General features: G+C 70.7%; 50 protein-coding genes (1 of these 50 running past the window's edge). 26 read left to right on the plus strand and 24 right to left on the minus strand.

Going from position 1 to position 55,796, the window contains the following annotated elements:
• Positions 1 to 288 precede the first annotated feature (288 nt).
• The 4 genes from JYK18_RS37085 to JYK18_RS37100 are packed head-to-tail and all read left to right on the plus strand — an operon-like array spanning position 289 to position 5,290.
• Entirely contained in the window at positions 289 to 759 is a 471-nt protein-coding gene (locus JYK18_RS37085; RefSeq protein WP_206808349.1) for a formate dehydrogenase subunit gamma, read from the plus strand.
• On the plus strand, positions 756 to 2,303 hold the full coding sequence (locus JYK18_RS37090; protein ID WP_206808350.1) for an NADH-quinone oxidoreductase subunit NuoF: 1,548 nt from the start codon (positions 756 to 758) through the stop codon (positions 2,301 to 2,303). Before JYK18_RS37085 ends, JYK18_RS37090 begins: the two co-directional genes overlap by 4 nt.
• Positions 2,300 to 5,080 (plus strand): formate dehydrogenase subunit alpha, encoded by a 2,781-nt coding sequence (gene fdhF, locus JYK18_RS37095; protein WP_206808351.1) that lies wholly within the window; start codon positions 2,300 to 2,302, stop codon positions 5,078 to 5,080. Before JYK18_RS37090 ends, fdhF begins: the two co-directional genes overlap by 4 nt.
• A gap of 3 nt (positions 5,081 to 5,083) precedes the next feature.
• Entirely contained in the window at positions 5,084 to 5,290 is a 207-nt protein-coding gene (locus JYK18_RS37100) for a formate dehydrogenase subunit delta (protein ID WP_206808352.1), read from the plus strand.
• A 70-nt stretch (positions 5,291 to 5,360) separates the two neighbouring features.
• On the opposite strand, the gene JYK18_RS37105 is transcribed toward JYK18_RS37100, so the two are convergent.
• A complete protein-coding gene (locus JYK18_RS37105) occupies positions 5,361 to 6,257 on the minus strand; it encodes a DUF4394 domain-containing protein (RefSeq protein ID WP_206808353.1) in 897 nt (298 codons plus the stop codon).
• Between the two features lie 162 nt (positions 6,258 to 6,419).
• On the opposite strand from JYK18_RS37105, the gene JYK18_RS37110 reads away from it, so the two are divergent.
• A complete protein-coding gene (locus tag JYK18_RS37110) occupies positions 6,420 to 7,142 on the plus strand; it encodes a VOC family protein (RefSeq protein ID WP_206808354.1) in 723 nt (240 codons plus the stop codon).
• Here the strand turns inward: JYK18_RS37110 and JYK18_RS37115 are convergent.
• Entirely contained in the window at positions 7,139 to 8,677 is a 1,539-nt protein-coding gene (locus tag JYK18_RS37115) for an aldehyde dehydrogenase family protein (RefSeq protein ID WP_206808355.1), read from the minus strand. The genes JYK18_RS37110 and JYK18_RS37115 overlap by 4 nt on opposite strands.
• A gap of 112 nt (positions 8,678 to 8,789) precedes the next feature.
• On the opposite strand from JYK18_RS37115, the gene JYK18_RS37120 reads away from it, so the two are divergent.
• From JYK18_RS37120 to JYK18_RS37130, 3 genes are all read left to right on the plus strand, one after another.
• Positions 8,790 to 10,178 (plus strand): MFS transporter, encoded by a 1,389-nt coding sequence (locus tag JYK18_RS37120; RefSeq protein ID WP_206808356.1) that lies wholly within the window; start codon positions 8,790 to 8,792, stop codon positions 10,176 to 10,178.
• Between the two features lie 211 nt (positions 10,179 to 10,389).
• Complete coding sequence (locus JYK18_RS37125) at positions 10,390 to 11,166, plus strand: GntR family transcriptional regulator (protein ID WP_242583913.1); 777 nt, start codon at positions 10,390 to 10,392, stop codon at positions 11,164 to 11,166.
• A gap of 121 nt (positions 11,167 to 11,287) precedes the next feature.
• Positions 11,288 to 11,485 (plus strand): hypothetical protein, encoded by a 198-nt coding sequence (locus JYK18_RS37130; protein WP_153031611.1) that lies wholly within the window; start codon positions 11,288 to 11,290, stop codon positions 11,483 to 11,485.
• Between the two features lie 6 nt (positions 11,486 to 11,491).
• Here JYK18_RS37130 and JYK18_RS37135 read toward each other — a convergent pair whose 3' ends face one another.
• The 7 genes from JYK18_RS37135 to JYK18_RS37165 all read right to left on the minus strand — a co-directional run bounded on the left by JYK18_RS37135 (position 11,492) and on the right by JYK18_RS37165 (position 20,136).
• Entirely contained in the window at positions 11,492 to 12,433 is a 942-nt protein-coding gene (locus tag JYK18_RS37135) for a TerC family protein (protein WP_206809909.1), read from the minus strand.
• A gap of 48 nt (positions 12,434 to 12,481) precedes the next feature.
• Positions 12,482 to 13,039, minus strand: a complete 558-nt coding sequence (locus JYK18_RS37140; RefSeq protein ID WP_206808357.1) for a hypothetical protein — start codon at positions 13,037 to 13,039, stop codon at positions 12,482 to 12,484.
• On the minus strand, positions 13,039 to 14,529 hold the full coding sequence (locus tag JYK18_RS37145; RefSeq protein ID WP_307796235.1) for an Nramp family divalent metal transporter: 1,491 nt from the start codon (positions 14,527 to 14,529) through the stop codon (positions 13,039 to 13,041). The genes JYK18_RS37140 and JYK18_RS37145 overlap by 1 nt, the downstream gene beginning before the upstream one ends.
• 100 nt (positions 14,530 to 14,629) lie before the next feature.
• Entirely contained in the window at positions 14,630 to 16,777 is a 2,148-nt protein-coding gene (locus JYK18_RS37150; RefSeq protein WP_206808359.1) for an acetate--CoA ligase family protein, read from the minus strand.
• Position 16,778: 1 nt separating this feature from the next.
• Positions 16,779 to 18,008: a formyl-CoA transferase gene (gene frc, locus JYK18_RS37155; protein ID WP_206808360.1), complete on the minus strand. Its 1,230-nt coding sequence runs from the start codon at positions 18,006 to 18,008 to the stop codon at positions 16,779 to 16,781.
• A gap of 11 nt (positions 18,009 to 18,019) precedes the next feature.
• On the minus strand, positions 18,020 to 19,756 hold the full coding sequence (locus JYK18_RS37160; RefSeq protein ID WP_206808361.1) for a thiamine pyrophosphate-binding protein: 1,737 nt from the start codon (positions 19,754 to 19,756) through the stop codon (positions 18,020 to 18,022).
• Positions 19,757 to 19,890: 134 nt separating this feature from the next.
• Positions 19,891 to 20,136, minus strand: coding sequence for a DUF6457 domain-containing protein (locus tag JYK18_RS37165; protein ID WP_206808362.1), 246 nt, complete (start codon positions 20,134 to 20,136; stop codon positions 19,891 to 19,893).
• 94 nt (positions 20,137 to 20,230) lie between these two features.
• Here JYK18_RS37165 and JYK18_RS37170 point away from each other — a divergent pair, with 94 nt between their 5' ends.
• Together JYK18_RS37170 and fdhD are read left to right on the plus strand one after the other, a co-directional pair.
• Positions 20,231 to 21,205, plus strand: a complete 975-nt coding sequence (locus tag JYK18_RS37170) for a ketopantoate reductase family protein (RefSeq protein WP_206808363.1) — start codon at positions 20,231 to 20,233, stop codon at positions 21,203 to 21,205.
• Positions 21,205 to 22,044: a formate dehydrogenase accessory sulfurtransferase FdhD gene (gene fdhD, locus JYK18_RS37175; protein WP_206808364.1), complete on the plus strand. Its 840-nt coding sequence runs from the start codon at positions 21,205 to 21,207 to the stop codon at positions 22,042 to 22,044. The genes JYK18_RS37170 and fdhD overlap by 1 nt, the downstream gene beginning before the upstream one ends.
• A gap of 61 nt (positions 22,045 to 22,105) precedes the next feature.
• Here the strand turns inward: fdhD and JYK18_RS37180 are convergent, their stop codons facing one another.
• Genes JYK18_RS37180 through sucC form a run of 3 tightly spaced genes read right to left on the minus strand, consistent with a single transcriptional unit; the run spans position 22,106 to position 24,997 of the window.
• Positions 22,106 to 22,987, minus strand: coding sequence for a 2-hydroxy-3-oxopropionate reductase (locus JYK18_RS37180; protein ID WP_206808365.1), 882 nt, complete (start codon positions 22,985 to 22,987; stop codon positions 22,106 to 22,108).
• Complete coding sequence (gene sucD, locus JYK18_RS37185) at positions 22,984 to 23,871, minus strand: succinate--CoA ligase subunit alpha (RefSeq protein ID WP_206808366.1); 888 nt, start codon at positions 23,869 to 23,871, stop codon at positions 22,984 to 22,986. Before sucD ends, JYK18_RS37180 begins: the two co-directional genes overlap by 4 nt.
• Before the next feature lie 4 nt (positions 23,872 to 23,875).
• Positions 23,876 to 24,997, minus strand: a complete 1,122-nt coding sequence (gene sucC, locus JYK18_RS37190; protein WP_206808367.1) for an ADP-forming succinate--CoA ligase subunit beta — start codon at positions 24,995 to 24,997, stop codon at positions 23,876 to 23,878.
• Positions 24,998 to 25,114: 117 nt separating this feature from the next.
• On the opposite strand from sucC, the gene JYK18_RS47775 reads away from it, so the two are divergent.
• Positions 25,115 to 28,378 (plus strand): glucodextranase DOMON-like domain-containing protein, encoded by a 3,264-nt coding sequence (locus JYK18_RS47775; protein ID WP_206808368.1) that lies wholly within the window; start codon positions 25,115 to 25,117, stop codon positions 28,376 to 28,378.
• A 27-nt stretch (positions 28,379 to 28,405) separates the two neighbouring features.
• On the opposite strand, the gene JYK18_RS37200 is transcribed toward JYK18_RS47775, so the two are convergent.
• Positions 28,406 to 29,149 (minus strand): chitinase, encoded by a 744-nt coding sequence (locus JYK18_RS37200; RefSeq protein WP_206808369.1) that lies wholly within the window; start codon positions 29,147 to 29,149, stop codon positions 28,406 to 28,408.
• Positions 29,150 to 29,436: 287 nt separating this feature from the next.
• Between JYK18_RS37200 and JYK18_RS37205 the strand changes: the two genes are divergently transcribed.
• The 6 genes from JYK18_RS37205 to JYK18_RS37230 all read left to right on the plus strand — a co-directional run bounded on the left by JYK18_RS37205 (position 29,437) and on the right by JYK18_RS37230 (position 38,638).
• A complete protein-coding gene (locus tag JYK18_RS37205; RefSeq protein WP_206808370.1) occupies positions 29,437 to 29,937 on the plus strand; it encodes a hypothetical protein in 501 nt (166 codons plus the stop codon).
• 116 nt (positions 29,938 to 30,053) lie between these two features.
• Positions 30,054 to 30,338: a hypothetical protein gene (locus JYK18_RS37210; protein WP_206808371.1), complete on the plus strand. Its 285-nt coding sequence runs from the start codon at positions 30,054 to 30,056 to the stop codon at positions 30,336 to 30,338.
• 89 nt (positions 30,339 to 30,427) lie between these two features.
• Positions 30,428 to 31,315, plus strand: coding sequence for a DUF3800 domain-containing protein (locus JYK18_RS37215; protein ID WP_206808372.1), 888 nt, complete (start codon positions 30,428 to 30,430; stop codon positions 31,313 to 31,315).
• Positions 31,316 to 31,320: 5 nt separating this feature from the next.
• A complete protein-coding gene (locus JYK18_RS37220; RefSeq protein WP_206808373.1) occupies positions 31,321 to 31,689 on the plus strand; it encodes an STAS domain-containing protein in 369 nt (122 codons plus the stop codon).
• A gap of 102 nt (positions 31,690 to 31,791) precedes the next feature.
• Positions 31,792 to 36,312 (plus strand): HAMP domain-containing protein, encoded by a 4,521-nt coding sequence (locus JYK18_RS37225; protein ID WP_206808374.1) that lies wholly within the window; start codon positions 31,792 to 31,794, stop codon positions 36,310 to 36,312.
• 4 nt (positions 36,313 to 36,316) lie between these two features.
• Positions 36,317 to 38,638, plus strand: a complete 2,322-nt coding sequence (locus tag JYK18_RS37230; RefSeq protein WP_206808375.1) for a SpoIIE family protein phosphatase — start codon at positions 36,317 to 36,319, stop codon at positions 38,636 to 38,638.
• 71 nt (positions 38,639 to 38,709) lie between these two features.
• On the opposite strand, the gene JYK18_RS37235 is transcribed toward JYK18_RS37230, so the two are convergent.
• The 4 genes from JYK18_RS37235 to JYK18_RS37250 form a co-directional block, all read right to left on the minus strand.
• Positions 38,710 to 39,900 carry a glycoside hydrolase family 64 protein gene (locus JYK18_RS37235; RefSeq protein ID WP_206808376.1) on the minus strand — a complete coding sequence of 397 codons (1,191 nt, stop codon included), beginning with the start codon at positions 39,898 to 39,900 and terminating at the stop codon, positions 38,710 to 38,712.
• Positions 39,901 to 40,004: 104 nt separating this feature from the next.
• Positions 40,005 to 40,808 carry a carbon-nitrogen hydrolase family protein gene (locus tag JYK18_RS37240; RefSeq protein WP_242583914.1) on the minus strand — a complete coding sequence of 268 codons (804 nt, stop codon included), beginning with the start codon at positions 40,806 to 40,808 and terminating at the stop codon, positions 40,005 to 40,007.
• Positions 40,805 to 42,121, minus strand: a complete 1,317-nt coding sequence (locus tag JYK18_RS37245; protein WP_206808377.1) for an MFS transporter — start codon at positions 42,119 to 42,121, stop codon at positions 40,805 to 40,807. Before JYK18_RS37245 ends, JYK18_RS37240 begins: the two co-directional genes overlap by 4 nt.
• Positions 42,118 to 42,876 carry an HpcH/HpaI aldolase/citrate lyase family protein gene (locus JYK18_RS37250; RefSeq protein ID WP_206808378.1) on the minus strand — a complete coding sequence of 253 codons (759 nt, stop codon included), beginning with the start codon at positions 42,874 to 42,876 and terminating at the stop codon, positions 42,118 to 42,120. Before JYK18_RS37250 ends, JYK18_RS37245 begins: the two co-directional genes overlap by 4 nt.
• 101 nt (positions 42,877 to 42,977) lie before the next feature.
• Between JYK18_RS37250 and JYK18_RS37255 the strand changes: the two genes are divergently transcribed.
• The 3 genes from JYK18_RS37255 to JYK18_RS37265 all read left to right on the plus strand — a co-directional run bounded on the left by JYK18_RS37255 (position 42,978) and on the right by JYK18_RS37265 (position 44,563).
• Positions 42,978 to 43,625, plus strand: a complete 648-nt coding sequence (locus JYK18_RS37255) for a GntR family transcriptional regulator (protein WP_206808379.1) — start codon at positions 42,978 to 42,980, stop codon at positions 43,623 to 43,625.
• 56 nt (positions 43,626 to 43,681) lie between these two features.
• A complete protein-coding gene (locus tag JYK18_RS37260; RefSeq protein ID WP_206808380.1) occupies positions 43,682 to 44,020 on the plus strand; it encodes a DUF1330 domain-containing protein in 339 nt (112 codons plus the stop codon).
• Positions 44,021 to 44,101: 81 nt separating this feature from the next.
• Entirely contained in the window at positions 44,102 to 44,563 is a 462-nt protein-coding gene (locus JYK18_RS37265) for a hypothetical protein (protein WP_206808381.1), read from the plus strand.
• A 69-nt stretch (positions 44,564 to 44,632) separates the two neighbouring features.
• Here JYK18_RS37265 and JYK18_RS37270 read toward each other — a convergent pair whose 3' ends face one another.
• Positions 44,633 to 45,727 carry a nitric oxide synthase oxygenase gene (locus JYK18_RS37270; RefSeq protein WP_206809911.1) on the minus strand — a complete coding sequence of 365 codons (1,095 nt, stop codon included), beginning with the start codon at positions 45,725 to 45,727 and terminating at the stop codon, positions 44,633 to 44,635.
• A gap of 355 nt (positions 45,728 to 46,082) precedes the next feature.
• On the opposite strand from JYK18_RS37270, the gene JYK18_RS37275 reads away from it, so the two are divergent.
• Positions 46,083 to 46,835 carry a bifunctional 2-polyprenyl-6-hydroxyphenol methylase/3-demethylubiquinol 3-O-methyltransferase UbiG gene (locus JYK18_RS37275; protein ID WP_206808382.1) on the plus strand — a complete coding sequence of 251 codons (753 nt, stop codon included), beginning with the start codon at positions 46,083 to 46,085 and terminating at the stop codon, positions 46,833 to 46,835.
• Here the strand turns inward: JYK18_RS37275 and JYK18_RS37280 are convergent.
• Entirely contained in the window at positions 46,832 to 47,224 is a 393-nt protein-coding gene (locus JYK18_RS37280; protein ID WP_307796236.1) for an SRPBCC domain-containing protein, read from the minus strand. The genes JYK18_RS37275 and JYK18_RS37280 overlap by 4 nt on opposite strands.
• An 84-nt stretch (positions 47,225 to 47,308) precedes the next feature.
• Here JYK18_RS37280 and JYK18_RS37285 point away from each other — a divergent pair, with 84 nt between their 5' ends.
• Positions 47,309 to 48,487, plus strand: coding sequence for an amidohydrolase family protein (locus JYK18_RS37285; RefSeq protein ID WP_206808385.1), 1,179 nt, complete (start codon positions 47,309 to 47,311; stop codon positions 48,485 to 48,487).
• Here the strand turns inward: JYK18_RS37285 and JYK18_RS37290 are convergent.
• From JYK18_RS37290 to JYK18_RS48145, 3 genes are all read right to left on the minus strand, one after another.
• Positions 48,453 to 48,983 carry a hypothetical protein gene (locus JYK18_RS37290; protein ID WP_206808387.1) on the minus strand — a complete coding sequence of 177 codons (531 nt, stop codon included), beginning with the start codon at positions 48,981 to 48,983 and terminating at the stop codon, positions 48,453 to 48,455. The two genes, JYK18_RS37285 and JYK18_RS37290, sit on opposite strands and share 35 nt — an antisense overlap.
• Before the next feature lie 123 nt (positions 48,984 to 49,106).
• Positions 49,107 to 49,373: a WhiB family transcriptional regulator gene (locus JYK18_RS37295; RefSeq protein WP_206808389.1), complete on the minus strand. Its 267-nt coding sequence runs from the start codon at positions 49,371 to 49,373 to the stop codon at positions 49,107 to 49,109.
• A 135-nt stretch (positions 49,374 to 49,508) separates the two neighbouring features.
• Positions 49,509 to 52,028 carry a LuxR C-terminal-related transcriptional regulator gene (locus tag JYK18_RS48145; RefSeq protein ID WP_206808392.1) on the minus strand — a complete coding sequence of 840 codons (2,520 nt, stop codon included), beginning with the start codon at positions 52,026 to 52,028 and terminating at the stop codon, positions 49,509 to 49,511.
• 114 nt (positions 52,029 to 52,142) lie between these two features.
• On the opposite strand from JYK18_RS48145, the gene JYK18_RS37305 reads away from it, so the two are divergent.
• From JYK18_RS37305 to JYK18_RS37320, 4 genes are all read left to right on the plus strand, one after another.
• On the plus strand, positions 52,143 to 52,790 hold the full coding sequence (locus JYK18_RS37305) for a dioxygenase (protein WP_206808394.1): 648 nt from the start codon (positions 52,143 to 52,145) through the stop codon (positions 52,788 to 52,790).
• Positions 52,791 to 53,029: 239 nt separating this feature from the next.
• The gene (locus JYK18_RS37310; RefSeq protein ID WP_206808396.1) at positions 53,030 to 53,926 is read left to right on the plus strand and encodes an ABC transporter ATP-binding protein; all 897 of its coding nucleotides are present in this window, start codon (positions 53,030 to 53,032) and stop codon (positions 53,924 to 53,926) included.
• Complete coding sequence (locus JYK18_RS37315) at positions 53,913 to 54,740, plus strand: ABC transporter permease (RefSeq protein ID WP_242583916.1); 828 nt, start codon at positions 53,913 to 53,915, stop codon at positions 54,738 to 54,740. Before JYK18_RS37310 ends, JYK18_RS37315 begins: the two co-directional genes overlap by 14 nt.
• Positions 54,741 to 54,768: 28 nt before the next feature.
• A complete protein-coding gene (locus JYK18_RS37320; RefSeq protein ID WP_206808398.1) occupies positions 54,769 to 55,008 on the plus strand; it encodes a PASTA domain-containing protein in 240 nt (79 codons plus the stop codon).
• Positions 55,009 to 55,026: 18 nt separating this feature from the next.
• On the opposite strand, the gene JYK18_RS37325 is transcribed toward JYK18_RS37320, so the two are convergent.
• Both JYK18_RS37325 and JYK18_RS37330 read right to left on the minus strand, forming a co-directional pair.
• Complete coding sequence (locus JYK18_RS37325) at positions 55,027 to 55,389, minus strand: hypothetical protein (RefSeq protein ID WP_206808400.1); 363 nt, start codon at positions 55,387 to 55,389, stop codon at positions 55,027 to 55,029.
• A gap of 31 nt (positions 55,390 to 55,420) precedes the next feature.
• A protein-coding gene (locus JYK18_RS37330) for a TetR/AcrR family transcriptional regulator (protein WP_206808402.1) crosses the window boundary here: on the minus strand, positions 55,421 to 55,796 show its final stretch. It continues 779 nt past the right edge of the window; 376 of the gene's 1,155 nt are visible here — the last part of the coding sequence; its start codon lies beyond the right edge, outside the window — the gene reads right to left on this strand; the stop codon is at positions 55,421 to 55,423.

Here is a 55,796-nt window from a genome sequence, read left to right on the forward strand (position 1 = left end):
GCTGACCCGGCTGACCCGGCTGACCCGGCTGACCCGGCTGACCCGGCTGACCCGGCTGACCCGGGCTGAGCCGGACCGATGCCGGACTGAGCCGGACCGATGCCGGACTGAGCCGGGCTGATGCCGGACTGCCCCGGACTGACGCCGGACCGAGGCCGGACTGAGCCGGGCTGACTCGCCTGACGCGGGCTGACCCGGCTCTGGTAGCGCACTGCCCCTTTTCCCGCGCGCCCGATCTGAGTACCGTAGTGTATACCGTATGCACCGGGACGGGATGGGAGCGGGAAGATGAGCGACATGGCCGACCGCGCACGCGCCGTGGTCGACGCACACCGCGGTGACCGGGGCGCGTTGCTGCCGATACTGCACGGGCTGCAGGCCGAGTTCGGCTACGTCGACCAGGCACTGCTGCCCCTCGTGGCCAAGGAGCTGAACCTCTCCCGCGCCGACGTGCACGGCGTGGTCAGCTTCTACACCGACTTCCGCACCGAACCGGCCGGGCGCACCGTGGTGAAGCTGTGCCGCGCGGAGGCCTGCCAGTCGGTCGGCGCGGAACGCCTGGTCGCGCACGCCGAGCAGGTGCTCGGCAGCAAGGTCGGCCAGACCACCGCCGACGGCTCGGTGACCCTGGAGCAGGTCTTCTGCCTGGGCAACTGCGCGCTCGGGCCAGCCGGCCAGGTCGACGGGCGGCTGCACGGCAACCTCGACGAGGCCGCGCTGGACAGCATCATCGCCGAAGCGGAGGCGGGCAAGGCATGACCATCACGATCTACGTCCCCAGGGATTCCGCGGCCGTTTCGGTCGGCGCCGACGCGGTGGCCGAGGCCATCGCGCGCGACGCCGAGGCGCTCGGCGAGGACATCCGCGTGGTGCGCAACGGTTCCCGCGGCATGCTCTGGCTGGAGCCGCTGGTCGAGGTGGCCACCGAAGCGGGCCGGATCGGCTACGGGCCGGTCACCCCCGGCCGCGCCGGCGAGGTGCTCGCCGCCGTGCTGGACGACGGCGAGCACGAACTGAACCTCGGCCGCGTCGAGGACCTGCCGTGGATGACCGGCCAGACCCGGCTCTGCTTCGCGCGCGTCGGCCTCACCGATCCGCTTTCCGCCGACGACTACCTCGCGCACGGCGGCACCGCCGGACTCCGGAAGGCGCTCGAACAGGACCCGGCGGAGGTCGTCGCCGCGGTGACCGGATCCGGGCTGCGCGGCCGCGGTGGTGCCGGGTTCCCCGCCGGGATCAAGTGGAAGACCGTGCTCGACGCCCCGGCCGAGCAGAAGTTCATTTGCTGCAACGCCGACGAGGGCGACAGCGGCACCTTCGCCGACCGCATGCTGATCGAGGGCGACCCGTTCTGCCTGATCGAGGGCATGACCATCGCCGCGTACGCGACCGGGGCCACCGAGGGCTACGTCTACCTCCGCTCCGAGTACCCGGACGCGGTCGCCACCCTGCGCCAGGCCATCGAGATCGCCTACGCGCGCGGCTGGCTCGGCGAGAACGTCCTCGGCACCGGCACCCACTTCGACCTGTTCGTGCGCGTCGGCGCGGGTGCCTACATCTGCGGCGAGGAGACCTCCATGCTGGAAAGCCTGGAGGGCAAACGCGGCATGGTGCGGGCGAAACCGCCGATCCCGGCGATCACCGGCCTGTTCGGCAAGCCGACCGTGGTGAACAACGTGCTCACGCTCGCGTCCGTGCCGGTGATCCTCGCCGACGGCGCCGAGGCCTACGCCGCGCTCGGCCGCGAACGCTCGCGCGGCACCCAGGTGTTCCAGCTGGCGGGCAACATCGCGCGCGGCGGGGTGTTCGAGACCGCGTTCGGCATGTCGCTGGCCGAGCTGATCAACGACTACGGCGGCGGCACCCGCTCGGGCAGGCCGGTGCGCGCGGTCCAGGTCGGTGGCCCGCTCGGCGCCTACCTCCCGGCCTCGCAGCTGGACGTGCCGCTCGACTACGAGGCGTTCACCGAGGTCAACGCGATGCTCGGGCACGGCGGCATCGTGGTCTTCGACGACACCGTCGACATGGCGTCGATGGCCCGGTTCGCGATGGAGTTCTGCGCGGAGGAGTCCTGCGGCAAGTGCACGCCCTGCCGGGTCGGCTCGGTGCGCGGGGTGGAGACCATCGACCGGATCAGAGCCGGTGAGGACCCCGACGCGAACCTGGCGCTGCTCGGCGACCTCTGTGACCTGATGACCGACGGATCGCTGTGCGCGATGGGCGGGCTCACGCCGAACCCGGTGCTCAGCGCGCTCCGCCACTTCCCGGACGACTTCACCGCGCGGCAGGAGAGCCAGTCATGACGCTGTACAAGGAACACGACCTCGGCACCCCCGCGGTACCCGGCCCGGCCACGGTTTCGGTGGAGGTGGACGGCCACCCGGTGGTGGTGCCCGAGGGCACCTCGGTGATGCGCGCGGCGGCGATGACCGGGATCGACATCCCGAAGCTGTGCGCCACCGACAGCCTCGACGCGTTCGGCTCGTGCCGGCTGTGCCTGGTCGAGATCGACGGCCGCCGCGGCACGCCGGCCTCGTGCACCACGCCGGTCGCCGAGGGCATGAAGGTCCGCACGCAGACGCCGCGGGTGGAGAAGCTGCGCCAGGGCGTGATGGAGCTGTACATCTCCGACCACCCGCTCGACTGCCTGACCTGCTCGGCCAACGGCGACTGCGAACTGCAGGACATGTCCGGTGTGGTCGGCCTGCGCCAGGTCCGCTACGGCTACGAGGGCGAGAACCACCTCGACCTCCTGGCCGACACGAGCAACCCGTACTTCGACTTCACCCCGTCCAAGTGCATCGCCTGCTCGCGGTGCGTGCGGGCGTGCGGCGAGGTCCAGGGCACCTTCGCGCTGACTATCGAGGGCCGCGGCTTCGAGTCGAAGGTGGCCGCGGGCGCCGGCGAGTTGTTCATGGACTCCGAGTGCGTCTCCTGCGGGGCGTGCGTGCAGGCCTGCCCGACCGCCACGCTGCAGGAGAAGTCGGTGGTCGAGCTGGGCATGCCGACCCGCAGCGTGATCACCACCTGCGCCTACTGCGGGGTGGGCTGCTCGTTCAAGGCCGAACTGCGCGGTGACGAACTGGTGCGCATGGTGCCGCACAAGGACGGCGGCGCTAACGAGGGCCACTCCTGCGTCAAGGGCCGGTTCGCCTTCGGTTACGCCACGCATCCCGACCGCAAGCTCAAGCCGATGGTCCGCGAGAGCATCACCGACGAGTGGCGCGAGGTCGAATGGGACACCGCGATCACCTACGTGGCCGACAAGATGCGCGAGGTGCAGGCGCGCCACGGCGTCGGCGCGATCGGCGGCATCACCTCCTCCCGCTGCACCAACGAAGAGGTGTACGTGGTGCAGAAGATGGTGCGCGCCGCGTTCGGCAACAACAACGTCGACACCTGCGCGCGGGTCTGCCACTCCCCCACCGGCTACGGGCTCAAGCAGACCTTCGGCACCTCGGCGGGCACGCAGGACTTCCGCTCGGTGGCGGCCTCCGACGTGATCGTGGTGATCGGCGCGAACCCGACCGACGGGCACCCGGTGTTCGCCTCGCGGATGAAGCGGCGGCTGCGCGAGGGCGCGAAGCTGGTGGTGATCGACCCCCGCCGGATCGACCTGGTCCGCTCCCCGCACATCGAGGCGGCGCACCACCTGCAACTCGCGCCGGGCACGAACGTCGCGGTGGTCAACGCGATGGCGCACGTGGTGGTCACCGAGGGGCTGGTCGACCAGTCCTTTGTGGACGAGCGCTGCGAGGACTTCGAGGACTGGGCGGAGTTCATCGCCCGGCCGGAGAACAGCCCGGAGGCGATCGAAGAGCTCAGCGGGGTCCCGGCGGCCGACCTGCGGGCCGCCGCGCGGCTGTACGCCACCGGCGGCAACGCCGCGATCTACTACGGCCTCGGCGTCACCGAGCACAGCCAGGGCTCGACCATGGTGATGGGCATGGCGAACCTGGCCATGGCGACCGGCAACATCGGCCGCGAGGGCGTCGGGGTCAACCCGTTGCGCGGGCAGAACAACGTGCAGGGTTCGTGCGACATGGGTTCGTTCCCGCACGAGCTGTCCGGGTACCGGCACGTCTCCGACGACGCGGTCCGCGAGGTGTTCGAGACGCTCTGGGACCGGCCGCTGCTGGCCGAACCCGGCCTGCGCATCCCGAACATGTTCGACGCGGCGATCGACGGCACCTTCCGCGCGTTGTTCGTCCAGGGTGAGGACATCGCGCAGTCCGACCCGAACACCAAGCACGTCACCGCCGCGCTCGAAGCCCTCGACCTGCTCGTGGTGCAGGACCTGTTCCTCAACGAGACCGCCAAGTTCGCGCACGTGTTCCTGCCCGGCACCTCGTTCCTGGAGAAGGACGGCACCTTCACCAACGCCGAGCGCCGGATCAACCGGGTGCGCCCGGTGATGGCCCCGAAGACCGGCAAGCACGAGTGGGAGATCGTCTGCGAGATCGCCGAGGCGATGGACTACCCGATGTCCTACGCGGCGACCAGCGAGATCATGGACGAGATCGCCGCGGTGACGCCGACCTTCGCCGGGGTGTCGTTCGAGAAGCTGGACAAGCTCGGCAGCGTGCAGTGGCCGTGCAACGACGCCGCGCCCGAGGGCACGCCGATCATGCACGTGGACGGCTTCGTGCGCGGGAAGGGCCGGTTCGTGCCGACCACCTACGTGCCGACCGAGGAGCGCAGCACCCGCAAGTTCCCGCTGATCCTGACCACCGGGCGGATCCTGAGCCAGTACAACGTGGGCGCGCAGACCCGGCGCACCAAGAACGTGGCCTGGCACCCGGAGGACCTGCTGGAGATCCACCCGCACGACGCCGAGGTCCGCGGCATCGCCAACGGGGACGAGGTGGCGCTGTCGAGCCGGGTGGGCGAGACGAAGTTGCGGGCGATCCTGTCCGACCGGATGCCGGTCGGCGTGGTCTACACCACCTTCCACCACCCGGTGACCGGGGCGAACGTGGTGACCACGGAGAACTCCGACTGGGCGACGAACTGCCCGGAGTACAAGGTGACCGCGGTGCAGGTGGCCCTGCGCACCGCGGTCCCGGCGATGGCGGAGTAGGCGATGAAGACGAACCCGCAGGTGCGCCTGGCCAACGAGATGGCGCTGCAGTTCCGCGGTCAGCCCGCCGAGCGGGCGGGCGCGGCGATCGCCCACCACATCCGGCAGTTCTGGGATCCGCGGATGCGCGCGGACCTGCTGCGCCGGGTGGCGGACAATCCGTCCGATGTGGACCCGCTGGTGCTGGCGGCGGTGCCGCACCTCTCCTGAAGACACGAAAAACGCCGGGAGCCCCGGTGGGCGCCGAGGGGGTCAGCACCGCACCGGGTCCCCCGGGGGATCAGTGGGTGTTCGTGTCCAGTGCCACCGCGATGTCGGTGATCAGCAGCGGGAACACGCCGACCGCGGTGGCCAGTCCGGTCAGCGGGTCGAAGGTGTAGAGGGTCGCGTCACCGTACGGCGGCACGAGCAGGGTGGCGAAGGCCGTGTTCGTCACGGTCTTGCCGCCGACCAGGTCGCTGTAGATGTCGGCGCCGGCGTTCGTCGCCGCGGTGGTGCCGAGCGCGCCGGTGTTGGCCAGGAACCCGTTGTTGGCCGGTGACTGCACGGCCACGTTCGCGCTGATCGTGTTGATGTCGAACAGCGTGGTGGCGGTGGTGGCGTTGAGGTCGTTGTTGGTGTAGGCGGCCGCGGTCACCCCGGCGACCGTGGCGGTGTTGGGTCCGGTGCTCAGCATGCCGTCGGCGACGGTGGTGCCGGTGTTCAGGTCGTGCCGCAGGTTCTGCCCGGTGTCGCTGACCACCCGCAGCCGGTCGGCGGCCGGGTTGAAGTCGACGCCGAAGGTGGTGCCGTGCAACTGGATGGTCAGCTGGGAAACCTTCGTCACCACCACGTCGGAGTTCCCGGTCGGCAGCGTGATGGTGTAGATGCCGCCCCAGTTGCCCACCGCGTAGAACTTGCCGTCCTGCGGGCGGAAGTCGATGCCGATGGCGGAGGTGTCCCCGACCAGGCCGCTGATCCGGCGGACCCAGTTGAGTTCCTCGGGCTTGTCCGTGAGGAACGTGGCCATCGTCCTGCCGTCACTGGTGATGCCGAACGCACGCAGGGAAACCGCTTCCGTGCCGTCGGTGCTGCCCGCGGCCGAACCGCTCGCCAGCCCGGCGGTGAGCGCCGCCGCGGCCACCAGCGTGGTCACCGCGGCGATGCCGCGCTTCATCCGTGACTTCGGTGACTCCATGGGTTTTTTCCTTCCCTCACCGCGGCATGCTGCCTGCCGCCAGGCGCCTCAGCCTTCCGGAGCCGGACGCGCGGTGTCATCGTGAGAGGCGGTGAAAACCGCGCCGGGCGTGGAAAGATCGAATTGTCACTTCGGGCAATCCGGGACCGGGGGTTCCACGCAATGAGTTGTCACCTCGTCGCGCTCTGCGTCGACGCACACGAACCGCGTGCTCTCGCACGCTTCTGGGCCGGGCTACTGGACTGGGAACCGGCCGGGGACGGCACCACGCTGCTGCCGCGCGACGACACCGGGTTCCGGCTGCGGTTCCTGCCGTCGCGGGAGCCGAAGACCACGCAGAACCAGATGCACTTCGACCTGACCAGCACCTCCCTCGACGACCAGCGGACGACCGTGGCCAGGGCCCTCGCACTGGGCGGCAGGCACATCGACATCGGCCAGCGCCCCGAAGAGGAACACGTGGTGCTCGCCGATCCCGAGGGCAACGAGTTCTGCGTCATCGAGCCGGGCAACGGGTTCCTCGCCGACTGCGGCTTCGTCGGCGCGCTGGCGGGTGACGGTTCGCCGGAAGCCGGGTACTTCTGGAGCGCGGCGCTGGGCTGGCCGCTGGTCTGGGACCAGGACCAGGAGACCGCGATCCGGTCGCCGCACGGCGGCCCGAAGCTCACCTGGGGCGGTCCGCCGCTGCCGCCGAAGACCGGGAAGTACCGGCTGCACTTCGACCTGATGCCCGACGGCGACCAGCGCGCCGAGGTCGACCGCCTCCGCTCGCTCGGCGCGACCCCCGCCGACATCGGGCAGGGCGAGGTCAGCTGGGTGGTGCTGGCCGATCCCGACGGCCACGAGTTCTGCCTCCTCGACCCGCTGACCCCGCCCGGTGCCTAGGAATGGAGCGTGTAGTGCGGGAAGTTGCCCGGGGGCCGCTCACCGGCCGGGCCCTGGGTGACCGAGCGCACCAGCAGTTCACCACCGACGAACGCACCCCGCCACGAGGCGCCGAGCCCGCCGAACAGCTCGTCCCGGTCCCCGCGCGAGCGCGGCCGGTTGACGCCCACCTTGAACGCGCGCACCTGCGCCGAAAGCCGTTGCGCGGTGGTCTCCTCGTCGCAGGACAGGGTGGCCACCAGCGCCCCGTTGCTGACGTTCATCGCGGCCAGCAGCTGCGCCTCGGTGTCCACCACCTCGATCGTGTCGACCGGGCCGAACGGCTCGGCGTGGAACAGCGGTGACGAGCGCGGCGGGTCCAATATGGACACCGGGGCCAGGTAGGCGGAGGTGTCCTGGCCGGGCAGGAAGCGCCCTTCGGCGACCTCACCGCGGTGCAGCGGCACCCCGCCGTTGCGCACCGCCTCCTCCACCTGGTCGGCCAGCTCCTTCGCCTTGCCCGCGTTGATCAGCGGGCCGAAATCCAGTTCCGGCAACGGGTCGTCCGGCGCCTCGACGGCGAGCGGGTGGCCGAAGCGCACCGAGCGCACGGCGGGCAGGTACACCGAGAGGAAGCGGTCGAACAGCTCGCGCTGGACCACGAACCGCGGATAGGCCGTGCACCGCTGCTTGGCGTAGTCGAAGGTCTTGCGGATCTGCCCGGCGAGGGTGTCCCAGTCCCCGTACTCCCACACGCCCCAGCAGTTCAGCCCCTCCTGTTCGAGCACGTGCCGCTTGCCGGGATCGGCCAGCGCGGCGGCGATCCGGCCGCCGGCGTCCCGTCCGCCCACAAAGGACACACAGCCCAGCGAGGGGCCGCCGACCAGCGGGCCGGACAGTTCCGCGCCGCTGCCGCTGAGCAGGGTCAGCGGCAGCCCCTCGCGCACCGCCAGCGCCACCGCCATGGTCAGGCAGCACAGCCCGCCGTCGGTCGGGGTCTTGGCGATCACCGCGTTGCCCGAGAGGGCCTGCACCAGCATCGCGTGCATCAGCACGCTCATCGGGTAGTTCCAGCTGGCGATGTTGCTGACCGGGCCGTCCAGCGGGACGCGGCCTTCCAGCATCGGCTCGATTTCCTCGACGTACCAGCGCACCCCGTCGATGCAGCGGTCCACGTCGGCCATCGCCAGCCGCCACGGTTTGCCGATCTCCCACACCAGCAGGAGGCCGAGCAGTTCGCGGTGCTCGGTCAGCGAGTCCAGCGCCGCGCCGACCCGCGCCTTGCGTTCGGCCAGCGGCACTTCGCGCCAGCGGAGGTGGGCGTCGAGCGCGGCGGCCACCGCGTCGGTGGCGGTGCCCGCGGTCAGCCGCGGGGGCCCGTGGATGGCGCTGCCGTCCACCGGCGAGGTGGCGTCACCGGGCCTGCCGTCCCACGTCCACCGCCCGCCCCAGTGGTTCGCCACGCGTTCGGGCGAGAACGCCTCGGGGGCCAGAGCGCAGGAACGCCCGTAGGCCGAGGCCCAGTCAGTACCGGGTTTGAGCGAAAAACTACCCATCTGTACTCCTTGCCGGAAGGTGCCGGGAAAGGGTGTGTTCTGCGTCTCAAGACCTGTAGACTGTATGCAGTATGGAACATGTTGGCAACGCCGTTCTCGGTCGGAGGCGAAGATGAGCCCGTCTGGCGCACCGCAGCAGCAGGAGGAAGTCCGGGGGTTCTGGACCCGCTCCCCCGGCCCGTACCGCGTGTTCGGCTACCTGGGCCGCACCTACCGGGTCGGGCCCGCCGCCGAGCAGCTCACCGGCCGCTCGCGCGCCTGGGTGCTCGGCCCGGCGCTCGCCGCGATGGCCGCGATCGGCGTGCCGCAGTACGCCTTCGGCCTGCTGGTGCCCGGCCTGCTCGACCGCGGCTGGACCATGGGCCAGGCCTTCGGGCTCCTCGCGCTGTGGACGGTGTTCCAGGCCGGTGCCGGCTTCCCCGCCGCCTACCTCCGCGAACGCGGTCGCATCGGGCCGCGCGCGGCCATGCTGACCGGCGCGGTGCTGGTGCCGCTCGGCCCGCTCGCGCTCGCCTTCGACTCCGGCCTCGCCGGGGTGCTCGGCTATTCCGTGCTCTCCGGAACCGGCGCCGGATTGGTCTACGCCACCTGTTCCTCCACCGTGGCCAAGTGGTTCCCCGAACGGTCCGCGGCCGCGACCAGCCTGGCCACCGGCGCGTTCGCCTGCGGCTGCGTGCCGTTCGTGGTGGCGTTCGCGCTCGGCAGCGGGACCGGCACCCTCTCCCCCGTGCTGATCGCCACCGCGGTGGTGCTCGCGGCGGTCATCACCACCTCCGCGCTGCTGTTCCGCGATCCGCCACCGAACTGGTGGCCGCCGCACCTCGACCCGCGCGAGTGGGCACTGGACCGCCGCCGCAACCCGCGCCGCGCCGCCCGCCAGTACTCCTCGCGGCAGGCGTTGCGCACCGGCGCGCTGCCGCTGATGTACGTGATCGTTTTCCTTGCCAGCGCGGTATCCCTGCTCGACGTGGCCTTCCTCGCGGTGATGGCGGCCGATCGCGGCCTCGGCCTCACCGCGGCCGCGATCGGCACCTGCCTGCTGGTCGGCGTGAACGGGGTCGGGCGCTCGCTGGCCATCCGCGTCTCCGCCGAAGCCGGGCGGGTGCGCACGATCCGCGCGGTGGTCGCCATCCTGGGTGCCGGGCAGCTCGTGCTGGCCGGTGCGGTCGCCTCCGGTTCGGTGCCCCTGCTGCTGATCGCGGCGATCGTGGCCGGGGCCGGCGGCGGTGCCTTCTACCCGCTGTTCGCCAGCCTGGCGCGCGAGTACTTCGGCGAGCGCTCGCACCTGGAGACCAACGCGGTCATCTACAGCGCGAAGGCGCTCGGCGGCGTGGCCGGGGTGGGCGCGGTGGCACTGGTGGCCCCGAGTTGGGGCTACCCCACGATCTTCCTGCTCGCCGGCGCGCTCGCGCTCGGGGCCGCCGCGTTGTGCCGCAGGCTGCGGCAGCCGGGTTTGCTCAGCACGATTCCGGTTACCCGGTCTCCAGTGCCCGGAGTTTGAAAACCCAGGGGGATGACCACACTTTCGGCGGTAATCCGCGCCGGTGGTCACCCCGTGCGGTGGAGTCCGGCGCACCCAGGTGAAAGCCATGTCACACTGGAAACACCCGTTGTGTGACTGCGTTCACCAAACCGGACAAAGATTCGCATTGTATGCTGTAGGCAGTCGACGAAAAACTACGGGGAGTCGCCGGAGCCACCGGTGCCACTCCATGGACCAAGCCCTGGGAGACATCATGCAGCCGACGGAGTTGCCGACAAGCGTGGCGGCTCGCCGGATCGACCGGCCGGTGCCCCTGCGCGAGCGGGTGTACCAGTCGATGCAGGAGCTGATCATCTCCGGGCACCTCGCGGCGGGCCAGCACCTGGTCGAGAGCGAGCTGGCGGAGATGCTGGGCGTGTCCCGCCAGCCGGTCCGGGAAGCACTGCAGCTGCTCAACTCCGAGGGCTGGGTGGACCTCCGCCCCGGCTACGGCGCCTTCGTCCACGTGCCCACCGAGGCCGAGGCCGACGAACTGCTGGTGGTCCGCGCCCTGCTGGAGACCGAATCCGCCCGCCTGGCCGCGCTGCACGCCGACGCGGCCGGGGTGGCCAGGCTGCGCGAGCTGTGCCGCCAGGGCGAAGCCGCGGTCGCCGTCGACGACATCGAAGGCATGGTGGAGGCCAACGCCGCCCTGCACCGCTGCGTGACCGAGCTGTCCGGCAACCGGGTCCTGCTCGACTTCGCCACCCAGGTCGACCGCCGGGTGCGCTGGTACTACACGCCGATCGCCCGCCGTCGCGGGAAGCGGTCCTGGCAGGAGCACGCGAAGATGGTCGACGCCATCGAAAAGGGCGATGCCGAGGCCGCCGCGCGGATCATGCGCGAGCACACCGAGCGGACCCGCAAGTCCTATTTGGACCAGCGCAAGTCCGCCGCCGAGCCCGAAGCCCCGCCGGCCCTGGTCCGCACCCGCCGCCGGCCCGGCACCGCGTCCGCGCGGCGGTAACCCCGCCCTGGCGCACACACCACCCCGAAGAAACACCAAGAACCCCAGCACCGGGCGGGCCGACGACGACCCGCCCGGTGGGAGAAACCCTGGGTACCTCCGGAAAGAAGGTGAAACAGTTATGCGCACGATGAAGGAACTGATCAAGGACGTGCTCGGCGCGCCCCGCGGCTTCAACGCCGACGGCCGCGCGATGGGCCTCGGCCTGGCGACCGCGATGGAGGCCGCCCGCCGCGACCCCAGCACCGAGGTCGAGGACTACCTGCGCCGCGAGGCGGCGACGGGCAGCAGCGGCGAGCGGAACGCTCCCGTCTCCTGATCGGGTTCAGCCGGTGGCGACCGGCTCCTTGGCGCGGTCGGCCCGCGTCTTGAGCAGGCTCGCCACCGTGGTCACGGCCAGCGTGCCGATGATCACCGACAACGACACCACGATGGGGATGGCCGGGGCCCAGGCGACCCCGTCGTGGTGCAGCGCCTCGAGCACCAGCTTGATCCCGATGAAGCCGAGGATCACCGCGAGCCCGTAGGACAGGTAGACCAGCTTGTCCAGCAGCCCGCCGATCAGGAAGAACAGCTGGCGCAGGCCCATCAGCGCGAACGCGTTCGCGGTGAAGACCAGGTAGGGCTCCTTGGTCAGGCCGAAGATGGCCGGGATGGAGTCCAGTGCGAACAGCAGGTCGGTGGTGCCGATGGCGACCATCACGATCAGCATCGGCGTGACCAGCCGCCGTCCGTCCACTTTGGTCACCATGCGGGCGCCGTCGTAGTCGTCCGAGGTCGGCAGCACCCGCCGGGTCAGCCGCAGTACCGCGTTCTCCTTGAAGTCCTCCTCGTCGTTGTCGTGCCGCATCAGCTTCCAGGCGGTGAACACCAGGAACGCGCCGAAGACGTAGAACAGCCAGGCGAAGCTCTCCAGCGCCTGCGCGCCGACCGCGATGAAGACCGCGCGCATCAGCAGCGCCAGCACGATGCCGACCAGCAGCACCTTCTGGCGGTAGAGCTTCGGCACCGCGAAGGTGCCCATGATGATCACGAACACGAACAGGTTGTCCACCGAGAGGGAGTACTCGGTGAGCCAGCCGGCGAAGAACTCGCCGCCTGCCCTGGGCCCGGCGAAGGCCACCAGGCCCAGGCCGAACAAGCAGGCCAGGCCGACGTAGAGCGCGACCCACCCGGTGCACTCGCGCAGCGAGGGATCACGGGGATTGCGGGCCACCAGCCAGAAGTCGAGCAGGATGACGGCGGCCAGCACGGCCACGGTCACCATCCACACCCAGGCGGGAAACACGGGAACGTCCACGGGCACCTTTCCTCGTCACCGGCGTTGGGCACGTGCTTTCGCTTTCGCCTCCCGCCTGGCCTGCTTCGCCGAATACAGCAACCGCGAATGCGCGGCGTACCGGTCGTAGGCCACCGCGGCCGCCGGGTTGCGGGTGGCGACCTTCGCCAGCCACTGCGGCGCGATGCGCTCGTGCATCCACAGGAACCCGATGGCGAACCCGGCGCTGACGATCGCCTGGAAGGCCAGGAAACCGAACACGTCGGCGGGCAGCCCCGGTTCCCCGAAGATGGCGTAGCGCGCGGCCACCTCCTGGATCAGCCTGGCCAGCGGGAACCCGACGAGCCAGAGCAGGGCGGCCGGGGCGAAGGTGCCCGGCCGGACCTTCCCGCGGACCATCAGCAGGCTGTACAGCCCGCCGACGAGCCCCAGCGGCAGCGCCAGCGCCGCCGCCGAGACCATCGCCCAGCCGGCGGGCTGACCGGCGATCGCGGTCAGTCCCCCGGCCAGCACCCCGGCCAGCGTGCCCACGGCGAACCCGGGAAAGGCCAGTTCACCGGTGCGGCGTAGGCCTTCCGTCGTCGGCGCGCCCATCAGTCGAGCACCACGCCGAAGCGGATCAGGCTGTAGAACAGCATGCCGAGGTAGAACACCGCGCCGAAGCCGATCACCAGGTTCGTCCACAGCTTGGGGCGGATCGGTTTCGGCAGCAGTTTGTTGTTCACCAGCAGCAGCACCACGCAGTAGGCACCCATCGCGAACGCGGACAGGAACGAGAGCACGTCCAGGATCTGGCTCGGTCCGTCGGCCGGGCCGAACAGCAGGATCAGGATGCCGAAGATGATCAGGCCCCACAGGAACCCGGCGTAGAGGTGGGACATCTTCAGCTTCTTCGCGCCGGGCACGAAGAAGTAGGTCATGTCCGCCTGGCCGCGTGAGAACGAGTCGAACAGGCCCAGCGTGGCGTTCATCCCGATCAGCGCGATGAAGCCGAGGAACACCGAGCCGAGCACCGGCCCGCCGACCGTGGCGAAGGTGTCCGACATCGCGCTGAGCGCCGCCTCGCGCTCACCGGACTCGATCAGCGCCTTGACGTCGGGGCTGGTGCGGTCGGCCGCGCGGGCCAGCACCGTGAACGAGATCGTCACCAGCATCGTGACGCCCCAGAACAACAGCAGCGCGTCGAAGGTGACCCAGCGCCGCCAGCCCTTCCACTTGCGCATCTCCTCCGGGTCGGAGGTGTCGAACATGTAGCCGCGCGAGGGCATCTGCTCCTCGTTGCCGGCGTGGCGCAGGCCGCGGATCTTCGGGATGTGGCTGCCCATGCCCGCCCCGCTGTCCCGCAGGTGCAGCGTGTACCACATCTGCTGCATGCCGGACGGGCCGGCGAAGGCGATCGAGCCCACCACGATCGGGAACCAGGTGGCCGACATGGCCTCCTGCGGGAAGTACCCGAAGGCGAACATGCCCGAGAGCGTGCTGGTCACGTCGCTCCAGTTGCCCACCATCGAGGCCACCACCGCGGTGCCGACCACCAGCAGGCCGATCATGATCGAGAGCAGGTTCTCCAGCAGGTTGTAGACCACCTTGGCCAGGCTGAAGATGATCCCGACCAGGACCAGGCCGACGCAGGCGGCCACCACCCACGGTATGCCGGTGATCTCCTCCAGCGCCGCCGCCCCGGCCGATACGTGGCCGGGCCAGATGTAGACCAGGATCGCCACCGCGAAGAAGAACCACATGAGCGGTTTGAAGATGCGCGCGGCGCCGGTGAAGATGCTCTCCCCGGTCGCCATCGCGTACCGCGCCATTTCCAGCATCACGATGGCCTGGAGCGTCACGCCGATCAGGAACAGCCATCGGATGTCCGGCCCGAACACCAGCACCAGCCTGGGCCACATGTAGGACTCGCCCATGCCGACGCCGAGCGCCACCAGGAAGACCGTCGGTCCGAGGATGTGGATCGACGGTGGTGCCTCGGGCAGCGGGCGGATCGGCATCGGCTCCAGGCCGCCTGCCTTCCATACCCGTTCCCCGGCCGGTGAGGCCGCGGCCTCACCACTCGCCGATCCCGAGATCGGCACTTTCGAAGAATCCACCATTGGCCTCTCCGTTTCACCGCGTTGTAGTCAGCCGCACTCTCATTTCCCGCGTGGAGACCCCCTCCCGGACCGCTCGCGTGGATCAGGCGGGCCGGAGCAGCCCGGCCGACCGCGCCCACCGGTACTTCGCGCCGAGAACCTGGACCGGGCGTTCGGTGGTGTACGGATAGGCCACGACACCGTGGTCGTAGAGGTACTCGCAGGCCTGCTCGACCTCGGTGTCCCCGGCCAGCGACGCGACCACGGGCTTGTCGATGCCCTGGTCCCTGGCCTCCTGCACGACCTTGGCGATCAGCTCGGCGAAGACCATCGGCGGGGTGACGATGGTGTGCCAGTAACCGAGGATGAGCGCGTGGATGCGGTCGTCGGTCAGGCCGAGCCGGACCGTGGCCTCGTAGGTCGACGGCGGTTCGCCGCCGGTGATGTCGATCGGGTTGCCCGCCGCGCCGAACGGCGGGATGAACTTGCGGAAGGACTCGTCCAGGTCCGGCGGGATGTCCATCAGGGACAGTCCGGCCTCGACGCAGGCGTCCGAGAGCAGCACGCCGGAACCGCCCGCGCCGGTGATGATCACGACGTTCTCGCCCTGGGGCGTGGGCAGCAGCGGCAGGCCGCGCGCGTACTCCAGCATCTCGTTCAGCCCCGGGGCGCGCACCACCCCGGCCTGCCGGAGGATGTCGTCGTAGACCTTGTCGTCCCCGGCCAGCGCGCCGGTGTGCGAGCTGGCCGCCCGCGCGCCGAGCGCGGTCCGCCCCGCCTTGAGCACCACCACCGGCTTCTTCTTGGTGATGCGCCGCGCGGCGTCGACGAAGGCCCTGCCGTCCTTGAGGTCTTCGAGGTGCATCGCCACGCAGGTGGTGTTGTCGTCGTGCTCGAAGAAGGTGAGCAGGTCGTCTTCGTCCACATCGGACTTGTTGCCCAGGCCGACGATGGCCGACACACCCATCTTCGTGGTGCGGGAGAAGCCGAGGATGGCCATGCCGATGCCGCCGCTCTGCGAGGTCAGCGCCACGCCGCCGCGCACGTCGTACGGCGTGCAGAAGGTCGCGCAGAGATTGCTCGGCGTGTAGTAGTAGCCGTAGATGTTCGGCCCGAGCAGGCGGATGCCGTGCCGCCGGGCCACTTCGACCACCTGGTCCTGCAGTTCGACGTTGCCGGTCTCGGCGAACCCGGACGGGATCAGCACCGCGGCCGAGACGCCCTTGGCCCCGCACTCCTCCAGCGCGCCCGGCACGAACTTCGCCGGGATGGCGAACACCGCGACGTCGATGTCACCCGGTACGTCGCCGATCGCCTGGTACGCCTGGCGGCCTTCGACCTCGTCGGACTTCGGGTTGATCGGGTAGATCCGGCCCGCGTACCCGCCACCGATCAGGTTGCGCATCACCGAGTTGCCGATCTTGCCCTGCTCGTTGGACGCGCCGATCACCGCGACCGCGGCCGGGTTCATCAGCTTCGTCATCACCCGCAGGATCTCGTCCGGCTCCGGCCGCACCGGCTCGGCGACCTCCTCGGTCTCCACCAGGATCCGGACGTCGGCCGCGGTGGCCCCGTCCTTGGTGGCGAACACCGGGTTGAGGTCCACCTCGGCGATCTCCGGGAAGTCGGTGACCAGCGCGGAAACCCGCTGGATCACCCCGGCCAGCGCGTCGGCGTTCACCGGGTCCGCGCCACGGGCCCCGCGCAGCACCTCGGCCGCCTCGATGCCGTCCAGCATGGACCTGGCCTCGCCGTCGTCGATCGGCGCCAGCCGGAAGGTGATGTCCTTGAGCACCTCGACCAGCACCCCGCCGAGGCCGAACGCGACCACCTTGCCGAAGGTGGAGTCGGTGGTCGCGCCGATGATCACCTCCTGGCCGCCGGCCAGCATCTGCTGCACCTGGATGCCGGCGATCTCGGCGGAAGCGTGGTACGCCTTGGCGTTCGCCAGGATCTGGCGGTAGCCCTCGCGCACCTCGTCGGCGCTGTTGACGCCGATCAGCACACCGCCCGCGTCGGTCTTGTGCAGGATGTCCGGCGAGACGATCTTCAGCGCCACCGGGAAACCGAGGTCCGCGGCCAGCTTCGCCGCCTCGTCCTCGGTGGTGGCCAGGCCCTCGCCCGGGGTCGGGATGCCGTAGGCCTCGCAGATCCGCCTGCCCTCGGGCGCGGTCAGCGCGGCCCGGCCTTCGGCTTTGACCTTGTCGAGGACTTCCCGTACCGCGGCGGTGTCCGCGTTGGTTTCCGACACCTCAGATCACTCCGTTCGACTGGAGCTCGGCGAACTCGGCGGCGTCCACGCCCAGCTCGCTGCCGTAGATTTCCTGGTTGTGCTCACCCAGCAACGGGGAGCGCTCGACCTCGACCGGCGAGTCCGACAGCTTGATCGGGCAGCCGACGGTGGTGAACTCCCCGCGCTCCGGGTGCTCGACCCGGACCACCATGTCGTTGTCGGCCAGCGAGGTGTCCTCGATCAGCTCCTTGGTGGACATGATCGGTCCACAGGGGACGTTGTGCGCGTTGAGCTTCGCGAGCACCTCCCACTTGCTGTGGTTGATCGTCCACTCCTCGATCAGCTGGAACATCTTGTCCAGCTTGGGCAGCCGCGCCTCCGGCGTGGCCCATTCGGGGTCGTCGGCCAGTTCCGGGCGGCCGATCAGCTTCGCGATCGGCTCCCAGCCGACCGGCTGCACGATCACGTACACGTAGTCGTTCGGCCCGCCGGGGGCGCAGCGCACCGCCCACCCCGGCTGCCCGCCGCCGGAGGCGTTGCCCGAGCGGGGAACCTCGTCACCGAAGTTCTCGTTCGGGTACTCCGCCAGCGGGCCGTGGGTCAGGCGCTGCTGGTCGCGCAGCTTGACCCGGCACAGGTTGAGCACCGCGTGCTGCATGGCCACGGTGACCCGCTGTCCGCGCCCGGTGTGCTCGCGCTGGTAGAGCGCGGCGAGAATGCCGGCCACGGTGTGGATGCCGGTGCCCGAGTCGCCGATCTGCGCGCCGGTCGCCATCGGCGCGCCGTCCTCGAAGCCGGTGGTGCTCATCGAGCCGCCCATCGCCTGCGCGACCACCTCGTAGGCCTTGAAGTGCTTGTACGGCCCGTCGCCGAAGCCCTTGATGGAGGCGTAGATCAGCCGCGGGTTGAGCTCCCGCAGCTTCTCCCAGCCGTAGCCCATCCGCTCGATGGTGCCCGGCCCGAAGTTCTCCACCAGGATGTCGAAGCGGGGCACCATCTCGGTGAACAGCTGTTTGCCCCGCTCGCTCTTCATGTTCAGCGTGATGCTGCGCTTGTTGCTGTTCAGCATGGTGAAGTAGAGACTGTCCACATCGGGCAGATCGCGCAGCTGCTTGCGGGTGATGTCGCCCGAGGGCGCTTCCAGCTTCACCACGTCCGCGCCCAGCCAGGCCAGCACCTGGGTGCACGACGGGCCGGACTGCACGTGGGTCATGTCGAGCACGCGGATGCCCGCCAACGCCTTGGTCATCTCGGCCTCCCCTACTTGTACATGGTCTGGTTCATCGTTCCCGGCGCGTAGACGTCGGGGTCGACCCAGACGTTGATCAGCGACGGCTTGCCGGACTCGCGGGCGCGCTCCAGCGCGGGCCGGATGTCCGCCGGGTCGCGGACCTCCTCGCCGTAACCGCCGAGCATGCGGGCGAACTCGTCGTAGCGGACGTCGCCGAGGGTGTTGCCGATGCGGCCGCGTGGTTCGCCGTACTTCTGGATCTGGCCGTAGCGGATCTGGTTCATCGACGAGTTGTTCCCGACGATGCCGACGAACGGCAGGTTGAACCGGACCATCGTCTCGAAGTCCCAGCCGGTCAGGGAGAAGGCGCCGTCACCGAAGAGGCAGACCACTTCGGACTCGGGCCGGGCGTACTTGGCCGCCATCGCGAACGGCACGCCGACGCCGAGCGTCCCGAGTGGACCGGGGTCCATCCAGTTGCCCGGTGCCTTGGGCTGCACCACCTGCCCGGAGAAGGTGACGATGTCGCCGCCGTCGCCGATGTAGATGGAGTCTTCGGTGAGGAACTCGTTGATCTCGTGCACCAGCCGGTACGGGTCGATCGGGTTCTGCTCGGAGAGCTGGCGCGGCAGGCGCTTCTGGTACGCCTCGTTCTCCACCGCGCGCAGTTCCTCCAGCCACGCCTTGCGCTTGACCGCGCCGTTGCTGATCCGGCCGGTGGAGGCCGCGGTCACCGCGGTCAGCACCAGGCCGGCGTCGCCGACGATGCCGAGGTCGACGTCGCGGTTCTTGCCCACCGTGCGGTAGTCGAGGTCGACCTGGACCACGGTGGCCTCGTGCGAAAGCCTGCGCCCGTAACCCATCCGGAAGTCGAACGGGGTGCCGACGATGATGATCAGGTCGGCGTTGTTGAAGGCGTAGCGGCGTGAGAGCTGGAAGTGGTGCGGGTCCCCGGGCGGCAGCGTGCCGCGGCCGGAGCCGTTCATGTACGCGGGTACGTTGAGCCGCCGCGCGAACTCGGTGGCCGCCTCGGTGGCCCGGCAGGTCCACACCTGGCTGCCCAGCAGCACGCACGGCTTTTCCGCGTGCGCCAGCAGGTCCGCGAGCTTCTCGATGGCCACCGGGTCACCGGCCGAGCGGGTGGAGGCGCGGTAGTGCCCCGCCTCGGGCACGCGGGCCTTCTCCACCGGGACCTTCGCGTCGAGCACGTCGCGCGGGATCTCCAGGAACGACGGCCCCGGCGCGCCGTGGAAGCACTCGCGGAAGGCCATCGAGACGATGTCGGCCGCGCGTTCGGTGGCGGGCACGGTGGCCGCGAACTTGGTGATCGGGGTCATCATGTCCACGTGCGGGAGGTCCTGCAGGGAGCCCATCTTGTGCTGGGACAACGCGCCCTGGCCGCCGATCAGCAGCATCGGGCTCTCCGCGCGCAGCGCGTTCGCCACGCCGGTGACCGCGTCGGTGGTGCCGGGGCCGGCGGTGACCACCGCGCAGCCCGGCTTCCCGGTGATCCGGGCGTAACCGTCGGCGGCGTGCGCCGCGACCTGTTCGTGCCGGACGTCGACCACGTCGATGCCCTCGTCCACGCACCCGTCGTAGATGTCGATGATGTGCCCGCCGCAGAGGGTGAAGATCACGTCCACGCCCTCGGCCTTGAGTGCTTTCGCCACGAGGTGGCCGCCTGAGATCAGTTCGGGCGTTTCCGTACGCGCCGGCTCACTGACCCCCGCGGCGCTCTCCGGCACTGTCTGGACCGTCTGCGCCATTGCCTCGTCACTCCTCACTCGGTCGTACTGCCGTACCCGCTGAGCTGATTCCGCATACTGCATACCGTATGAATCCATATCGTGGACCTCGGCGCTGACCGTGTCCACCCCCAATCGTCGGATGACCGCGATCTTCAGTCGCGCCAGTCGATCCGCGGCCAGCCGTCGGCGAGGCGGTGCACCCGCGCCACCGCTTCGGCCGCCGGGACACCGCGCCCGACCGCCACGCCGAGCAGGAACGCGGTGATCGGCGCGGCCGGTCTGGCCACCGCCGAAGCGGATTCCCTGGCCACCTTCAGCACCACCGCCCGCTCGCAGTCCGCGGCGTCAAGGCCGAGTTCGGCACAGACCGCCACGGTCCAGTCGTTGAGCATGTTCATGTCGCGCACACCTCGGTTTCGGGAGAGGCGAACACATTGACGAGAGGTACCCATACCGTATACTGCATACAATTCCTACACAAGGAGTGACGCCGTGAAAGTCGCTGTTCTCGGCGCCGGCGCCATCGGCGCGTATGTCGGTGCCCATCTCAGCCGGGCCGGAGCCGAGGTCCACCTCGTCGCCCGCGGCCCCCACCTCAAGGCAATGGCGGAAGCAGGCGTCCGCGTGCTCAGCGCACGCGGAGACTTCGTGGTCCGGCCACGGGTCACCGACGACCCGGGTTCCATCGGCCCGGTCGACCACGTGTTCCTCGGCCTCAAGGCCAACGGGTACGCCGCGGCGGGCCCGATGGTCAAACCCCTGCTGCACGAGAAGACCACGCTGATCGCCGCGCAGAACGGCATCCCGTGGTGGTACTTCCACAAGCTCGCCGGGAAGTACGAGAACTACCGCATCCACAGCGTCGACCCGGACGGGGCGGTCACCGCCGCGCTGCCGGTCGAGCGCGCCATCGGCTGCGTGGTCTACGCGGCCACCGAGATCACCGCGCCCGGGGTGATCACCCACCTGGAGGGCACCCGCTTCTCCATCGGCGAACCCGACGGCTCGATCTCGCCCCGGTGCTCCGAGTTCTCCGCGGCGATGATCGCCGGCGGGCTCAAGTGCCCGGTCGAAGCGGACCTGCGCCGCGACATCTGGCTCAAGCTGATGGGCAACATCGCCTTCAACCCGATCAGCGCGCTGGCCAGGGCCACCATGGCCGGGATCTGCCGTCACCTCGGCGCCCGCGAAGTGGTGGTGCAGATGATGCGGGAGACCCTCGCGGTGGCCACCGCGCTCGGCGCGAACCCCGAGATCTCCATCGAACGCAGGCTCGCCGGTGCCGAACGCGCCGGGGAGCACAAGACCTCCACGCTCCAGGACCTGGAGAAGGGCAAACCGCTCGAACTGGACGTGCTGTTGCAGGCGGTGGTGGAACTGGCCGAGCTGACCGGGGTCGAGGTGCCGACGGTGCGCGCGGTCTGCGCGCTGGCGGACCTGCTCAACCACCAGCTGGTGTCGGCCTGATGGGCAGGGTGACCGCGCGGCGGCGGGTCCTCCGGGTTTCGCCGTCCGGGCGGACGTCCCGCGCGGACACCCTGGCCGCCGAAGAACCACTGGAGGTGCGCGTCGGCGGGCGCGCGCTGTCGGTGACCATGCGCACGCCGGGCCACGACTTCGACCTCGCCGCCGGGTTCCTGGTGAGCGAGGGCGTGGTCGGCGCGACCGAGGAGATCACCGGGATCGCCTACTGCGCGGGCGCCACGTCGGACGGGTCGAACACGTACAACGTGCTCGACGTCCGGCTGGCGCCCGGCGTGGCGCTGCCGGAGTTCTCGCTCGACCGCAACGTCTACATGTCCTCGTCGTGCGGGGTGTGCGGCAAGGCGAGCCTGGACGCGGTCCGCACGGAGGCGCGGTGGTCGGTGCGGGAGGATTCTCTCGTTTTGGACCCCGCTGTGCTGTCGGGCCTGCCGGACACATTGCGTGCGGCGCAGCGGGTCTTCGACCGCACGGGCGGGCTGCACGCGGCCGGTCTGTTCACTGTGGACGGTGAGCTGCTGTGCCTGCGCGAGGACGTGGGGCGGCACAACGCGGTGGACAAGGTGGTCGGGTGGGCGTTGCGGGCGGGTCACCTGCCGCTGCGCTCGACCATCCTCCTGGTCTCCGGGCGGGCCTCGTTCGAACTGGTGCAGAAGGCCGTCATGGCGGGCATCCCCGCGCTGGCCGCCGTTTCGGCCCCTTCGTCACTGGCCGCCGACCTCGCCGAAGACACCGGCCTCACCCTGATCGGCTTCCTGCGCGGCGACACGATGAACGTCTACACCGCCACCCACCGCCTCACCTCGCTCACCCCGGTGCCGTGAATGTGGCTTTCACTGCGGATTTCGCGGTGAAAGCCACATTCACAGCAGGTGGTGGGAGCGGTCAGGGCTGGCCGGAGAGGCGTTCGGTCACCTTCAGCAGGGCGGAGTGGTCCAGGTGGCCGTGGCCCTGGGCCCGGGCGGCGGCGATGAGCTGCGCGGTCAACGCGCCGACCGGCAGCGCCACCTCCGCCTCCCTGGCGGCGGCGAGCACGATGCCCATGTCCTTGTGGTGCAGGTCGATCCGGAAGCCCGGCTGGAACTCCCGTGCCACCATCGACTTCCGCTTCAGTTCGAGGATCCGGCTGCCCGCCAGCCCGCCGGCCAGCACCTCCAGCCCGGCCGCGGCGTCCACACCGGACGCTTCCAGCAGCACGATCGCCTCGGCCACCAGTGCGTAGGTGCCGCCGACCACCAGCTGGTTCGCCGCCTTCACCGTCTGCCCGGCACCGTGCGGGCCGACGTGCACCACGGTCTTGCCGAGCACGTCGAAGATCCCGGTGGCGGCGAGGAAGTCCTTCTCCTCCCCACCGGCCATGATGGACAGCACGCCGTCGATCGCGCCCTGCTGGCCACCGCTGACCGGCGCGTCGAGCACCCGGACGCAGCGCGTGGCGGCGAGCGCGGCCACCCGGCGCGAGGTCTCCGGCCGGATGGTGCTCATGTCGATCAGCAGCGTGCCCGGTTTCGCGTAGTCGAGCACCCCCTCCTCGCCCAGCACCACCTCCTCCACCTGCGGCGAGTCGGGCAGCATGGTGATCACCACGTCGGCGTCGACCACCGCCTCGGCGATCCGGTCGCACGGACGGCCACCCGCGGCGACGAGCCGTTCGAGCGCCGGGCGGTGCACGTCGTACCCGGCCACCGTGTAACCGGCGGCCGCCAGGTTCACCGACATCGGGCCGCCCATGATGCCGAGCCCGATGAAACCGATCGACTGGGTCATTCGCCCTCCAAGAGCCGCCGCACCAGGTTGGCCGTTTCGGTCGGCGTCCGGCCGACGAGCACGCCGACGGCCTCCAGCGCCGCCTTCTTCGCCGCGGCCGTACCGGACGAACCGGAGACGATCGCGCCCGCGTGCCCCATGGTTTTCCCTTCCGGGGCGGTGAATCCGGCGACGTAACCGACCACCGGCTTGGTCACCCGCTCGGCGATGTACTCCGCCGCGCGTTCCTCGGCGTCACCGCCGATCTCGCCGATCAGCACGATCACCTCGGTGTCCGGATCGGCCTGGAACTCGGCCAGCGCGTCGATGTGCGTGGTGCCGATGACCGGGTCGCCGCCGATGCCGACCGCGGTGGTGAAGCCGATGTCCCGCAGTTCGTGCATCAACTGGTAGGTCAGCGTGCCCGACTTCGACACCAGCCCGATCGGCCCGGCCCCGGTGATGTCGGCCGGGATGATGCCCGCGTTGGACTTGCCGGGGCTGATCACGCCGGGGCAGTTCGGCCCGATGATCCGGGTCCGGCCGCCCTTGGCCACCGCGTGCGCCCAGAACCAGGCCGCGTCGTGCACCGGGATGCCCTCGGTGATCACCACGGCCAGGCCGATCTCCGCGTCGATCGCCTCGACCACGGCGTCCTTGGCGAACTTCGGCGGGACGAAGATCACCGAGGTGTCGGCGCCGGTTTCCACCATCGCCTTGCCCACGTCGTCGTAGACCGGCAGGTCCACCCCGCCGATCTGGGCGGTCTGCCCGCCCCGGCCCGGGGTGACCCCGCCGACCACGGTGGCGCCGGCGGCGAGCATGCGGGCGGTGTGCTTGCGCCCTTCGGACCCGGTCATGCCCTGGACGATGATCCGGGACCGGTCGGTGAGGAAGATCGCCATCGGCTCACGCTCCCGCTAGTTCGGCCGCGCGCCGCGCGGCGGAGTCCATGGTGTCGGCCCGGATCAGCCCGGGCAGGGCCGCGCGGTCGAGGATCTCCCTGCCCGCTTCGGCGTTGTTGCCGTCCAGGCGCACCACGATCGGCCGTTCCACGGTGCCGAGCAGGTCGAAGGCCTTGACGATGCCGTCGGCGACCGCGTCGCAGGCGGTGATCCCGCCGAACACGTTCACCAGCACGCTGCGCACGTCCGGATCGGACAGGATGATCTCCAGCCCGGCCGCCATCACCTCGGCCGAGGCGCCGCCGCCGATGTCGAGGAAGTTCGCCGGTGCCGCACCGGCCCCGGCCACCACGTCCAAAGTGGACATCACCAGCCCGGCGCCGTTGCCGATCACGCCGACGTGGCCGTCGAGCTTGACGTAGTTGAGCCCCTTGGCCTTCGCCGCCGATTCCAGTGGTTCCTCGGCTTCGGTGTCCACCAGTTCGGCGTGCGCCGGGTGGCGGAAGCCGGCGTTGGTGTCGAGCGTGACCTTGCCGTCCAGCGCGACGATCCGGTCGTCGCCGTCGCGGGCCAGCGGGTTCACTTCGACCAGCGTGGCGTCCTCGCCGACGAAGACCTCCCACAGCTTCACCAGTACGTCGGCGGCGGTGTCCGGCAGCCCGGCGGCCGCCGCGATTTCCTTGGCCTTGGCCAGATCCACGCCGCCGATGGCGTCGATCGGGACCCTGGCCAGCGAATCGGGGTTCTCCTCGATGTCCACCCCGCCCTCGGCCGAGGCCAGCGCCAGGAAGGTGCGCCCGGCGCGGTCGAGCAGGTAGGACACGTAGAACTCGGCGCGGATGTCCGAGGCCGGGGTGACCAGCAGGCGCCGGACCACGTGCCCCTTGATGTCCATGCCGAGAATGGCTTCGGCGTCCGACCACGCGGCTTCGGGGGTTCTGGCCAGCTTCACTCCCCCGGCCTTGCCGCGCCCGCCGGTTTTCACCTGGGCCTTGAGGACCACGGGAGTGCCGAATTCCGCGGCCGCGTCGACGGCGGCGCCGGGAGCGGTGACCACGCGCTGCGGGCCGACCGGAACTCCGTGCGCCGAGAACAGCTCCTTGGCTTGGTACTCGTACAGATCCACGATCTGTAGACTGTATGCAGTATGTAGCGCCGTGTCTAGGGTCGTTTTCGTGCCATACACGCTTGGTCGCCCAGGTCAAGGCTGTATCGCCGGGCCGCGCTGTGCTGGGATCTGCCCATGAGACGGCTGGTTCGCGCGGGCGCGATCGCGGTTACTTCCTTGGTCCTCTCGGGGCTCGCGGCACCGGTCGCGCTGGCCGGACCGGCCGGTCCCGGCGCGCTGTCGCACTTCGGCCTGGCGCGCAAGGACTGCCTCGGCACCGCGCGGAACACCACCAGCAAGGTGTGGTTCACCGTGGCCGGCGGGGTGCTCTCCGACGTCTACGCCCCGGCGATCGACAACACCAACGTCGAATCGCTGCAGTTCGTGGTCACCGACGGCCGCACCTTCACCGATCTGCAGAGCCGCGACACCACCTACACCGTGCGCTCCGCCGGGGCGGGCGGCATGGCCTGCGAGGTCACCTCCACCGCGCGCAACGGCCGCTACCGCCTGATCACCGAGTACCACACCGATCCGGCCCGTGACAGCGTGCTGCTGCGCACGCGGCTCGAACCGCTCACGGGTTCCGGCGCGGACCTCAAGGTCTTCGTCCGCTTCGACGCGAACATCAACGGCAACGGCGGGGGCGGCCCGGTCAACGGCGGTGCCGACGACGCCACCGTCGACGCGGCCACCACCGCACTGGTCAGCTCGGACCCGGAAACGCGCAGCAGCGCGCCCTCCCGCGACTACGGCACCCCGCTGGCCGCCGCGCTGCGCGCCGACCGGAAGTTCCTGGCCACGGTCAGCGGTTTCGCCGGCACCCCGACCGACGGGCTCACCCAGCTCGACAAGCACCGCAGGCTGACCTACCGCCACCCGTCGGCGGACGACGGGAACGTGGTGCAGACCGCGCAGCTCGACCTGAAGCCGAACCAGCCGGCCACGCTGTCACTCGGGTTCGGGCAGACCGCGCGGGCCGCGATCGACACCGCCGGGGCGAGCCTGGCAACGCCGTTCGACGAGAGCAAGAAGGCCTACGCGCAGGGCTGGGACGACTACGACCGCAGGCTCAAACCGTTGCGCTCCGGCGATACCGCCGCGTACAAGTACTCCGCCAACGTGCTGAAAGCCAGTGAGGACAAGACTTTCCCCGGCGCCATCGTGGCCTCGCTCGGCAGCCCGTGGGGCCAGGCGGTGAGCGCGGGTGACGCGCCCGGCGGACTGCCCGTCTACTTCGGTTCCTACCGCGAGATCTTCGCGCGCGACCTGTACGAGAGCTTCTCCGGCCTGATGGCCGCCGGTGATCTCGACACCGCGAAGGCGAGCGTGCGATGGCTGTTCGAGCGCCAGCAGCAGCCCGACGGCCGGTTCCCGCGCAACTCCCTGCTCAACGGGAAGAAAGCGCCGGACTCCGGCGGCGACCAGCTCGACGAGACCGCGTACCCGATCCTGATGGCGTTGCAGTCCGGTGCGGATTCCGGGCTGTACGACCACATCCGCCGGGCCGCGGACTTCCTGGTCGCGCGCGGCCCGTCGTTCGGCAGCGAACGCTGGGAGGAGCAGAGCGGCCACTCCCCCTCCACCATCGCCGCCCAGATCGCCGGGCTGGTCGCGGCGGGCACGATCGCCGGGCGCCACGGCGATCCGGCCCGCGCGCGGCTGTACCTGGCCACCGCCGACCACTTCCAGCGCAGCGTGAAGGCCTGGACGGTGACCACCACCGGGCCGTACGGCGACGGCCGGTACTTCCTGCGGTTGAGCAAGAACGGCGATCCCGACTCCGGGGTGTCGTACAACCTCGGGAACGGGTCGATCACGGTGGACCAGCGCGAAGTGGTCGACGCCGGGTTCCTGGAGCTGCCCCGGCTCGGCATCCTCCCGGCGAGCGATCCCGACGTGGCGCGTTCGCTGGCCGTCGCCGACCCGATCCTCAAGCGCGACACCCCGCGCGGGCCCGGCTGGTACCGCTACGGCACCGCGGCCGAAGGCAGCGAGGACGGGTACGGCGACTGCTACGAACCGGATCCGACGAACTGCGGTCCGACCGGCAGGCCGTGGCCAGGACCGAACACCGGCTCCGGGCACCTGTGGCCGGTGCTCGCCGGGGAGCGCGGTGAGCACCTCGTGCAGACCGGTGACCGTCAGGGCGCGACCGCGCTGCTGACCGCGATGCGGGGCCAGGCAACGGGTTCCGGGCTCATTCCCGAGCAGATCTGGGAGAACGCCCCGGTTCCGCCGTCCCCGTCCGGCACCGATCCGGCGATCGCGTCGATCGGCTTCGAGACCGGGGGCGCCGCCGGTTCGGCGTCCCCGTTGAGCTGGGCGCAGTCGGAGTCGATCCGGCTCGCCCGCAGCATCGACGTGGGCAGGCTGGTCGAGCAGCCCGCCGAGGTGCGCGGGCGTTATGTCGACCGGACACCGCCCGCCGCGGTGCCGGTCACGCTGAGCGCGCCGGATTCGGTCTCGGCCCCGAACGCCACCGTCACCGGGACCGCTCCCCCGGGCACCACCGTCGACGTCGCCGCCTCGCCGACCGACACCGGCGGCGCGACCACCGTGTTCACCACGACCGCCGACGCCGGCGGCCGGTTCCAGGCCGAAGTGCCGACGCCGCTGGGCACCACCGTGGTGACCGCGGCCGCGTCCGGCGCCGGTACCGGCCACGCCCAGCGCGTGATCAGTTCGGACTTCGTGTCCGGCACGGTCCTGCTCGACGTCACCGATCCCGAAGGCGACGACCACGGACCGGGCACCTTCACCTACCCGACCGCGGGCGACTTCCACGACGGCGCCTTCGACCTCCGGCGGTTCCAGGTGATCGACACCGGGGACCAGCTGGTGCTGCGGGCCGGGTTGCGCGATCTGACGCCGACGTTCGGTTCACCGCTGGGCGCGCAACTGCTCACCTTGTACGCACACGATCCGGCCACTCCGGGCGCGACCACCGCGCCGTTCCCGAGCCGCAACTACGCGATCGCCGCGGAAGACGCCTGGAGCAGGCGCATCGAGGTGCAGGGCTTCGCCGATCCGTCCTTCGTCGGCGCGGACGGGGTTTCCCTCGGTGCCGCGTCGGTCCAGGCGAGCCAGGCGTCGAGGACGATCACCGTCAGCGTGCCGAAGAGCGCGTTCGGCGCACCCGGTCCCGGCTGGAAGTTCGCCGTTGTCCTCAGTGGACAGGACGGCAACAGCCCGGACCAGGCGCGCCCGTTCACCACCACCGCCGGGCCCTACACCTTCGGCCTGTGCGCGGCCGGTGGTGCGGGCCCGGTGTGCGCCGCGGACCCGGCCGCGGCGCCCAAGGTGCTGGACGCGCTCACCCCGGCGGGCGTCGAGCAAGGGGTGATGCTCGACTTCACGCGCGGGCCGGTGCTGCTCCGCGGCGTGCCGCTGGGGTGAGCGCGGGCTTCAGCGGGTTCGGCGGGCTCAGCAGGTCAGGTTGCCGCCCGGGTCGACGCCGAGCACCCCGGCGAAGTTCTGGTACGCGGTGACCCGGCTCTGCACCTGGCCCGGGTTCTTGCCGTCGCATTCGAGCGCGCCGTTGATGCTGCGGATGGTCTCGCCGAAGCCGCGGCTGTTGACCATGGCGTCGTGCGGGGTCATCGTGCCGGGGCCGGTCTGGGTGTTCCAGTACCAGAGCCCGGTCCGCCAGGCCACCGCCGCGTCGTTCTGCACCAGGTACGGGTCGTTCAGCAGGTCGATGCCCAGCGCGTCGCCGGCCGCCTTGTAGTTGAAGTTCCAGCTCAGCTGGACCGGACCGCGGCCGTAGTAGGCGGCCTGCCCGGCCGGGCAGCCGTAGGGCTGGGTGGCGTCGCAGTAGTGCGGGTAGTTGTCCTGGTTCTGCTCCACGATGTGGACCAGACCACCGGTTTCGTGGTTGACGTTGGCCAGGAACGCGGCGGCTTCCTGCTTCTTCACCGTGTCACTGCCCGTGTTGGCGAAGCCGGGGTAGGAGCTCATCGCCGCGGTCAATCCGCTGTAGGTGTAGAAGGGGTTCCGGTTCGGGAACATCTGGTTGAACTGGGCCTCGCTGACCACGAACGCCGCCGCGTGCACGTCGTCTTCGGGGCCGGCCGAGGCGACCGACGGCAGCACGACCGCGAGCGCGCCCGCGGCCACCGAAGCCGCCAGCACGGCCAGCTTCCGGTGAATGGACTTGCGGATGGACATAGTGCCTCCATGCCAGGTGGGGACCGGCTGTCGCGGTCGGTCCGCAGGCGGACACGTTCCGCGACCTGGTATGCCCACCGACAGTGGACTAGACCAATGTCCCCGTCAAGACGCGTGGCGCACCTTGTCCGGTTTTGTCAGAAGATTCCCAACCGTGTTCACACCATTCACCAACATGTCCACAGTGGACCTTCCGAGGGCGGCCGATCACGGCTCCCACCTGGGAGGGAGGCGGTTCGTCCCGTGGCGGGAACCGGCGGGCGCGGCCACGGGGCGAGGCTGAAGCCATGACCGTTCGCACCGCCGTCCCCCGCTGGGCGAGGATCGCCGCCCACGCCGTCCCGCTCGTCATCCTGCCGTCCGGGCTGTGGCGGATCGGCGCGATGCTGGGGATCCCCGCCTTCACCACGCTGCCCGCCACCACCGCCGACCACGCGTACATGCTGCTGCTCACCGTGGTGGCCGAAGGCCTGGGCCTGCTCACCCTCGGCCTGGTCCGGCCGTGGGGCGAGGTGGTGCCGCGCTGGGTGCCGGTGCTGGGCGGCCGGGCCGTGCCGCCGCTCGCCGCGGTGGTGCCCGCCGCGCTCGGCGCGCTCGGGGTCACCGTGCTGGTGCTCTTCGCCGGTTACAACGCGTTCGCGCGCGGCATGCTGGCTAACCTGGGTGGACCACTCCAGCAGGCCGTGGTGACCCTCTGTTATGCCCCGCTGCTCGCCTGGGGGCCGTTACTGGCGGTAGTCACCATCGACTACCACCGCCGCCGGGCCACCACCCGGTGGAACACCTGAACGGTTGGGTGGAAACCGACTGGCGAAGCTCCCGGTTCCTGGTGTTCAACGGTTTCGAAAGCCGCGTTTCCGGCTATTCCCGCCGGCAGCGCCGCCCGGGAGAAGTGGAGCGAGGGATGAACGCCGACGAACGAAGAACCACCACCGCGCTGAAGGTGATCTACCTCGGCGATTCCGCGCCGATGCGTGAGCTGGCCGCCTGGGCGCGGCGGCACGGCGTGGTCGCGGCGGACGAGGTGGAGGAGGGGGTCATCTGTGGTGTGGTCGACCAGAAACTCCTGCACGGCGACGAGCCCCTGCTGAAGCGGTTGCGGGAACGGCACCTGCCCTGCCTGACCGTCTCCCGGGGCTGGTGCTTCCTCGCCTCCGCGATCGGGCAGGGCGTGCGCCCCGTGGCCTAGGCCGCCCGGCCGCTCACCCAGCTTCGCGAGCGGGTCCGCGCCCGCCGCCGTGCACGCGATGGTCGTCTAGGGCGGTTACGATCACCCGCATGCGTGACGACGAGCAGCCGTTCGTCGAGATCGCCTGCGACGAATCCGGGTCCGAGGGCGAGAAGCTCATCGGCGGGGAAACCGACGTGTTCGCCCACGCCGGGGTCCGGTTGAGCTCGGCCGCCGCCGAGGAGTGCCTCCGGGAGATCCGCGAGCGCATCCGCTCCCCCGCGCTGGAGTACAAGGCCAACCACCTGCTGCGGTCGAAGCACCGCCCGGTGCTGGTCTGGCTGCTGAGCCCCGGCGGCCCGATCCACGGCCTGGCCGAGGTGCACCTGACCGACAAGGCGTACTTCACCGCCGGCCTGCTGGCCGATCTGCTCGGGGACGACCGGGCCCGGCTGCACGCCGACGGTCTGCGCACGTTCGGCGCCCGTGGGTGGACGCGTGTGCTAGGCGCTTTCAACGACCTGATCCGCACCACGAATCGCGCGCATCCGGTCGATTCACTGGCCGAGCTGGTTTCCGGCACGGAATTGGCCGACCGCCTCCGCCGGGCCGACGTGGCGGAATGGCGGGCGGGCGCGATCGTGAATCCGCTGCTGCCCGCGTTCGCCGAAATAGTGCGGCGGGCCGGGGCGGGGGGCCGCGGCGTTTCCGTGGTGCACGACGAACAGCCGTCGCTGACCGGGCCACGGATCGCCCAGGTTCGCGCGCTGCTCGGGAATGTCCCACTGCGCCTGCGATTCGTCGATTCCCGGGACGACGCCAGGGTGCAGGTCGCCGATTTCCTCGCCGGGGTGGCCAGGAAGATCGCCTCCGACGAGCTCAACAGGCGCGGGGACGCGGAACTGACCGCGGTGCTGCGGCCGTTCATCGCGCCTTCCTCCGCTTGGTGGAACGGAGTGCGCCGGGCATCGTGCCGTGACCTCGCCGTGGGAGGATGACCGGCGTGACTTCCGACCTGATGGCGTCCAGCGAGGGCCCCCCGCTGACCGTGCGGACGGAGCGGCACGGCGCCACCGTGCTCGTGGTGGTGGGCGGCGAGATCGACCTGCTCACCGCGCCCCGCGTCCGGGAGGCGGGCACCGAGGCGCTGGCCGAGCACCCCGCGCGGCTGGTGCTGGACCTGACCGAGGTGGTCTTCCTGGCGTCGGCCGGGCTGGAAGCCATGGTGTCGCTGCGCGAAGCCGCCGGGGACGCCGCCGAACTGCGCGTGGTGGCCGGTGGCACCGCCACCCTCCGCCCGCTGGAGATCACCGGCCTGACCGAGGTGCTCGACGTCTACCAGACCCGCGAGGAAGCGCTCCGCGAGGATTAAGCTTTCTGAACGATTTCGGCTATCCCGATCAGGAGCCCGCGGCGGTAAGTTGAAGCGCGGTGCCGCCGGTCGTGGCAGGCCGAAGCGAAGCGGGGTTGTGGCATGGGCGAGGCGACGATCAGTGAAAACCGCGCACCACACCGGGCAGAGCAACCGGAGTTGCGCCAATTGCTGGCGGGGCTGACCGCGGTCCGCGACGGGGATTTCGGTATCCGCCTCCCGGGTGATGCTGACGGTCTGCTCGGGGAAATCGCCACCGTCTTCAACGGCATGGTCGACCAGCTTTCCCTGTTCACCTCCGAGGTCACCCGGGTGGCCCGCGAAGTGGGCACCGACGGCCGCCTCGGCGGGCAGGCACAGGTACCCGGGGTTTCGGGCACCTGGGAGGACCTCACCGACTCGGTGAACGCGATGGCGGGCAACCTGACCACGCAGGTGCGCGACATCGCCCAGGTGGCCACCGCGGTGGCCAGTGGCGATCTGTCGCAGAAGATCGACGTGGACGCGCGCGGGGAAATCCTCGAACTCAAGGAAACCGTCAACACGATGGTCGACCAGCTTTCCTCGTTCGCCGACGAGGTCACCCGGGTGGCGCGCGAAGTGGGCAGCGAGGGCCGCCTCGGCGGGCAGGCGCAGGTGCCCGGGGTCGGCGGGGTGTGGCGCGATCTCACCGATTCGGTGAATTTCATGGCGGGAAATCTCACCGACCAGGTGCGCAATATCGCCCAGGTGACCACGGCGGTGGCCAGGGGCGACCTTTCGCAGAAAATCGACGTCGACGCGCGCGGCGAAATCCTCGAACTCAAGAACACCATCAACACGATGGTCGACCAGCTTTCCTCGTTCGCCGACGAAGTCACCAGAATGGCGCGCGAAGTGGGCACCGAGGGAATTCTCGGCGGCCAGGCCGACGTGAAGGGCGTTTCCGGCACCTGGCGCGACCTGACCGACTCGGTGAACTTCATGGCGGGCAACCTGACCGCGCAGGTGCGCTCCATCGCCCAGGTCGCCACCGCCGTGGCCCGCGGTGACCTCTCGCAGAAGATCACCGTCACCGCGCGCGGGGAGATCCTGGAGCTCAAGAACACCATCAACACCATGGTCGACCAGCTCTCCGCCTTCGCCGACGAGGTCACCCGCGTCGCCCGCGAGGTCGGCACCGAGGGGCGGCTGGGCGGGCAGGCCGACGTCAAGGGCGTGTCCGGCACCTGGAAGGCGCTCACCGAGTCGGTGAACGTGATGGCCGACAACCTGACCGCGCAGGTGCGCTCGATCGCCCAGGTGACCACCGCGGTGGCCAAGGGCGACCTGTCGCAGAAGATCCGCGTGGACGCGCGCGGGGAGATCCTGGAGCTGAAGGAAACCATCAACACCATGGTCGACCAGCTCTCCGCCTTCGCCGACGAGGTCACCCGCGTCGCCCGCGAAGTGGGTACCGAGGGCAACCTCGGCGGGCAGGCCACCGTGCGCGGGGTGTCGGGGACCTGGGAGGACCTGACCGACAACGTGAACGTGATGGCGTCGAACCTGACCGGTCAGGTGCGGTCCATCGCCCAGGTCGCCACCGCGGTCGCGCGCGGTGACCTCTCGCAGAAGATCACCGTGGAGGCCAAGGGCGAGGTCGCCGCGCTCGCCGGGGTGATCAACACGATGGTCGACACGCTGTCCGCCTTCGCCGACGAGGTCACCCGCGTCGCCCGCGAAGTCGGCACCGAGGGCATGCTCGGCGGGCAGGCGCAGGTGCCGAACGTGGCGGGCACCTGGAAGGACCTCACCGACAACGTCAACTTCATGGCGAACAACCTGACCAACCAGGTGCGCAACATCGCCCAGGTGACCACCGCGGTGGCGCTCGGCGACCTGACCCGCAAGATCGACGTCGACGCCCGCGGCGAGATACTCGAGCTCAAGACCACCATCAACACCATGGTCGACACGCTGTCCGCGTTCGCCGCCGAGGTGACGCGCGTGGCGCGCGAGGTCGGCAGCGAGGGCCGCCTCGGCGGGCAGGCCGAGGTCGAGGGCGTGTCCGGCACCTGGAAGCGGCTCACCGAGAACGTCAACGAACTGGCCGGGAACCTGACCAGGCAGGTGCGCGCGATCGCCGAGGTGACCAGCGCGGTGGCCGAGGGCGACCTGACCCGGTCGATCACCGTGGTGGCCTCCGGCGAGGTCGCCGAGCTGAAGGACAACATCAACTCGATGGTGGAGTCGCTGCGCGAGACCACCAAGGCCAACCAGGAGCAGGACTGGCTCAAGTCGAACCTGGCCCGCATCTCCAGCCTGATGCAGGGCCGCCGGGACCTGCGCGTGGTGGCCGAGCTGATCATGGACGAGCTGGCCCCGCTGGTCTCGGCCCAGTACGGCGCCTTCTACCTGGCCGACGAGTCCTCCGACGTCCCGGAGCTGCGGCTGATCGGCGCCTACGGGCACCCGGTCTCCGACCACGAGATCCGCTTCCGCTTCGGCGAGTCGCTGGTCGGCCAGGCCGCCCGCAGCAGGCGGACGATCGCGGTGGACGAGATGCCCGCCGGGTTCATCGCCATCTCCTCCGGGCTCGGCCAGACCGCGCCGACCAACCTGCTGGTGCTGCCGATCGTGGTGGAGGACCAGGTGCTCGGCGTGATCGAGCTGGCCTCGGTGCACCGGTTCACCGCCACCCACCGCGACTTCCTCGACCAGCTGATGGAGACCGTCGGCGTCAACGTGAACACCATCGTGGCCAACTCCCGCACCGACGAGCTGCTGGTCGAGTCGCAGCGGCTGGCCACCGAACTGCAGTCCCGCTCGGGTGAGCTGCAGATCCGGCAGGAGGAACTGCAGCGGTCCAACGCCGAACTGGAGGAGAAGGCCGCGCTGCTGGCCAGCCAGAACAGCGACATCGAGGCGAAGAACCTGGAGATCGAGCAGGCCAGGCAGGAACTGGAGACCCGCGCGCAGCAGCTCACCATCGCCTCGAAGTACAAGTCCGAGTTCCTCGCGAACATGAGCCACGAGCTGCGGACCCCGTTGAACAGCCTGCTCATCCTGGCCCAGCTGCTGGCCCAGAACCCGACCCGCAACCTGACCTCGAAGCAGGTCGAGTACGCCGGGATCATCCACTCGGCGGGCTCGGACCTGCTGCAGCTGATCAACGACATCCTGGACCTGTCGAAGGTCGAGGCGGGCAAGATGGACATCAGCCCGGAGCGGGTGCCGCTGCGGCGGCTGCTGGACTACGTCGAGGCCACCTTCCGGCCGCTGACCACGCAGAAGAACCTGAGCTTCCGGGTGACCACCGCGCCCGGTGTGCCGGTCGACCTGCTCACCGACGACTCGCGGTTGCGCCAGGTGCTGCGCAACCTGCTGTCCAACGCGGTGAAGTTCACCGAGGAGGGCGGCGTCGAACTGCACATCGAACCGGCGGTGGCGCCGGAGCTGCCCGCGCAGGTCGGCCACCACGGCGCGGCCATCGCCTTCCGGGTCACCGACACCGGGATCGGCATCCCCGAGCAGCAGCTGCAGTCGATCTTCGGTGCCTTCCAGCAGGCCGACGGCACCACCAGCCGCAAGTACGGCGGCACCGGGCTCGGCCTGTCGATCAGCCGCGAGATCGCCTTCCTGCTCGGCGGCGTGATCACCGTGTCCAGCACCCCGGCCCAGGGCAGCACGTTCACCCTGTACCTGCCGGTGGCCCGGCCGGACTTCGAGGAGGTCTCGCCCGTTCCGGCACCCGCCCCGGCGCCGGCGCCGCCGGCGGTGGCCTCGGCCGGACCGCCCCAGCAGCGGCGGCTGCTCGTGATCGAGAAGTACCCGCGCGGGCTGCTGTCGCTGGTGGCCGAGAGCGTGCTCGCCGACCTGGCCGAGGTGCCGGAGATGATCGAGACCAGGGGGCCGGTCGAACTGGTCACCGTGGTCGGTGCCGAGGAGGCCGCGGCCACGCTGGCCTCGCAGGCGTTCCACTGCGTGGTGCTGGAGCTGGACATGCCCGAGGGCGCGGGCCTGCGCTTCCTCGCCGCGATGGACGGTGACTCGGCGCTGCGCGCGGTCCCGGTGCTGGCGCACCACAACCGGCGGCTCGGCGGGGACGCCGAACGCGCGCTCCAGGCCAGAGCCAGCGCGCAACCGCTCGAACTGCTCTCCAGCCTGGACGAACTGCGGGAGCGGATCGCGCTGCACATGACCGCCGAGCAGCCGGGCGACGTGCTGCCGCTGGTCCGCGCGCAGGCCACCGGCACGGAGGCGTCACCGCGCGAGGTGGACCAGCGGGTGGCCGGGCGCACGGTGCTGGTGGTCGACGACGACACCCGCAACGTCTACGCGCTGACCAGCATGCTGGAGGTGCACGGCCTGCGCGTGCTGCACGCGGAGAACGGGCGGCAGGGGCTGGAGACGCTGGTCGCGCACCCGGAGATCGACCTGGTGCTGATGGATGTGATGATGCCGGAGATGGACGGGTACGCGGCCACCGCGGCGATCAGGGCCATGCCGGAGCACCGGGAGCTGCCGATCATCGCGGTCACCGCCAAGGCGATGCCGGGTGACCAGGAGAAGAGCCTGGGTTCCGGGGCGAACGACTACGTGACCAAGCCGGTGGACTCGGCGCACCTGCTGGCGTGCATCCAGCGCTGGCTGGAGGACTAGGGACGTGCCGGTGCGGACCGAGGAGGACGAAGCCGAGAACCTGACCAGGCTCGCGGCCACCGTCGAGCGGCTGCGGGCCGAGGTCCGCGAGGCGCACGCCGGGACCGAGGGCCGCGCGCTGGTCGAGCTGGCCAAGGGCATCCTGGTCGAAAGACTCCACTGTGGACCGTCGCAGGCCGCGCGGCAGCTGGCCGAACTGGCCGAGCAGGCCGGGGTGCCGCAGCTGGAACTGGCCGCGGACATCATCAACCAGGCCGCGCGGGACAAGCTCGGCGAGGCCGCGGACGAACTGCTGGACGCGGCGGTGGACCCCGGGCCGTCCGCCGCGGTTCGCTTGCGCAGCGCGGAAAGCGGGGTGTCCGCGGCGTCCGACGCGCAGGCCGTCGCGGAGTCGCTGCTGGCGCACGCGCTCGCCCCGCTGGGCGCGACCGCGGTCGCCATCTGGGCGGCCGGCGCGGACGCTTCCCTTTCACTGGCGGGTTTCGCCGGGCTCACCGCGGAGGAGGGCGGGCGCTGGCGCTACGTCCCGCCGGGCATCACCACGCCCGCGCGCCGCGCGCTCACCGAGCGCCGCCTGGTGTGGGTGGAGCACCTCGACCGGACCCCGTCGATCGGCCACCGGGAGGTCTCGGGCGCGCGGGTGACCGTGCCCGCCGACGCGGGCGGCCGCATCCTCGGCGTGCTGGAGATCTGCTGGCCGGGTCCGCTGGAACGGCTGTCGCGGCAGATCGAGCGGCAGATCGAGGCGCTGGCCACCCTGTGCGCCCGCACGCTGGACGCGCCGGTGACGGAAGCCGTTCCGGCGGACGAACCCGGCGCCATCCGGCTGGTGGCCGTCGCGGACGCGGTGCTCGACCCGGCTTTGGTGCTGCTGCCCGAACTCGGCCCCGACGGCGGGCTGATCGACTTCCGCATCCACCACGCCAACGCCGCGTTCGCCGATCCGGCCGGGCGCCCGCGCAGCACCGTGGCCGGGGCGCGGCTGCTCGAGGTCTACCCGATGGTGGCCGGGAAGAGCGGGTTGTTCGACAAGGTCGAGCACGTGCACGCCACCGGGGAACCGTTCCACGCCAAGCAGACCACGCTCACCACGCTGGTCGAGCAGGTGCCGGTGACGCTGACCGCGGGCATCAGCGTCAGCCGCCACGGCGGCGCGGTGCTGCTGATCTGGCGGGTGCAGGACGAGACCGCGCGGCTGGCGAGCCTGTTGCAGCACGCGCAGCGGCTCGGCCGGATCGGCGGGTTCGAGGAGAACGCGGTCACCGGGGAAATCGCTTGGAACACCGAGGTTTTCACGCTGTACGGGCTGCCGGTGACGGCCGAGCCCATCGCGCTGCAGCGGTTGTCCGCGCACGCCGATCCGGACGACGCGATCGCCATCGGCCGGTTCCTGCGCACCCTGCTGCACCACCGCCGTCCCGCCTCCACCGCGTTCCGGTTGCAGCGGCCGGACGGGATCGCGCGGCACATCCGGGTGATCGCCGATCCGGTGCTCGACGCGGACGGGCGGCTGCTCACCGTGCGCGGGGCGTACCAGGACATCTCCGCGCAGCACTGGACGGAGGTGGCGCTGGCGGCCACGCGGGACCAGCTCGCGCACAGCGAGCAGCAGTCGGCCGAGCGCAACCGGCTGGCCCTGCACCTGCAGCGCGCCATCATGCCGACCGCGCCGGACCCGGTCGCCACCGCCGGGCTGCGCGTGGCGGTGCACTACCGGCCCGCGGAGAACGACCAGCTCGTCGGCGGTGACTGGTACGACGCGGTGATGTTGCCGTCCAAGCAGATCCTGCTCTCCGTCGGCGACATCGCCGGCCACGGCATCGAGGCGGCGACCGGGATGGTGGTGCTGCGCAACGCGCTGCGCGGGCTGGCGGCCACCGGTGCCGGTCCGGCGCAGCTGCTGACGTGGCTGAACCTGGTGGCGCACCACCTGGCCAAGCGCGTGATCGCGACGGCGGTCTGCGGCATCTACGACCCGGCGACGCGGGTGCTGCGCTGGGCGCGGGCCGGGCACCTGCCCCCGGTGCTCATCCGGCGGCAGCGGGCGAGCTGCCAGCCGATGATCGGCGGCATCCTCCTGGGGGCGACTTCGGTGGCCGAGTACGAGGAGCAGAGCGTGCAGCTGGCCCCGTCGGACATCCTGCTGCTGTACACCGACGGGCTGATCGAGCGGAAGGGCCGCTCCATCGACGAGGCGATCGCGCAGCTGCTGACCCTGGCGGAGGTCCCCGCGGATTCCCTGCAGGGCAAGCTGGACAACCTGCTCACCCACAGCAACGCCGACACCGACGACGACACCTGCATCGTCGGTATCCAGCTCGACTGAACACCGCTTCCGTGCAGTGAAGGTGGCTTTCACGCCGTATTCGGCTGTGAAAGCCACCTTCACGGCATCGGTTACGAGTGCAGCTTCTTCAGCGTGATGGTCAGCGTGTCCGGGTCACCGGCGCGCACCGCGCCGCTGAAGTCCGGGCCGCCGGTGGAGGTGACGTCGTCGTACGGGAAGGCGTAACCCCGGTTGTCCGGCAGGCGCTCGTGCACGATGCGCGCGTAGTGGTTCGTCTTCTCCGTCTTATAGAAGTTCTCCGGCTTCTCCCCGTTCGGCTGGTCGGCGTTGTCCCGCAGCGTGGTGCGGTTCAGCGCCGCCGCCAGCCTGGGGATGATGGCCTTCCGGACATCACTGGCACCGTCCAGGGCGAACGGGCCCGAGTCGCAGCTGAGGATGTCCGCGGTGCTCGGCTTCGCGAACGTCTCCCCGTTGTCGAACTTCAGCACGCCGTCGGCGACCTGCGCGGTCACCTTGCCCCACGACGCCTGCGTGTCCACGGTCAGCGGGCTCCCGCCGTACTTGGCCCACACCTCGTCCACGTACCCGTTGAAGTAGTCCGAGAACTCCGCGGCCTGGTAGTGCGCGCTCATCGCCCGCAGGTTGCGGCCGTCGACCTTCTGGATCAGCTTGCCCCACGGCGCGCCGTCCTTCGCCGCCTGCGCCTCCAGCGCCGAGCAGATGTCGTCGAGCGCGCCCGCGGGCAGGCCCGGCACCTCGTCGGACGCCCCGGACAGCGTGGTCAGCCCGAGCGAGAGCGGCGCCGCCACGAAGTCCACGTAGCTGACGTTCACGAACAGTTCGGCCTCGTTGAAGGTGAACTCGGCGAACGACCAGTCCAGCGCGTAGTTCGGGTCGTCCGGGTTGAGGAAGCTCGGGTGCACCACGTTCGGCCCGGGGTTGACGAAGAAGGTCATCTTCTTCTCGGTGACCACGTAGATCCGCGCGCCGTACATGCGCGGCACGCGGACCGACGTGGTGCTGCCCGGCCCGCCGAGCGGGATGGCGCAGTCCTCGGCCAGCGGCGTGGTCGGCTCACCCGGCGACGGCGGGAAGTAGGTCGCCCCGCCCTCCTTGACGAAGATCGGCTTCCCGTCGGAAAGCCCGGTGACGTAGGCATACGCGGTCCCGGAGCCGGACTCGTTGCGGATGCTCAGGTTGAACGTTTCCGGCGTGGCGGCCGAAGCCGGCGCGAACCGGCTCAGCGCGACACCGGCCAGCGCCGCGGCGGAACCGCCGATGAAGGCGCGGCGAGAGATCATGATCGGACTCCTCGACGATGGGGGGACCGGACAGAAACTAACCAACAACTTGGTCCAGACCACCGAGCGAAGTCAAACCCACGATCGGAAATGATCGGGATCGGTCAAGAAGTGATCTTGAACCGCCGCAGCCGCAGGGCCGGGTTCTTCGCCCGCACCTCGTCCAGCCGCTCCCTGGTCAGCTCGGCCCCCGCGGTGGCGGTCCGCTCCCCCAGTGCCGCGACCACCACGCCCATCGGGTCGGCGATCAGGCTGTTGCCCGAGCCGGTCGGCGCGCACTGGCCCGCCGCGGCCAGGTAAAGGGTGTTCTCGATGGCCCGCGCGCGGATGAGCGTGGTCCAGTGGTCCTCCTTCAACGGCCCGGGCACCCACTCCGCGGGCAGCAGCACCACGTCCGCCCCCGCGTCCACCAGCCGCCGCGTCACCTCGGGGAACCGCAGGTCGTAGCAGGTCTGCAGACCGAAGGTGAGGTCGTCGACCTGGAACGTCTCGGGCAGTTCGATGTCGCCCGACCGGACGAAGTCCGACTCGCGGAAGCCGAACGCGTCGTAGAGGTGCAGTTTGCGGTAGAGCGCGGCGATCGAGCCGTCCTCCCCCGCCGCGACCAGCGTGTTCGAGATGCGGCCGGTACCGGGCAGCGCCTCGTTGACGCCCGCGACCAGGGTGACCCGGCGCTCGGCGGCCAGCGCGCGCAGCCCGGAGACCCACTCCCCGTCCAGCGGCTCGGCCGACTCGACGAACCGCTCGTCCATCGCGGGCACGGTGAACATGGCGTACTCGGGCAGCACCACCACCCGGGCGCCGCGGGCGACCGCCTCGTCCACCAGCCGGGTGACCTCCGCCAGGTTCGCCCGCTTGTCCTCGCCGGGGGCGAACTGCGCGACGGCGACGTGCACCATGATCCTCATCCTCGTTCCGCGTCGGGGGCGCGCATCGGTTCGATCCGGCCCAGTACCAGGGTGTAACACAGGATTCCGGCCACCAGCACCACGCCGGTGACCAGGAAGGCACCGGCGAACGAGCCGGTCACGTCGACCACCGCGCCGGTGACGATCGGCGCGGCGATGCCCAGCAGGTTCGCCACGAAGTTCACGATGCCGCCGAGCGTGCCGGTGAACCCCTCGGGCGCGATCAGCGCGACGATGCTGGCCCCCGCGGGCACCGACACCGCGAGCCCGGCCGCGCCGATCGAGAGGAACACCAGCGCCACGGCCACCGAATCGGCGTAGGCCGCGCCCGCCACCGAGAGCGAGACGAGCATGCTCACCACGAGCACGATCCGCCGCACCTTCGTCTCGTCACCGCTGAGCGCGATCAGCCGGTCCATCACCACGCCGGCGATCAGGAACTGCGCGGCGACCGCCACCAGCCAGGGGATCATCGTGTAGACGCCACCGGCGAGCAGCTTCACGCCGAACTGCTTTTCCAGGTACCCGGGCAGCCAGGTGAGCAGCACGTAGTAGGCGTAGGTGTAGGAGGCATAACCGAGCGCGAGCCCCCAGGTCTTGCGGCGGCGCAGCAGGTGCCCGAGCCCGCGCAGGGAGGAACCGCTGTTGGTCGCGTCCTCGTCCTCGGCACCGTTCTGCCGGATGTAGGCGTACTCGGCCTCGGTGAGCCTGCCGCGCGCCAGCGCCTGCTTCGGCGTGAGGTAGAGAAACCACCACACGAGCAGGTACACCACGCTGAGCGCGCCGGTGAACAGGAACGCCGCGTGCCAGCTGAAGGTGGTGACCAGGAACGCCATCACCGGGATGCCGAGCACGTTCGAGGCCTTGGCGCAGCCGTCGAAGATCGCCGTGGCGGTACCGCGTTCCTGGCGCGGGAACCACTGTCCGATGGCTTTCCAGCCCGCCGGGATCGTCGGCGCCTCACCGACGCCGAGCACCAGCCGCGACGCCAGCAGCAGCCCGAGCCCGCCCGCCGCGGCGGAGGCGAACGACGCCACCGCCCACAGCGCCGCCGCGACCCGGTTCACCCAGCGCACGCCGATCCGGTCGACGATCGAGCCGATCGGCAGCTGCAGCATGGCGTAGGTCCACAGGAACGCCGAGGACAGCAACCCCATCTGCGACGCGCTGATCTCGAAGTCCCGCATGATCTCGGGCGCGGCGATGGACAGGTTCACGCGGTCGATGTAGTTGACGAACATGCCCACGCCGAGCACGCCCGCGATGCCCCAGCGCGCCCGGCCGGTCCTGACCGCCTCGCGGGCGGTGGTCATCGGCCCGCGGCCGCGTCGATCGCGGTCATCTGCTCGAAGGGCGCGCTGAACCCGGCTGCGAGCGCGCCGTGCTGCATGATCAGCGCCAGCTGGTCGGCGCCGTTGCGCGCGGCGAACTCCTTCTCGGCCTCGCTCCACGCGGGCAGCACCCACGGTTTCCCGGCGGCGGCCGCGGCTTCGGCGACGCGCCGGAGGTCGGCGAAGTCGCCGTCGGTGCGCGCGTAGGCACCGCGTTCCCGCCGCAGCGAGAGATCCGACGGACCGACGAACACACCGTCCACAGTGTCCAGTGCGAGGATCGCGTCGATCTCTTTGATGGCACCGGCGTCCTCGATCATCGGCAGGCAGCGGGTGCGGCTGTCCTGTTCGGACACCCACGCGTCGGTGAACCCGCCGTAGCCGGTGGTCCGCCCGCCGGCGAAGCTGCGGTCGCCCAGCGGCGGGAACTTCGCGAACGCGGTGACCTCCTTGGCGTGCGCGGCGTTCTCCACGTGCGGGATGACCACCGCGTCCGCGCCGAAGTCCAGCGCCTGCTGGATCGGGCCGCGTTCCGGACCCAGCACCTTGGCCAGCACCTCCAGGCCGAGCGCGCGGGCGAACGGGATGAACCGCTCCAGGTCGGCCAGGTCGAACGCGCCGTGCTCGATGTCCAGCACCACCGCCCCGTAGCCGATGCCGCGGGCGATCTCCGCGGCGGCGAAACCGGGGTCGGAGAGCCAGACCGCATAGCGCCGATCAGGGGTTTTCGCGTTCATGCAGACCTCCACCACGTCGAGTGGGATCTGTGTATACATGACGGATACACGAGATGTCCAGGGGTGTAGGATCCTCTCGGCACGCCGGCGAGAGGAGCTCCATGACCGGGACCGCGGAAGGCCCCGCGCGCGATCGGGTCTACACCTGGCTGCGCGACGGGATCATCTCCGGCGAGATCGAGGCCGGGCGGTTCCTCGACGAGCACTGGGTGTCCGGGGTGGTCGGGGTGTCGCGCACGCCGGTGCGGGAGGCCTTCCACCGGCTGGCCGCCGAGCGGTTCATCAGCCTGCTGCCGCGCAAGGGCGCGCAGGTCAGGACGGTCACCGCGCGGGAACTGGAGGAGGTCTACCAGACCCGGCGGCTGATCGAGGGCCACGCGATCGCCACGCTGTGCGCGAACCGCGCCGGGGTGCCGGAGCAGATGCCCGAGCTGCTGGAGGCGATGGAACGCGCCGGCGAGGCGGGCGACTGGTTCGAGGTGTCCGGCCTGGACCGCACCTTCCACCGCGCGATGGTCAACGCCGCCGGGAACTCCGTGCTCACCGAGCTGTACGACACGCTGCGCTCGCGGCAGCAGCGGGTCGCCGTGCGCGCGCTGCAGGCCAGGCCGGACCGGCTGGCGGTGATCAACGCCGAGCACCGCGCCCTGGTCGACGCACTGGCACGGCACGACGAGACCGAGGCCGCGCGCATCCTGAACCAGCACCTGCGCCCGGTTTCGGAGGTCATGTCGCTGCTGCCGGAATGACCGGCATTACCTCCGGCGTAATCGACCCGGCGCGCGGGCTCGGACAACATGGGTTCATGACCGCTTACGCACTCGCTCACCTGCGACGTTCCGAATCCGTCCACCCCGCCGTGCTCGAGTACATGGCCCGCGTGCAGGACACGCTCGACCCGTTCGGCGGCCGGTTCCTGGTGCACGGCGGCGTGCTGGACGTGAAGGAAGGCGACTGGCCGGGGGACGTGGTGCTGGTCGAGTTCCCGGATATGGAACGGGCGAGGGCCTGGTACGCCTCGCCCGCCTACCAGGAGATCCTGCCGCTGCGCGCGGACCACCTCGCCGGGGAGCTGGTGCTGGTGGACGGGGTCGCGCCGGGGCACAGCGCCGCGGCGAAGGCGGCGCGCCTGGCCGGTTCCTGAGCGCTCGGCGCGCCCTGTGGGGGTCCGGCGGGGGTGCGGTGGCACCATCGGGAGCAGCACCCGAGAAGAGGGGAAGTGTTCATGACCCCGCTCGACAGCCGGCTCGGCCAAGCCGCCGCGACCATCACGAACTGGTGCGCCACCGAGGCCGCGGTGCGCGGCCAGGACCACGCCGCCGCCACCTACGCGGACACGATCCCGGCCGCCGCCACCTACACCGCGGGCGGGCTCGGCGCCCCGCCCGGTGTCCTCGAACTGGACGAGGAGGACCTCGCCCTGCTCGCCGAACTGGCCGCCCAGGCACGCGAGCGGCTGGACACCTGGCAGCGCACGGGCTGGCTCTCCCCCGCCGACCGCGACCGCATCCTGTTCACCGCGCGCGCCGCGCTGGCGGGCGCCCCGCACGAGGACCCGGCGGCCAGGGAATCGGCCGCCGCGTCGCTCGAGGAGCTGGAACAGTGGTGCGCGCAAGCGCCCGCCGAACCACCCGCCACCGCTCCGGAGGAACCGGTGCAAGGAGAACTCTTCGCCCTACCGGGCTGACCCCGTGCTGTGAATGTGGCTTTCACAGCGGATTCTGCAGTGAAAGCCACATTCACAGCACTCGGCGGGCTACTGCGCCGGGAGGAACGCCGGGCGCACGGTGGTGTCCGGCGGGTCGTAGTACCGGTGGAACACCGGGGTCTGGCTGCCCGACAGCGGCGGCACGATCCAGCTCCAGTCCGCCCGGCACACCCGGCCCGCCTCCTCCTCGCGGCCCAGGTGGGTGAGGAACCGGCGTGCCTCGGTGTGGTGGTCGGTGATGGTCACCCCCGCCGCCTCGAAGGAGTGGTGCACGGCCACGGTGAGCTCCACCATCGCCCGGTCGCGCCACAGCGCGCCGTCACGCAGGCCCATCCGCCGCGCGATCTGCGGCAGCAGGTCGTACCGGGCGGTGTCGGCGAGGTTGCGCGCGCCCACCTCGGTGCCCATGTACCACCCGTTGAACGGCGCCGCCGGGTAACGCACCCCGCCGATCTCCAGCGGCATGCAGCTGATCGCGGGCACCGCGTGCCACCGCAGCCCCAGCTCGGCGAACCACGGCAGGTCCGGGTGGCTCAACGGCACCTCCAGCACCGCGTCGGCGGGCAGGGTGAACCAGTGCAGTTCGCCCTCGGCCGCCTCGATGATCAGCGGCAGCAGGTCGAACGGGCCGCGCTCCGCGGGCGGGCACCAGCCGAGCCGGCGCGCGAGATCGGTGAAGGCGAGGTTCCTCGGATCACCCAGCACCGAACCGCCGGGACCGCGATAAGCCGCATAACGGATCAATTGTTCATTCCAGATCCGCGGCCCGTTCCCCGCCCCGGAATCGGGCGCGAAGATCGTCACCGCCGATCTTATCCGGCCGCCTCTTGTCACTTCGCGGAGGTGATCGAAACATTGTCCGGCAATACCGGCGGCGTCGGTGACCTGGCGCCGGTCGCGAATTTTCAGGCTCCGCCAGTACAACCGGCCGATGCACCGGTCGGCGTTGCGCCAGGCGACCCTGGCCCCGAATTCCAGTTCCGCTTCGGTGTGCCGGTAGGTGCCCGTGGCCTCGATCTCGGCGCGGACCTCGGCCAGCCGCACGGACAACTCGCCGACGGAAGGTTGCTCGTGGTAAAGCAAACGGAGGAACTCCTCGGCCGCGACCATGCTGACGCTGTGTTCACCACCCACCCGCTGCATCGGCAGCGAAACCACTCGTACGGCGGTTCCGGTCACCTTTTTACCTCACTTTCCGAATCGGGTGATCCGTAAAAATGACAAAGGGGGAGCCTACCTCAAAGAATCGGAATTCGCGCATTTTTACGCTTGTTCAACGCGGTGAACAATTAACCAGGCCCGGCTCCCCGCCCGGGCAGACCGCACGAAAAGCCGTGTACCCAGCCCGCGTGGCACTGCTACCGTCGGGGAACCGCGAACATGGAGGCAGCCATGGCTGCCCGGACTCTCGCCCCGGGCCATCACCGCGAGGCCGCCTGAGCCTCCGGCCGCCCGGTGCCATCGACCGTCAAACCGATGCACCGCAAGGAGCTTCCTCATGTCCGGAATACCTTCATCCACCTGGTACGTGGATTTCTTCACCGAACTGCCCAACGAGTTCTGGCGCCGGGCCGTGCCGCCGGAGACCACCGTCCAGGAGATCGATTTCCTCGAGCAGAACCTCGGTCTCACCCCGCGTTCGCGGATACTGGACGTGCCGTGCGGCAGCGGGCGGCACAGCCTCGAACTCGCCCGTCGCGGGCACCGGGTGACCGGTGTCGACTTGTCCGCCGAAGCGATCGGCCACGCCCGGCGCGCCGCCGCCGGTCTCGACGTCGAATTCGTCCAGGCCGACATGCGGGAGATCCCGCGGGACGCCGGGTTCGACGCCGTGCTGTGCCTCGGCAACAGTTTCGGCTACCTCGAACTCGACGGCCTGCGGGAGTTCGCCGCCGCGCTGGGCGCCGCCGTCCGGCCCGGCGGCGGGCTGGTCGTCGACTTCGGCTCGGCGGCGGAGTCGATCCTGCCCGGTTACCGGGCCGAGCCGCGGACCCTGCGCACCGGCGACATCACCGTGCTCGCGACCAGCGAGTACGACGTCGCCGGGAGCCGGGTGTTCAGCCGCTACCGGTTCTCCCGTGGCGGAGAGGAGGTCGACGTGACCGCGATCCACCACGTGTACACCGTGGCGCAACTGGTCGATCTGTTGTCCGGCAACGGGTTCATCGGCATCGAGCTGTTCGGCGGCCCGGCCGGGGAAGCCTACGAGCTCGGCAGCGGACGGCTCCTGCTCACCGCACGACGGGGTTAGACACCGTCGAGGTGGGCCGCGAGCAGGTCGAGCCCGGCCTCCCAGCCGGGTGCGACCGCGGAGCCGGTCTCGGGCCCGTCCACGACGTTGGTGAACACCAGCGTGCAGGCGTGGTCGCCGTCGGCGGTCAGCTCGAAGCGCAGCAGCTCACCGTCCCAGGTGTACTCCAGCAGGCTCGGCCGGTCGGCCCGGAGGACCGTGCCCGCGCCGATCGGGCCGGACGCCGCCACGAAGGCGAGTCCGGCCCCTTCGGTGAACTCCAGGCGCGAGCGGTCGTAGTCGAGGATCTGGACGAACCAGGCCCGCAGTTCGTCCCGCTCGGTCAGCGCGCGCCACACCTTCTCCCGCGAATGCGCCAGCCGCCGTTCGAACCGCAGCGCGAACCCCACGACGCCTCCTATATTCCGTCCCAGCAATATTGCCCACGCAGAATACTGACGGCCCGCCGGGCGCGCAACTGACAGGATGCGGGCATGCGGTACCTACTGACCGGCGGCTCGGTGTTCGACGCCGCTTCCGGGGAAGTGAGCCGGGCCGACGTGGTGCTCGACGGCGACCGCATCGCCGCGGTGGGCACCGACCTCGACGGCGACGAGGCGGTCGACTGCACCGGCGGCCTGCTGGTGCCCGGCTTCATCGACTGCCACACCCACGTCGGCATGGCGCAGACCCTCGGCGGTGACCCGTACGGCCTGCCGCGCTCGGCCCGCGTGCTGTCCGCCGTCCCCGTGCTGCGCACGCTGCTCGGCCTCGGCATCACCACCGTGCGCGACGCCTGGGGCGCCGACGCCGGCCTGCGGCTGGCGGTGGAGCGCGGCTGGATCGACGGGCCGCGGGTGCTGATCAGCCTGCGCCAGACCGGCACCACCGGCAGCATCGGCGACCACTGGGGCGCGGGCACCGGGCCGGTCGACTTCTTCGGCGACCCGTCCATGCCCGACCCGATCTTCGACGGACCGGACCAGGCCAGGGCGGTGGTCCGCCGGATGGTGCGCGCGGGCGCGGACTGGATCAAGCTCGCCGCCACCGGCTCGGTCGCCGCCGGGACCGGGGTGCACGACGTGCAGCTCACCGCCGAGGAACTGACCGCCGTCGTCGACGAGGCCGCGCGGCAGGGCGGCCGCCGGGTGATGGTGCACGCGCACGGCGCCCGGGCGGCGGAACTGGCCGCGCGGGCGGGTGCGGCCAGCGTCGAGCACGGCGTCTACCTGGACGAAGCCGCCGTGGCCGCGATGGCCGAGGCGGGCACGTGGTTCGTGCCGACGCTGTCCTGCACGCAGGAAGCCGAGGCGCCGGCCGAACGGGCCGAGGCGCACCGGGAGTCGGTGCGCCTCGCGCTGGCGGCCGGGGTGCCGATCGCGATGGGCACCGACAACCCGGTCAGCCCGCACACCCGTGCACTGCGGGAGATCCACCACCTCGCCGAGGCCGGGCTCGGCGCGGCCGGCGCGCTCCGCGCGTCCACTTTGGACGCCGCCAAGCTGCTCGGGCTGGCCGCCGACCGGGGTGAGATCACCGAGCGCAAGCGCGCGGATCTGGTGCTGCTGGACGGAACCGGGCTGGACACCGAGGACCTGGCGAGCCGGGTCAGGGCGGTCTGGCACGACGGGAAGCCGGTCAGCGCCGTTTCCGGATCCGCCCGCCGGGCTTGAACGCGGTCATCAGCACGCAGGTCAGGTACATGCCCGACGAGACGAACCCGGCCGAAAGCAGCCCACCGGCGTACGCGCTGGTGTCGATCAGCTGACCGGACGGAGCGGCGGAGACGGCCGCCGCCAGTTCGCCCAGCCCCGGCACCGAGGACAGCGGCGTGAGCACCACCGCGATCAGCGTGAGCACGAACTTGATCGCCACCCACCAGTGCCGGAACAGGCCCCACTTGGTGGCCAGCGACAACACCAGCCCGCTGGCGAAGGTGAGCAGGCTGACCGGGATGAGCAGGGTCTCGCCGACCATCGCCATGGCGGTGAAGGCGGCGTGCTGGCGGGTCGGGTCGGCGGTGGACAGGCCGCTGAGCAGGAGCACCAGGTTGGCCGCGGTGATGCCGAGCCAGCCGACCGAGGTGACGATGTGGAGCGCCACCACGGACTTGCGCGCCCGTGGGCTGAGCCGGAACCGCGGGGCCCGGCTGGAAGTGGTGGTGTGCATGGGAAAAGTCTGCGGAGCGCGGGCCGTCGTGTCGTCGGCCCACGTCGGGCTTGTCCGCCTGCGCCCGGCCCGGTACGCACGCCGCCGGGGTACGGCGGAGGGCGTACCGGGTCCGTGGCGGGCTCAGGCGGCCTGCGGTGACGAGGCGCGCTTGAGCGCCCGCCGTTCGCGTTCCGTGGCGCCGCCGAAGATGCCGTGGTCCAGGCCGTTGTCCATGGCGTAGTCCAGGCACCGCGCCCGCACCGGGCAGCCGGCGCAGACGGCCTTGGCCCGCTCCGCCTGCCGGGCACCGGGGCCCACGTCGGAGAGCGGGAAGAACAGTTCGGGGTCGTGGTCGCCGCAGGCGGCCAGTTCGGTCCAGTTGTCGTAGTACACGCTGTCGAAGTCCATGGTGAAGCCGCCCCCTTCCAGGCGGTGGAGTACAACTCGGTGGGTCATGATTCTGCGGGACGAGGGCAGCACGGCGCGCGCCATTTTCGGCGGCCGTGCTGGGGAACACCGCGTCCAACAGCAGCGGGCCGGGAGTTATTCCCCGGCCAGCAGGCGGCGGTCGCGGACCCGGCGTTTGCGCATCGCGCTGGCCACGTGCGCCTCGACCGTGCGGATCGACAGGAACAGCGATTCGGCGATCTGGCGATTGGTCAGCCCGCGCCCGGCCAGTTCGGCGACCGATTTCTCCCGCGGCGACAACGCCTGCCCGTAACCGCGTCTCCCCCGCCGGTGCGGAATGCGGTATCCGTTGCGGCGCAAGGTTTCCGCGCAGCGCGCGGCGTCCCAGGAAGCACCGAGCGCGGTGTATCCGGCGGCCGTGCGCGCGAGCGGTTTTTCGTCACCGGAACGCAGCCGCAGTTCCGCGAACGCCTCGGCCGCGCGCAGGGCGGAATACGGCCGCCCCAGTGCGCGGTAACCGTCGATCGCCGCGGTGAATTCGGTTTCACTCCGGTGGAGCATTCCGGCGGTCAAGTGCGCGGCAGCCGTCACCAGCGGGGCGTCCAGGTCCGCGAAACCCGCGCGGAATTCGCTGAGTAATCGGTCGGCTTCATCGAGTTCACGCACGGCCAGTGGCACCAGGTCGGCGGCCCACACCCAGAGGTCCTGCTTGCGGATCGCGGCCAGCAGATCGGTCAGCGGTTCCGGTTCGATCCTGGCCAGGGCGGTCCGCGCGGCCAGCAGCATCGGCATGGACAGGTCCGCCGCGGCGACCTCCGCCACCGCGCGCAGTTCGTGGCGCGCGGTCACCAGGTCGCCCTTCGCCAGCGCCAGTTCCCCCAGCACCAGCCGCGCTTCGGCGTCCAGCTCGGGCAGGCGCCAGGCGTCGGCGCGGACCACCTCGGCGCGGTCGGCCAGGCCCGCCCAGTCCCCCGCGGCGAAGTCGGCACGCAGCCGGGTGCCCGCCATCACCACGTCGAGGTACTCGTCCTCGTCCGACAGCGCCCGCGCGCGGGTGAGCATGCGGCGCGCGTCCTCCGGATGGCCCAGCCAGGCCGCCGCGTCGGCGAAGTTGACCGCTCCCCTGGACAGTTGCGCGGGCACGCCCGGCTCGGCGAGCACCTTCTCCGCCGCCGCGCGGCCACCGGGATCGCCCGCGAACAGCAGGACGGTCGCGTGGTTGACGCGGACCGCCGTGCGCACCTCCAGGTCGTCCACGTGGTCGAGCAGGGCGAGCGCCCGGCCGGCCCATTTCCGCCGGTCCGCGACGGCTTCGGTGCCATCCCCGGCCACCGCCAGCGCGGCCATCGCCCGTGCGGCGAGGTCCGGGCGGGGCGCCAGTTCCCCGGCCGCCAGGGTGAGCTGGTGGCGGCCCGCGGTCCGGTCGCAGCCCTGCTGGCACAACAGCATCGCCAGGGCGAGCCGGATCTCCCCGCGCTGCACCGGGGTGAAGTCCTCGGTGAGCAACGCCTGCAACGCCTTGATCGCGACGTCGTGCCTGCTGCCGTGCGCGGCGACCCGCCCGAGCAGCGTGGCCAGGCGCAGCCGGTCAGCCTGGGCCAGTCCCGGCGCGGCGAGCGCGCCGGCGAGCAGGTCGACCACCGCGTCGCCCTCGCCGGTGCGGTGGGCCTGCTCCCCCGCCGCGAGCGCGTACCGCACCCAGTCGCGCACGCGCCCGGCCTCACGGCTGTGGTGCGCCAGGCGCAACGCGGGCGCCGGATCGGCCGAAGCGAGCGCGTCGGCGGCGGCGCGGTGCACGGCACGGCGTTCGGCGGGGCCGAGCAGTTCCTCGATGGCGCGGGACGCGAGGGCGTGCCGGGTGGAGAACCGGCCGGGGCCGGTCGTCACCAGCAGCCCGGCGTCGAGCGCTTCGTCGACCGCTTCCGGTGCGCCGAGCAGCGATTCCTCCACCGGTACCGCGAAAACCGCCGCCGCGACCACCGCCGCGCGGGCCGGCGCGGAAACCTGGCCCAGCCGCTGGGCGAACGACCCGCGCAACGCCACCGAGGGCTGGAGGTCGCCGAACAACGCGGTGGAATCGGGCAGTGCGCGCACCACTTCCTCGATGACGAAGGGAACTCCGCCGGTCAGCGCGTGGAGCCGGTCGGCGAAGGCCGCCGAAACCGCGCGGACACCCAGGTGCGCGGCGGCCAGTTCCGCCGCTTCGGCGCGGTTCAGCGGCCGCAGTTCGATCTCCACCGCCGTCGGCGCACCGGCGGCGAGATCGATCGGCCGCGTTTCCTGGGGCCGGTAGGTGAGCACCACCCGCAGCCCCGGCGGGAGGCGCGGGCAGAGGTAGCGCAGGAACTCCCAGGTGGCGTTGTCCGCCCAGTGCAGGTCTTCGATGACCAGCGTCGCCGGTCCGGCGTCGTCGAGTAGTTTGCGCAACGCCGGGAATCCCCCGGCCAGGCCCAGTGCCTCGACCACCGGGCCGAGCGGGAGCGGTTCGCGCAGCGGCGAGCAACGACCGACGAACTTCTGCCCCGGCAGGCCGCCGACCAGCCGGGTCTTGCCGATGCCCGCCTCCCCGCCGACGAGGATCAGCGCGGGTGCGGAAACGGCGGCGAGCGCGGCCAGTTCGTCGGCGCGCCCCACCGTGGCGATCTGCTCGGTCACCTTCGGCTCCTTCGCGGAAGACGGACATTTAAGTCCGTAGCGCTACGCATTGCAACGGTTCCGTTCCGTCCTGCATGGTCTAAACCACTCGCGAACCCACAAGGAGACCCCGCGATGACCGACGACTCGAACACTGACGAAACCCCGGAGAACGGGATTTCGCGCAAGCGCGCCCTGCAGCTCGGCCTGCTCGCCGTCCCGGCGGCCGCCGCGCTGGGGGCCGCGATGCCCACCGCGCAGTCCGAAGCCGTACCGCAGAACCTGGAACCGACCCCGGAGTGCGACGACGGCGACGCCCCCACCATCCCGCAGATGGAGGGGCCCTACTTCAAGCCGAACTCGCCCCAGCGCACCACGCTGGTGACCCCGCAGACGCCGGGCATCCGGCTGCTGGTCACCGGGTACGTGTTCACCCGGTCCTGCGCGCCGGTGGCGCAGGCGCTGCTGGACTTCTGGCAGGCCAACAGCCAGGGCGGCTACGACAACGTCGGCTACAACTTCCGCGGGCACCAGTTCACCGGGCCCGACGGCAAGTTCACCCTGTCCACCATCGTGCCGGGGCTCTACCCGGGCCGCACCCGCCACCTGCACGTGAAGGTGCAGGCCCCGAACCGGCCGATCCTGACCACGCAGTTGTACTTCCCGAACGAACCCCGCAACAACACCGACCCGATCTTCGACCCGCGGTTGCTGATGACCGTGCGGAACACCCCCACGGGCGGCCGGGAGGCGACCTTCGACTTCGTGCTGAACTTCGGCTGAAGCTCGAGGTCCCCGCCGGTCAGGTGCGGCGGAACTCCCGATCGGCGGTGGCCCCGGAGCGGTCGTGGCAGAGGACGGCCCCTTCGTGCCGAACCGGAGTCTGCCCCGCACCGCGGGGGAAGGCCGGGACCAATGACGGTCCCGGCCTTCTTTCTGCCGTTCTACGTCGGGGTGCGTAGTCTCCGGTGCCGCCTCGCGCGGGACGCGGTGACCACGGCGCGGCGCGCACGCTCTGGGGCATGAACCTCCCGGTGGAAATCCGCGAACTCTCCAAGCGCTACGGCGACGTGCTAGCCGTGGACGGGCTGAGCCTGACCGTGCGGCCAGGCGAGGTCTACGGTTTCCTCGGCCCGAACGGGGCCGGGAAGACCACGACGTTGCGCATGCTGCTCGGCCTGCTGCGCCCGACTTCGGGGCAGGTCCGCCTGTTCGGCTCGCCGCCGGGCGACCTGTCGGCGGTGGGCGCGCTGATCGAGTCGCCCGCGTTCTACCCGTACCTGTCCGGCCGCGAGAACCTCCGGGTGCTGGCGCGCTACACCGGTGCCGGGGTGGAGCGCGTCGACGCGGTGCTGGACACCGTCGATCTGCTGGCGCGGGGTGGTGACCGGTACTCGTCGTACTCGCTGGGCATGAAGCAGCGGCTCGGTGTGGCGGCGGCGCTGCTCAAGGATCCGCGCCTGCTGGTGCTGGACGAGCCCACGAACGGCCTCGATCCGGCGGGCATGGCCGGCATGCGGACGCTGATCCGCGAGCTGGGCGCCAGCGGGCGGACGGTGTTGCTGTCGAGTCACCTGCTCGGTGAGGTGCAGCAGATCTGCGACCGCGTCGGCGTGGTTTCGCACGGGCGGCTGGTCGCGGAGAACACCGTGGCCGAACTGCGCGGGGCTTCGGTGCTGCGCGTGGTGGCGGATCCCTTGCCGCGGGCCGCTTCGGTCGCGGCCGGGTTGATCGGCGAGGCGCAGGTCGTGGTGCGGGACGGCGCTCTGGAACTGGCGCTGGCCCCGGAAAAAGCGGCGTGGCTCAACAGCGAACTGGTCGCCGCGGGCGTCGGCGTCAGCGAATTGCGGGTCGCGGAACGCGATCTGGAACAGGTCTTCTTCGAACTCACCCAAGGCGGCGACGATGTTGTGGCGTAGCACGAGCGCGGAACTGACCAAGTTGACGCGGCGACCGGCGAACTGGCTGATGCTGGCGGTCGGAACCGCGTTGGGCCTGACGTTCACGTACCTGCTGCCCCTGGCGGGCGCGGCGGGCGCGTCGAGTGGCGCCCCGAACAGCGACCGGGGCCTCGCCTCGACGTTCCCGGACCAGCTGGTGGGCAACTCGATCGGCGGCCTGCCGGTGTTCCTGGGTGCCATAGCTTTGGTGATCGGCGTGCTGGCGGTGGGTGGCGAATACGGTTGGGGCACTTGGAAGACGGTCCTCACCCAGGGCCCTTCACGGCTCACGGTGTACGGCGGGAAGCTCTTCGCACTGGCGTTCGCGATGCTGGCGCTGGTCGTGGCGATCTTTGCGTGCGGGGCGTTGGTGAGCGCTGTCATCGCTCTTTCGGAAGGCGTGCCGCTGTCGTGGCCCTCGGTGGGTTCCGTGGTTGTCGGTGTTGGCGCGGGCTGGCTGATCGCCTGCACCTGGGCGGCTTTCGGCGTGTTGCTGGCGATCGCCATGCGGGGCGTGGCTCTGCCGATGGGCCTCGGTTTGGTGTGGCTGCTGGTGGTGCAGAACTTATTGATCGGCGTGGCGGCGCCCCTGGTGAGCTGGGTGGAGGACCTCCAACTGGGCCTGCCGGGGTCGAATGCCGGGTCGCTGGTGGCTTCCCTGGGCGCCTCGACGCAGTCCCCGGGGGTGGCGGAACTTACCGGCCCGGTGCAGGCGGCTTTGGTGGTTTTCGCATACCTGATCGCCTTCACCGGCCTGGGCGGCTGGCTCCTCCACCGCCGAGACGTCATCTGAAACGGCGCCGATGCCGCATACTCGGCACATGGACGAGCGTCGTCACGCGGATGTGGTCACTGTCCCGGACGTCGTGGGCATGACCGTGCGGGATGGCCGCAGGGTGGCGACCGAGGCCGGGGTCGCGCTGGCGCAGCCGGATCCGGACGGGCCGCCGCTCGGCGCGCTGACCTGGCCCGGTGTCTGGGTGATCACCGCACAGGACCCGCCACCGGGCAGCCAGTTGTACCGCTGGGACAGCGTGCGGGTCTGGTTCCGCCGCGGTTGATCCGCCACCGGTGCGGGCTCAGGAGAGACAGCGCAGCCACACCACCCGCGGCCCGCCGGGGCCTTCGTGCGGCTCGGCGTCCACGATGCCGAGCCGCACCCGGGTTTTCTTGGTGGTGTCGGTGCCCACGCACGTCGGGCCGCCGGTCCCGTCGTGCCAGAGGTTGGTGTGGTCGGCCCAGTAGGCACCCACCACGATGTAGGAGTTGCCCTCGCGTGAGTCATCGCTGTCGTGCAGGGAAATCGTGGTGCCCGCCGCGTCCGGCATCGCCCAGCCTTCGATGACCTCGGGTGTGGCGGTGTGCCGGTTCACGCCCCACCAGACCCCGAACGCGACCACCGCGACCAGCCCCACCAACACCGGCGCCATGAATCGCCTCATGACCCACCCCCTCGCATCACGAGAGATCAGATCAGAGACCCAGCGCTCCGACAAGCAGGGCGGCCACCGCATCCCGGTGTTCCCGTGTGTCCTCCCATCGCAGGCGCCGGCCCGCTTCGACGACCACGCCGAAACCCGCGTGCACCAGTACCCGCGCTTGCCGCGAATCCAGGTCCGGGCGGGCCGAGCGCAGGTGCTGTTCCCAGATCGCGATGTGCTCGCGCTGCGCGGTGACCAACGGGCGCCGCAGGTTCGCCGGGAGACCCACCAACTCGGCATTCGCGACGCTGGTCAGGGCCGTGTGCTCGAAGCTGTAGGCGACGTACGTCGCGCTCAGGGTGGCGACTGCTTCGTGGGGATCGCTTACGTCACCCAGGTTTTGCTCCACCGCTTGCGCGAGCAGCGCC

It is taken from the genome of Amycolatopsis sp. 195334CR (assembly GCF_017309385.1).
Classification (GTDB): Bacteria; Actinomycetota; Actinomycetes; order Mycobacteriales; family Pseudonocardiaceae; genus Amycolatopsis.

What these genes read in the sequence shown, in the direction of transcription:
- JYK18_RS37140 (WP_206808357.1), bottom strand. Translation starts at nt 13,039, where the DNA reads ATGGGCGCGCCGACGACGGAAGGCCTACGCCGCACCGGTGAACTGGCC.
- JYK18_RS37235 (WP_206808376.1), bottom strand. Translation starts at nt 39,900, where the DNA reads ATGATCTCTCGCCGCGCCTTCATCGGCGGTTCCGCCGCGGCGCTGGCC.
- JYK18_RS37085 (WP_206808349.1), top strand. Translation starts at nt 289, where the DNA reads ATGAGCGACATGGCCGACCGCGCACGCGCCGTGGTCGACGCACACCGC.
- JYK18_RS37240 (WP_242583914.1), bottom strand. Translation starts at nt 40,808, where the DNA reads ATGAGGATCATGGTGCACGTCGCCGTCGCGCAGTTCGCCCCCGGCGAG.
- JYK18_RS37165 (WP_206808362.1), bottom strand. Translation starts at nt 20,136, where the DNA reads ATGAACATGCTCAACGACTGGACCGTGGCGGTCTGTGCCGAACTCGGC.
- JYK18_RS37250 (WP_206808378.1), bottom strand. Translation starts at nt 42,876, where the DNA reads ATGAACGCGAAAACCCCTGATCGGCGCTATGCGGTCTGGCTCTCCGAC.
- JYK18_RS37110 (WP_206808354.1), top strand. Translation starts at nt 6,420, where the DNA reads ATGAGTTGTCACCTCGTCGCGCTCTGCGTCGACGCACACGAACCGCGT.
- JYK18_RS37285 (WP_206808385.1), top strand. Translation starts at nt 47,309, where the DNA reads ATGCGGTACCTACTGACCGGCGGCTCGGTGTTCGACGCCGCTTCCGGG.
- JYK18_RS37305 (WP_206808394.1), top strand. Translation starts at nt 52,143, where the DNA reads ATGACCGACGACTCGAACACTGACGAAACCCCGGAGAACGGGATTTCG.
- JYK18_RS37290 (WP_206808387.1), bottom strand. Translation starts at nt 48,983, where the DNA reads ATGCACACCACCACTTCCAGCCGGGCCCCGCGGTTCCGGCTCAGCCCA.
- JYK18_RS37115 (WP_206808355.1), bottom strand. Translation starts at nt 8,677, where the DNA reads ATGGGTAGTTTTTCGCTCAAACCCGGTACTGACTGGGCCTCGGCCTAC.
- JYK18_RS37275 (WP_206808382.1), top strand. Translation starts at nt 46,083, where the DNA reads ATGTCCGGAATACCTTCATCCACCTGGTACGTGGATTTCTTCACCGAA.
- JYK18_RS37215 (WP_206808372.1), top strand. Translation starts at nt 30,428, where the DNA reads ATGCGTGACGACGAGCAGCCGTTCGTCGAGATCGCCTGCGACGAATCC.
- JYK18_RS37225 (WP_206808374.1), top strand. Translation starts at nt 31,792, where the DNA reads ATGGGCGAGGCGACGATCAGTGAAAACCGCGCACCACACCGGGCAGAG.
- JYK18_RS37135 (WP_206809909.1), bottom strand. Translation starts at nt 12,433, where the DNA reads ATGGTGACCGTGGCCGTGCTGGCCGCCGTCATCCTGCTCGACTTCTGG.
- frc (WP_206808360.1), bottom strand. Translation starts at nt 18,008, where the DNA reads ATGACCAAGGCGTTGGCGGGCATCCGCGTGCTCGACATGACCCACGTG.
- JYK18_RS37245 (WP_206808377.1), bottom strand. Translation starts at nt 42,121, where the DNA reads ATGACCACCGCCCGCGAGGCGGTCAGGACCGGCCGGGCGCGCTGGGGC.
- JYK18_RS37090 (WP_206808350.1), top strand. Translation starts at nt 756, where the DNA reads ATGACCATCACGATCTACGTCCCCAGGGATTCCGCGGCCGTTTCGGTC.
- fdhD (WP_206808364.1), top strand. Translation starts at nt 21,205, where the DNA reads ATGGGCAGGGTGACCGCGCGGCGGCGGGTCCTCCGGGTTTCGCCGTCC.
- JYK18_RS37180 (WP_206808365.1), bottom strand. Translation starts at nt 22,987, where the DNA reads ATGACCCAGTCGATCGGTTTCATCGGGCTCGGCATCATGGGCGGCCCG.
- JYK18_RS37265 (WP_206808381.1), top strand. Translation starts at nt 44,102, where the DNA reads ATGACCCCGCTCGACAGCCGGCTCGGCCAAGCCGCCGCGACCATCACG.
- JYK18_RS47775 (WP_206808368.1), top strand. Translation starts at nt 25,115, where the DNA reads ATGAGACGGCTGGTTCGCGCGGGCGCGATCGCGGTTACTTCCTTGGTC.
- JYK18_RS37105 (WP_206808353.1), bottom strand. Translation starts at nt 6,257, where the DNA reads ATGGAGTCACCGAAGTCACGGATGAAGCGCGGCATCGCCGCGGTGACC.
- JYK18_RS37160 (WP_206808361.1), bottom strand. Translation starts at nt 19,756, where the DNA reads ATGGCGCAGACGGTCCAGACAGTGCCGGAGAGCGCCGCGGGGGTCAGT.
- JYK18_RS37120 (WP_206808356.1), top strand. Translation starts at nt 8,790, where the DNA reads ATGAGCCCGTCTGGCGCACCGCAGCAGCAGGAGGAAGTCCGGGGGTTC.
- JYK18_RS37310 (WP_206808396.1), top strand. Translation starts at nt 53,030, where the DNA reads ATGAACCTCCCGGTGGAAATCCGCGAACTCTCCAAGCGCTACGGCGAC.
- JYK18_RS37130 (WP_153031611.1), top strand. Translation starts at nt 11,288, where the DNA reads ATGCGCACGATGAAGGAACTGATCAAGGACGTGCTCGGCGCGCCCCGC.
- sucD (WP_206808366.1), bottom strand. Translation starts at nt 23,871, where the DNA reads ATGGCGATCTTCCTCACCGACCGGTCCCGGATCATCGTCCAGGGCATG.
- JYK18_RS37210 (WP_206808371.1), top strand. Translation starts at nt 30,054, where the DNA reads ATGAACGCCGACGAACGAAGAACCACCACCGCGCTGAAGGTGATCTAC.
- JYK18_RS37255 (WP_206808379.1), top strand. Translation starts at nt 42,978, where the DNA reads ATGACCGGGACCGCGGAAGGCCCCGCGCGCGATCGGGTCTACACCTGG.
- fdhF (WP_206808351.1), top strand. Translation starts at nt 2,300, where the DNA reads ATGACGCTGTACAAGGAACACGACCTCGGCACCCCCGCGGTACCCGGC.
- JYK18_RS37125 (WP_242583913.1), top strand. Translation starts at nt 10,390, where the DNA reads ATGGACCAAGCCCTGGGAGACATCATGCAGCCGACGGAGTTGCCGACA.
- JYK18_RS37100 (WP_206808352.1), top strand. Translation starts at nt 5,084, where the DNA reads ATGAAGACGAACCCGCAGGTGCGCCTGGCCAACGAGATGGCGCTGCAG.
- JYK18_RS37325 (WP_206808400.1), bottom strand. Translation starts at nt 55,389, where the DNA reads ATGAGGCGATTCATGGCGCCGGTGTTGGTGGGGCTGGTCGCGGTGGTC.
- JYK18_RS37320 (WP_206808398.1), top strand. Translation starts at nt 54,769, where the DNA reads ATGGACGAGCGTCGTCACGCGGATGTGGTCACTGTCCCGGACGTCGTG.
- JYK18_RS37200 (WP_206808369.1), bottom strand. Translation starts at nt 29,149, where the DNA reads ATGTCCATCCGCAAGTCCATTCACCGGAAGCTGGCCGTGCTGGCGGCT.
- JYK18_RS37205 (WP_206808370.1), top strand. Translation starts at nt 29,437, where the DNA reads ATGACCGTTCGCACCGCCGTCCCCCGCTGGGCGAGGATCGCCGCCCAC.
- JYK18_RS37270 (WP_206809911.1), bottom strand. Translation starts at nt 45,727, where the DNA reads ATGCAGCGGGTGGGTGGTGAACACAGCGTCAGCATGGTCGCGGCCGAG.
- JYK18_RS37295 (WP_206808389.1), bottom strand. Translation starts at nt 49,373, where the DNA reads ATGGACTTCGACAGCGTGTACTACGACAACTGGACCGAACTGGCCGCC.
- JYK18_RS37315 (WP_242583916.1), top strand. Translation starts at nt 53,913, where the DNA reads ATGTTGTGGCGTAGCACGAGCGCGGAACTGACCAAGTTGACGCGGCGA.
- JYK18_RS37260 (WP_206808380.1), top strand. Translation starts at nt 43,682, where the DNA reads ATGACCGCTTACGCACTCGCTCACCTGCGACGTTCCGAATCCGTCCAC.